Annotated in this window: 55 protein-coding genes and 2 pseudogenes; 4 read left to right on the top strand and 53 right to left on the bottom strand. The window is 42.0% G+C overall.

The window, feature by feature from the left end; genetic code table 11:
• Nucleotides 1–342 precede the first annotated feature (342 nt).
• From DXB43_RS13685 to DXB43_RS13660, 6 genes and pseudogenes are all read right to left on the bottom strand, one after another.
• Nucleotides 343–819 (bottom strand): annotated as a pseudogene (locus DXB43_RS13685) (lysine--tRNA ligase); the annotation flags it as partial.
• Nucleotides 820–994: 175 nt separating this feature from the next.
• On the bottom strand, nucleotides 995–2,236 hold the full coding sequence (locus DXB43_RS13680; protein ID WP_117947824.1) for a tyrosine-type recombinase/integrase: 1,242 nt from the start codon (nucleotides 2,234–2,236) through the stop codon (nucleotides 995–997).
• 37 nt (nucleotides 2,237–2,273) lie between these two features.
• Nucleotides 2,274–2,453 (bottom strand): hypothetical protein, encoded by a 180-nt coding sequence (locus DXB43_RS13675; RefSeq protein WP_227700698.1) that lies wholly within the window; start codon nucleotides 2,451–2,453, stop codon nucleotides 2,274–2,276.
• Nucleotides 2,454–2,554: 101 nt separating this feature from the next.
• Nucleotides 2,555–2,749, bottom strand: a complete 195-nt coding sequence (locus DXB43_RS13670; protein ID WP_006859228.1) for a DUF6462 family protein — start codon at nucleotides 2,747–2,749, stop codon at nucleotides 2,555–2,557.
• Between the two features lie 443 nt (nucleotides 2,750–3,192).
• Nucleotides 3,193–3,441, bottom strand: a complete 249-nt coding sequence (locus DXB43_RS13665; protein WP_006859229.1) for a helix-turn-helix domain-containing protein — start codon at nucleotides 3,439–3,441, stop codon at nucleotides 3,193–3,195.
• On the bottom strand, nucleotides 3,425–3,865 hold the full coding sequence (locus DXB43_RS13660; protein WP_117947823.1) for a sigma-70 family RNA polymerase sigma factor: 441 nt from the start codon (nucleotides 3,863–3,865) through the stop codon (nucleotides 3,425–3,427). The genes DXB43_RS13665 and DXB43_RS13660 overlap by 17 nt, the downstream gene beginning before the upstream one ends.
• A 525-nt stretch (nucleotides 3,866–4,390) precedes the next feature.
• On the opposite strand from DXB43_RS13660, the gene DXB43_RS13655 reads away from it, so the two are divergent.
• Nucleotides 4,391–4,741 (top strand): helix-turn-helix domain-containing protein, encoded by a 351-nt coding sequence (locus tag DXB43_RS13655; protein ID WP_171029199.1) that lies wholly within the window; start codon nucleotides 4,391–4,393, stop codon nucleotides 4,739–4,741.
• Nucleotides 4,742–4,834: 93 nt separating this feature from the next.
• Here the strand turns inward: DXB43_RS13655 and DXB43_RS13650 are convergent, their stop codons facing one another.
• Nucleotides 4,835–5,170, bottom strand: coding sequence for a hypothetical protein (locus DXB43_RS13650; RefSeq protein WP_006859231.1), 336 nt, complete (start codon nucleotides 5,168–5,170; stop codon nucleotides 4,835–4,837).
• Nucleotides 5,171–5,339: 169 nt separating this feature from the next.
• Between DXB43_RS13650 and DXB43_RS13645 the strand changes: the two genes are divergently transcribed.
• The gene (locus tag DXB43_RS13645) at nucleotides 5,340–5,597 is read left to right on the top strand and encodes a helix-turn-helix domain-containing protein (protein WP_006859232.1); all 258 of its coding nucleotides are present in this window, start codon (nucleotides 5,340–5,342) and stop codon (nucleotides 5,595–5,597) included.
• Nucleotides 5,598–5,618: 21 nt separating this feature from the next.
• Here the strand turns inward: DXB43_RS13645 and DXB43_RS13640 are convergent, their stop codons facing one another.
• From DXB43_RS13640 to DXB43_RS13615, 6 genes are all read right to left on the bottom strand, one after another.
• Nucleotides 5,619–6,128, bottom strand: coding sequence for a winged helix-turn-helix domain-containing protein (locus DXB43_RS13640; RefSeq protein ID WP_330417550.1), 510 nt, complete (start codon nucleotides 6,126–6,128; stop codon nucleotides 5,619–5,621).
• A 372-nt stretch (nucleotides 6,129–6,500) separates the two neighbouring features.
• Nucleotides 6,501–7,079: a DUF6033 family protein gene (locus tag DXB43_RS13635; protein ID WP_055264386.1), complete on the bottom strand. Its 579-nt coding sequence runs from the start codon at nucleotides 7,077–7,079 to the stop codon at nucleotides 6,501–6,503.
• Between the two features lie 44 nt (nucleotides 7,080–7,123).
• A complete protein-coding gene (locus DXB43_RS13630; RefSeq protein ID WP_117947822.1) occupies nucleotides 7,124–7,615 on the bottom strand; it encodes a hypothetical protein in 492 nt (163 codons plus the stop codon).
• Between the two features lie 18 nt (nucleotides 7,616–7,633).
• Entirely contained in the window at nucleotides 7,634–8,455 is an 822-nt protein-coding gene (locus DXB43_RS13625; protein WP_117947821.1) for a hypothetical protein, read from the bottom strand.
• Nucleotides 8,445–9,851 (bottom strand): sensor histidine kinase, encoded by a 1,407-nt coding sequence (locus DXB43_RS13620; protein ID WP_006859239.1) that lies wholly within the window; start codon nucleotides 9,849–9,851, stop codon nucleotides 8,445–8,447. Before DXB43_RS13620 ends, DXB43_RS13625 begins: the two co-directional genes overlap by 11 nt.
• Before the next feature lie 11 nt (nucleotides 9,852–9,862).
• Nucleotides 9,863–10,573 (bottom strand): LytR/AlgR family response regulator transcription factor, encoded by a 711-nt coding sequence (locus DXB43_RS13615; protein WP_055264237.1) that lies wholly within the window; start codon nucleotides 10,571–10,573, stop codon nucleotides 9,863–9,865.
• Nucleotides 10,574–11,056: 483 nt separating this feature from the next.
• Here DXB43_RS13615 and DXB43_RS13610 point away from each other — a divergent pair, with 483 nt between their 5' ends.
• Both DXB43_RS13610 and DXB43_RS13605 read left to right on the top strand, forming a co-directional pair.
• A complete protein-coding gene (locus DXB43_RS13610) occupies nucleotides 11,057–11,398 on the top strand; it encodes a MobC family plasmid mobilization relaxosome protein (protein ID WP_055061311.1) in 342 nt (113 codons plus the stop codon).
• Nucleotides 11,347–12,717, top strand: a complete 1,371-nt coding sequence (locus DXB43_RS13605) for a relaxase/mobilization nuclease domain-containing protein (protein WP_117947820.1) — start codon at nucleotides 11,347–11,349, stop codon at nucleotides 12,715–12,717. Before DXB43_RS13610 ends, DXB43_RS13605 begins: the two co-directional genes overlap by 52 nt.
• A 47-nt stretch (nucleotides 12,718–12,764) precedes the next feature.
• On the opposite strand, the gene DXB43_RS13600 is transcribed toward DXB43_RS13605, so the two are convergent.
• The 40 genes and pseudogenes from DXB43_RS13600 to DXB43_RS13395 all read right to left on the bottom strand — a co-directional run bounded on the left by DXB43_RS13600 (nucleotide 12,765) and on the right by DXB43_RS13395 (nucleotide 53,679).
• Nucleotides 12,765–13,880 carry a PDDEXK nuclease domain-containing protein gene (locus tag DXB43_RS13600; RefSeq protein ID WP_117947819.1) on the bottom strand — a complete coding sequence of 372 codons (1,116 nt, stop codon included), beginning with the start codon at nucleotides 13,878–13,880 and terminating at the stop codon, nucleotides 12,765–12,767.
• Nucleotides 13,881–14,076: 196 nt separating this feature from the next.
• A complete protein-coding gene (locus DXB43_RS13595) occupies nucleotides 14,077–14,286 on the bottom strand; it encodes a transposon-transfer assisting family protein (RefSeq protein WP_330417893.1) in 210 nt (69 codons plus the stop codon).
• Between the two features lies 1 nt (nucleotide 14,287).
• A complete protein-coding gene (locus DXB43_RS15830) occupies nucleotides 14,288–18,346 on the bottom strand; it encodes a YodL domain-containing protein (protein ID WP_117947818.1) in 4,059 nt (1,352 codons plus the stop codon).
• Between the two features lie 217 nt (nucleotides 18,347–18,563).
• Nucleotides 18,564–18,893, bottom strand: a complete 330-nt coding sequence (locus DXB43_RS13585; protein ID WP_117947817.1) for a winged helix-turn-helix domain-containing protein — start codon at nucleotides 18,891–18,893, stop codon at nucleotides 18,564–18,566.
• A gap of 69 nt (nucleotides 18,894–18,962) precedes the next feature.
• Nucleotides 18,963–19,634, bottom strand: coding sequence for a hypothetical protein (locus DXB43_RS13580; protein WP_008118594.1), 672 nt, complete (start codon nucleotides 19,632–19,634; stop codon nucleotides 18,963–18,965).
• A 12-nt stretch (nucleotides 19,635–19,646) separates the two neighbouring features.
• Nucleotides 19,647–20,303 (bottom strand): hypothetical protein, encoded by a 657-nt coding sequence (locus DXB43_RS13575; RefSeq protein WP_008118593.1) that lies wholly within the window; start codon nucleotides 20,301–20,303, stop codon nucleotides 19,647–19,649.
• Between the two features lie 16 nt (nucleotides 20,304–20,319).
• The gene (locus tag DXB43_RS13570; protein ID WP_243006684.1) at nucleotides 20,320–20,907 is read right to left on the bottom strand and encodes a hypothetical protein; all 588 of its coding nucleotides are present in this window, start codon (nucleotides 20,905–20,907) and stop codon (nucleotides 20,320–20,322) included.
• Nucleotides 20,908–21,377: 470 nt separating this feature from the next.
• The gene (locus tag DXB43_RS13565) at nucleotides 21,378–21,743 is read right to left on the bottom strand and encodes a DUF6033 family protein (protein ID WP_008118586.1); all 366 of its coding nucleotides are present in this window, start codon (nucleotides 21,741–21,743) and stop codon (nucleotides 21,378–21,380) included.
• A gap of 106 nt (nucleotides 21,744–21,849) precedes the next feature.
• The gene (locus DXB43_RS13560) at nucleotides 21,850–22,809 is read right to left on the bottom strand and encodes a hypothetical protein (protein ID WP_021960360.1); all 960 of its coding nucleotides are present in this window, start codon (nucleotides 22,807–22,809) and stop codon (nucleotides 21,850–21,852) included.
• Between the two features lie 439 nt (nucleotides 22,810–23,248).
• On the bottom strand, nucleotides 23,249–24,244 hold the full coding sequence (locus tag DXB43_RS13555; RefSeq protein WP_117947815.1) for a helicase: 996 nt from the start codon (nucleotides 24,242–24,244) through the stop codon (nucleotides 23,249–23,251).
• Nucleotides 24,241–26,244, bottom strand: a complete 2,004-nt coding sequence (locus DXB43_RS13550) for a recombinase family protein (RefSeq protein WP_117947814.1) — start codon at nucleotides 26,242–26,244, stop codon at nucleotides 24,241–24,243. Before DXB43_RS13550 ends, DXB43_RS13555 begins: the two co-directional genes overlap by 4 nt.
• Before the next feature lie 54 nt (nucleotides 26,245–26,298).
• Nucleotides 26,299–26,490, bottom strand: a complete 192-nt coding sequence (locus DXB43_RS13545) for a hypothetical protein (RefSeq protein ID WP_002596259.1) — start codon at nucleotides 26,488–26,490, stop codon at nucleotides 26,299–26,301.
• Between the two features lie 70 nt (nucleotides 26,491–26,560).
• Nucleotides 26,561–26,791: a YdbC family protein gene (locus DXB43_RS13540; protein WP_002596258.1), complete on the bottom strand. Its 231-nt coding sequence runs from the start codon at nucleotides 26,789–26,791 to the stop codon at nucleotides 26,561–26,563.
• 45 nt (nucleotides 26,792–26,836) lie between these two features.
• Complete coding sequence (locus tag DXB43_RS13535; RefSeq protein ID WP_002596257.1) at nucleotides 26,837–27,691, bottom strand: ParB/RepB/Spo0J family partition protein; 855 nt, start codon at nucleotides 27,689–27,691, stop codon at nucleotides 26,837–26,839.
• 8 nt (nucleotides 27,692–27,699) lie between these two features.
• Nucleotides 27,700–28,665 (bottom strand): MobV family relaxase, encoded by a 966-nt coding sequence (mobV, locus tag DXB43_RS13530; protein WP_002596256.1) that lies wholly within the window; start codon nucleotides 28,663–28,665, stop codon nucleotides 27,700–27,702.
• A gap of 6 nt (nucleotides 28,666–28,671) precedes the next feature.
• Complete coding sequence (locus tag DXB43_RS13525) at nucleotides 28,672–28,851, bottom strand: hypothetical protein (RefSeq protein ID WP_117947813.1); 180 nt, start codon at nucleotides 28,849–28,851, stop codon at nucleotides 28,672–28,674.
• 330 nt (nucleotides 28,852–29,181) lie between these two features.
• On the bottom strand, nucleotides 29,182–30,213 hold the full coding sequence (locus DXB43_RS13515) for an AAA family ATPase (RefSeq protein ID WP_002596255.1): 1,032 nt from the start codon (nucleotides 30,211–30,213) through the stop codon (nucleotides 29,182–29,184).
• 155 nt (nucleotides 30,214–30,368) lie between these two features.
• Complete coding sequence (locus DXB43_RS13510) at nucleotides 30,369–30,842, bottom strand: RNA polymerase sigma factor (RefSeq protein WP_002596254.1); 474 nt, start codon at nucleotides 30,840–30,842, stop codon at nucleotides 30,369–30,371.
• A 76-nt stretch (nucleotides 30,843–30,918) separates the two neighbouring features.
• Entirely contained in the window at nucleotides 30,919–31,350 is a 432-nt protein-coding gene (locus DXB43_RS13505) for a sigma-70 family RNA polymerase sigma factor (protein ID WP_002596253.1), read from the bottom strand.
• A 95-nt stretch (nucleotides 31,351–31,445) separates the two neighbouring features.
• Nucleotides 31,446–31,955 (bottom strand): sigma-70 family RNA polymerase sigma factor, encoded by a 510-nt coding sequence (locus tag DXB43_RS13500; RefSeq protein ID WP_442969679.1) that lies wholly within the window; start codon nucleotides 31,953–31,955, stop codon nucleotides 31,446–31,448.
• A 599-nt stretch (nucleotides 31,956–32,554) separates the two neighbouring features.
• Entirely contained in the window at nucleotides 32,555–33,775 is a 1,221-nt protein-coding gene (gene tet(40) / locus DXB43_RS13490) for a tetracycline efflux MFS transporter Tet(40) (protein WP_109215034.1), read from the bottom strand.
• A gap of 50 nt (nucleotides 33,776–33,825) precedes the next feature.
• Nucleotides 33,826–35,745, bottom strand: a complete 1,920-nt coding sequence (gene tet(O) / locus DXB43_RS13485; protein WP_109215033.1) for a tetracycline resistance ribosomal protection protein Tet(O) — start codon at nucleotides 35,743–35,745, stop codon at nucleotides 33,826–33,828.
• A 366-nt stretch (nucleotides 35,746–36,111) separates the two neighbouring features.
• Complete coding sequence (locus tag DXB43_RS13480) at nucleotides 36,112–36,486, bottom strand: TnpV protein (RefSeq protein WP_001129922.1); 375 nt, start codon at nucleotides 36,484–36,486, stop codon at nucleotides 36,112–36,114.
• A 54-nt stretch (nucleotides 36,487–36,540) separates the two neighbouring features.
• A pseudogene (locus tag DXB43_RS13475) lies at nucleotides 36,541–36,783 on the bottom strand (macro domain-containing protein); the annotation flags it as partial.
• Nucleotides 36,784–37,125: an arsenate reductase family protein gene (locus DXB43_RS13470; RefSeq protein ID WP_117918755.1), complete on the bottom strand. Its 342-nt coding sequence runs from the start codon at nucleotides 37,123–37,125 to the stop codon at nucleotides 36,784–36,786.
• Nucleotide 37,126: 1 nt separating this feature from the next.
• Nucleotides 37,127–37,345 carry an aspartate dehydrogenase gene (locus DXB43_RS13465; RefSeq protein WP_117918756.1) on the bottom strand — a complete coding sequence of 73 codons (219 nt, stop codon included), beginning with the start codon at nucleotides 37,343–37,345 and terminating at the stop codon, nucleotides 37,127–37,129.
• On the bottom strand, nucleotides 37,332–37,805 hold the full coding sequence (locus DXB43_RS13460) for a YaiI/YqxD family protein (protein ID WP_117918759.1): 474 nt from the start codon (nucleotides 37,803–37,805) through the stop codon (nucleotides 37,332–37,334). The genes DXB43_RS13465 and DXB43_RS13460 overlap by 14 nt, the downstream gene beginning before the upstream one ends.
• A gap of 21 nt (nucleotides 37,806–37,826) precedes the next feature.
• Complete coding sequence (locus tag DXB43_RS13455) at nucleotides 37,827–38,198, bottom strand: VOC family protein (RefSeq protein ID WP_117918761.1); 372 nt, start codon at nucleotides 38,196–38,198, stop codon at nucleotides 37,827–37,829.
• Entirely contained in the window at nucleotides 38,195–38,575 is a 381-nt protein-coding gene (locus tag DXB43_RS13450; protein ID WP_117947812.1) for a DUF4186 domain-containing protein, read from the bottom strand. Before DXB43_RS13450 ends, DXB43_RS13455 begins: the two co-directional genes overlap by 4 nt.
• Nucleotides 38,576–38,579: 4 nt before the next feature.
• Complete coding sequence (locus DXB43_RS13445; RefSeq protein WP_117918765.1) at nucleotides 38,580–39,266, bottom strand: PAS domain-containing protein; 687 nt, start codon at nucleotides 39,264–39,266, stop codon at nucleotides 38,580–38,582.
• Between the two features lie 135 nt (nucleotides 39,267–39,401).
• Complete coding sequence (locus tag DXB43_RS13440) at nucleotides 39,402–40,328, bottom strand: DUF6674 family protein (RefSeq protein WP_117918767.1); 927 nt, start codon at nucleotides 40,326–40,328, stop codon at nucleotides 39,402–39,404.
• Nucleotides 40,329–40,388: 60 nt separating this feature from the next.
• On the bottom strand, nucleotides 40,389–41,078 hold the full coding sequence (locus tag DXB43_RS13435; protein ID WP_005340521.1) for a SpoVG family protein: 690 nt from the start codon (nucleotides 41,076–41,078) through the stop codon (nucleotides 40,389–40,391).
• 33 nt (nucleotides 41,079–41,111) lie between these two features.
• The gene (locus DXB43_RS13430) at nucleotides 41,112–41,480 is read right to left on the bottom strand and encodes a hypothetical protein (RefSeq protein WP_117918769.1); all 369 of its coding nucleotides are present in this window, start codon (nucleotides 41,478–41,480) and stop codon (nucleotides 41,112–41,114) included.
• Nucleotides 41,473–42,090, bottom strand: a complete 618-nt coding sequence (locus DXB43_RS13425) for a class D sortase (protein WP_117918770.1) — start codon at nucleotides 42,088–42,090, stop codon at nucleotides 41,473–41,475. Before DXB43_RS13425 ends, DXB43_RS13430 begins: the two co-directional genes overlap by 8 nt.
• Nucleotides 42,091–42,103: 13 nt before the next feature.
• A complete protein-coding gene (locus tag DXB43_RS15945) occupies nucleotides 42,104–49,636 on the bottom strand; it encodes a helicase-related protein (protein WP_117947811.1) in 7,533 nt (2,510 codons plus the stop codon).
• A gap of 14 nt (nucleotides 49,637–49,650) precedes the next feature.
• Complete coding sequence (locus DXB43_RS13415; RefSeq protein WP_055062784.1) at nucleotides 49,651–50,019, bottom strand: hypothetical protein; 369 nt, start codon at nucleotides 50,017–50,019, stop codon at nucleotides 49,651–49,653.
• Entirely contained in the window at nucleotides 50,016–50,234 is a 219-nt protein-coding gene (locus DXB43_RS13410; RefSeq protein WP_004611546.1) for a DpnD/PcfM family protein, read from the bottom strand. Before DXB43_RS13410 ends, DXB43_RS13415 begins: the two co-directional genes overlap by 4 nt.
• Before the next feature lie 27 nt (nucleotides 50,235–50,261).
• Nucleotides 50,262–51,158 (bottom strand): hypothetical protein, encoded by an 897-nt coding sequence (locus DXB43_RS13405; RefSeq protein WP_117874786.1) that lies wholly within the window; start codon nucleotides 51,156–51,158, stop codon nucleotides 50,262–50,264.
• Nucleotides 51,159–51,208: 50 nt separating this feature from the next.
• Entirely contained in the window at nucleotides 51,209–53,104 is a 1,896-nt protein-coding gene (locus DXB43_RS13400; protein WP_117874834.1) for a C40 family peptidase, read from the bottom strand.
• A gap of 158 nt (nucleotides 53,105–53,262) precedes the next feature.
• Nucleotides 53,263–53,679 carry a hypothetical protein gene (locus tag DXB43_RS13395; protein ID WP_117874784.1) on the bottom strand — a complete coding sequence of 139 codons (417 nt, stop codon included), beginning with the start codon at nucleotides 53,677–53,679 and terminating at the stop codon, nucleotides 53,263–53,265.
• Between the last annotated feature and the right edge of the window lie 78 nt (nucleotides 53,680–53,757).

The raw sequence follows: 53,757 nt of genomic DNA, 5'->3' as shown, positions 1-53,757 counted from the left end.
TGCAATAAAAATCAGCCCAAAAACATTAAACCATTCCATATTATCTACCATCACAAACTCTGATTTGTATTTCTGTTTGTTTTAAAAATGGGCAACTCCGATTGGAATTGCCCACTCATTGCACTAATTATGCGATTTTTTCTTGCTTGCACCGATTTCTGCATCAATTGATGTAAGTTTGATGTAAATCGCTGTTTTTTTAGTTTTTTATCAAATGAAGTACGTCCCGTCTATTTGGTAAAACGGTACATCTTTACATCACGTCGACTGGCGTCTCCGTGCGTTTTTCGCCTTATGTCGGTGTTCGCAAGCGCACACCGCCGCAAGGCTCAGTTTCTCATCTTAATAGAGCTTTGCACCTGCCGGAATGTGGTCATCTACCATCAGAAGATGAAGCTTTTCTTCGCCTTCTTCTTCATGAATAGCACTGAGGAGCATACCGCAAGAGTCAATGCCCATCATCGCTCTCGGTGGAAGATTTGTGATAGCGATAAGAGTCTTTCCAACCAGTTCCTCCGGCTCATAAAAGCTATGAATACCGCTTAAAATGGTTCTGTCTGTGCCTGTTCCGTCATCAAGAGTAAACTGTAACAGTTTCTTTGACTTCGGTACTGCAACACACTCTTTAACCTTTACTGCACGGAAATCTGACTTGCTGAATGTATCAAAGTCTACCATTTCCTCAAACAAAGGCTCAATCTTTACTTTAGAAAAATCAATCTTTTCAGACTCAGTTTTTACATTTTTTTCAGGTGCTTCAGAAGCTATATTATTTACATCATTTTTCTTATTTACACCATCTAAGGACTTCATCGTCGGGATTTCACATCAATTTAATTTACATTGACGCTTTTTCCTTTAATAAAGCCTTTTTCGGTGTTCCAACATTATCATAATAACATATTTATGCTGATTACACCACTTGAATTTGTCGTACTCTTGTCGTATGGCACACATTTTGTCGTACTCTCGTCAGTCCATGCCGGACTCTTTCCTAAAATACATCTAAATTGTGTGCTAAATTTTGAATTGCTTCCTGCTTTTTAGTATCGGTAACTTCCGCATAAATATCCATGGTTGTTTCGATATTTGCGTGTCCCATAATAGACTGAATTACCTTTAAGTTTGTTTCATTTTCGCAAAACCTTGAACAAAAGGTATGTCGCAAATGATGACATGAAAAATGTGGTATTACCACAGGCTCTCTGTGCTGTTTTGCAGCTTTTACCACTTCTTCTGCATTGTGTGCTTCATATATACGCTTGATTGCTCTGTTTACAGCTTGCGGATTATGGATATTGCCAAAACGATTCATAAAGATAAATCCTTTCATCCCATCAATCACTGTTTCATTAAATCCATGTTCCTTCTGGTCATCCAATTCCATCTGGAGTGCATCATAAACCGTATCCATCATCGGAATCGTGCGTATACCAGCTTCTGTCTTTGGAAGAGATACAGCAAATGAACATATCGGATGTTCTTTGAACTCTCTACTGTAATAAACCACGCTATGATTGATACTTATCGTCCTTTTTTCAAAATCAATGTCTTCCCATCGGATACCGATTGCTTCTCCAATTCGACAACCTGTTCCAAGTAGGAACTTAAAAAATGATGCCCAGTGGTAAAATGTAGGACTTTCATCAATATAGCGTATAAAGGCTCTCTGTTGTTCCACTGTCAAAGCGTGTCTCACACCATGATTTTTCCCCGGTTGCTTTTTAATCTGTGCCATTACTCCATCGCTTGGATTAACACGAATGATGTTATCACGCACAGCAAGCTGAAATGTCGGGTGTAAAACAGTATGAATTGTTTCTAGCGTATTTATCTGCATTTCCTTTTCTTTCAACAAATGCTGATAGAACTGCAATACATCAGAATACTTCACAGCGGCAATTTTCTTCTTGCCAAATCCACCTCGTATAAAGCGATCATACATATATTTATAGTTCCGCATTGTTGTTTCCCTCAACTCTGCCTTTGTCGATATATATCTGTCAAAAACAAAATTGATTGTAGATGTTCCGGCTGCATACGCATCCAACCCATCAAGCTGATCTTTCATCAGTTTAACTTCTCTCTCCCGCAATTCCATGATGTCCTTAGAATAGATGCTCCGGCGCTTTCCTTCCGGATCAACATAAGTATATACATACTTACCATCGCAACTGCGTTGAGTTTCGCCTTTTCTTAATACTCTCCCTTTGTTATCCTTTCTTGATTTCGCCATCTCGTCTCCTCTCTCAAGGAAAGAGATTTTGTACTAGCTACTCAGCCGGTTTATCCATTGCATACTGCATATCAATACCTCTTTGTAGCACCTGCGTTATGGTCATGTCATGTTTGGACGCATATCCTTTCAGTCTTGCAGCTTCTTCCTCCGTCAGTTTTAATCCGATAAGAGTTTTTTTAGGATTATCAGACTTCGGTCTACCTGTTCTAGCCACAATATACACCTCCATCCATTTCATAATCATTATACTTTCTGTTTAACCAAAAGTCAAGTGAATTTTGGTTAAACCAAAATCTTTTTCCTTGTCTGCAAAATTTATTTCACCCGAAATGACTCAAGATATTGGTCAAACACATCAAGGTCTACTAACACCATTCTGTCTATCTTCAGAATTGCTCCCGCATCTTTGGCAAGAGTCTGAAATTTATTCATACCCATGCTGTACATTTCTGCCCCTTCCTTATATCTGACCAGTCTTTTTTTATTTATTGCCTTTGGCATCCTCTGCATTACTCAAATCCTCCTTAAATTTAACACGCATTTTATCTGCCAATGACAACCTACAATTCACTTGCCGGCTCTCATCGGCAGATAAAAATGCAATACAGGTGGCAGGTCATTACTCTGCCCACATCGGTCTTGCACCGTCATTCAAATTGACCGGACTGCAAATTTCTTTACAATCCGGAAGTATCATTATTACAGATATGCTTCATCGCCCTGTGTTACTGCCACACATTTTGTCAGATTTTTCTCGCTCCATACCTTTGCTTCAATGTAATGTTTCAACATTTCTTCACGTTCACCCAAAAAAGAGCAGGTACATCTTTGCGAACCTACCTAGTGGCTCCACATATCCTCACGTCCTGTATGCAAATCAATATTCAGTTGTCAAGGTACAACGCTGCATCATTTCCAATCAATGAATAGAAAGGGAATTTTCTGACCGGATGCTATGCAACTTCAAAAGCCAATATTTTTGTAATCAGCTTGGTTTCCAATCTGCGGCGCAGCGTTTCATCAATGCAGTAATGCACCTGTCCGCTTTCGTCATATAACTTTCTGGTAGACAATTTGATTATGTATCCCTCATAGTGTTTTAACACTGTATTGATGGCACTTACATCGCCCTCTGATGCTGCCTTTATAATATGGAAAGGCAACAAATTTTCCTCATTTCTGCTTTTATACATCTTTTTCATCTGCTATTCCTTCCATGATCTGCTTCAAAATTTCAAGTGAGCGTGTCCTGTGTTCATGAATGGTACTGCGAACCAGATTCATTTCTCTTGCAATATCCGCATCGCTCATTTCCATAAAATATGAAAGTAAAATAACATTCCTTTTTCTTTCTGTAAGTTCCTTCAAAGCTTCAGCAATCAGGGTATTTTTTACTTCAATGTCATAGCCATGCACTTCAAAATGATGATATTCTGTTCCATACTCATCCATAGTAAATAATTTGCTCAACTCCTTTTCCGACAGTTCAGAGAATGTAACTTCGTGTTTCCTGCGATAGTCCATGTGTTTGTAATAATTTACAGCTTCGCCTTTTAATGCCATCTGGCATAACCGGTCAAACTGGTGCCGGATAGTCATTTCATCCTTAGAAGAAGGTTGCCCCATACGAGTTCACCTCCTCCCGTTCCGAATGCCAAGGCTTTTGCCCTTTTTCCCTTCCGGTGTATCTCCCAAATGAAACTGGAAAGATGTTCGGGTGGATTGAAAAATTTTTAGGAAAATTTTTCTGTATATAAAAAACGCCCTTATGGGCATATACCCACAGGACGCTGTTTATATCTGATATTAAATTTTCTCCACATTCTACGAGTGTATATAATGCACTTTCAATTGTAGAATTTGCCGCATTACTTAAAATGCGACCTATTTAGCTGTCCTTCCACGCAATGGGCAGGATAATATTTCCCAAATACAAAAATATCCTTTCAACGGTTCAGAATCCATAACTCTCCCAAACACATTCAAAGGATAAAAACATGAGAAAAAACCTTTGAATACTGCGTTTTTTTATATGCAATATCCAAAGTTTCTTATTTTATTTAAGTGCATTATTCCCCTCTTATATAGTGTGTTATTAGTTCATTTTCTTTTTAAATGGTGAACTATACACTATATACGGAGGTGCATGATATGGCTAAATCTAAGAAAATTGATAAAGACATGGGTTTTCGCCTGAAGAAAGCCAGATTAGACCAAAAGCTGACTTATGATGAGTTATCCGAAAAATCCGGTGTCTCATCAAGATATATCAAAGAGATTGAAAATCATGGCAATGTTCCAAGTCTTGAAAAACTCGGACAACTCATTCGTGCTTTACATATCTCTGCTGATCCGTTTTTTTATCCGGCAGCTCCAACCGATAATCTGGATTACCAAAGGCTGCTGGTTTATCTTTCAGAATGTACGGACGATCAGATCACCACTATTCTTGCACTTGTGGAAGCCTATCTTCGTACATATAAAACCCATGAGACAGAATAGCAGAAAGATTTCGATTTTTTCTGGATTGTTTCTGAATTATTCTGAAGAAAAACAGGGTGGAAATTCCATGATTAAACGCTCCACCCTGCTTACTTATTTCATTATTGTATTCAGTAACTCTTTTACCTTAACACTCTCTTTAACAATCCCAAGTCCAGCAAGTATCTGTACTGCATCTACTATCCCCTGATAATAGGCTCTCTGTTGTTCCTGAAAGTGTGCATGGTCTACAATATCCATATAGTTTTCTAAAAAATTTCTCTGCTCTGTAGAAAGGTCAGATAAGAATTTTTCATATTCCCGGTTTTCTTTTTTCAGTTCCTTATCCGCCTTCTTTGCTTCCTCCGTCTGTATGGAATACTCCCGTTCGCCTGCATCGCTTCGAAGCTCCTCAAAAACATCAGATAATCTTTCAAATACTTCATTCATTTTGTGTCCACCTTTCTCTAAATAAGTATTGCATTTTACAGGCAGTATTATCAATCCTAAAATTTCTTACAACAATATTTTTTCGTACTTCATCTTTAGAAGTATATTATCAAGATTATTCCGTAAAATCAATCATGTGGCACTTCATCTTTAGAAAGTTGGTGATGATATGAAAATTTACTGGAATAAAGAAAGCAATTCCAAAAATCTGATAGGTCAGAGAGTAAAGGAATTGCGAACTGAAAGGCAGCTATCGCAAAAAGCACTGGCAGAACAGCTCCAGCTTGCCGGATATGAATTTAGCGATTTGACCGTATTACGAATAGAACAAGGGACACGCTTTGTACCGGATTATGAAGTGGTTGCCCTTGCTGAATTTTTTCATGTATCTTGTGAATATCTTTTAGGTGTCAGAAATGAAAAATAAGCAGTGATCTGTATTTGTTCTTTACAGACCGCTGCTTAAATTTTTGTTGAAACGATAGCCTACACCCCATACCGTCTGTATGTAAACAGGCTTGCTCGGGTTATCCTCTATCTTTTCTCGTATGTTGCGTATATGGCTCATGACGATGTTGTAATCGCCGGAATAGGATTCCTTCCAGACAATATCATAAATCTGCTCCTTGCTGAACACTCTGCCTGGATTGTTGGCTAACAGATAAAGGATTTCAAACTCTGTAAATGTCAAATCTATTTCCTGTTTCTGTTTTCTTACCGAACGATTTATATCATCTATTTCCAATCCATTAAAACTCAAATTCGTTTTTGTATTTTCAATTACTTGAAATGCTCTTACTCCCATACTGACACAGGATATTATATGATTCAGAATTTCTTCCTCACTATCTTCAAATGTCAGAACTAGCATTTTCCCATACACATCACCTGCCTTATTACTTTTATCTACTGCTAAAGCTCTGGTCAATACAAAAGAATGATTTCCATATCCAGCCAAGCAGTACGTTATCTGCTGTTTGGTTTTTCTTATTTATCCTATATACTATAACGAAAATTATTTTTCCGGTTGTTCCAAACTGCTTCCTGATGTTTTCAGATTAAAAGCTTCTCTATCCTTAATTCTGTATTCTTGATATTAGATGTAAGTACTCTATTGTTTGGATTCACATAATAAGATTTTATATTAATCATTGTTTCCCTCCTATTTTGAAATATTTTGTTTTTTACAGTAAAACAAATCCTGCATTAACTTATTTCCTAAAATCATAAATTTTTTTTCTGAATATTATCCTTTTATGCCAATCCCCTGTCAGTCAGAATTGCCTATGCTTCCTCGTTATGAGTCCAAGCATTCTCTTTTTTACAATATTTATGAAATACTCTTCCTTTTATATTCCGTTGCCATAATCTGCATAATAGATTCCAAATTATTTTCTGTTGCTTGATAATTTGTATCACTATACTTTTGAAACGATTCACTTATCGACATTTCATTTACTATTTTTTTATCCTTTTCATTTCCTATTTCATTCGGATAACCCTCCAGCCAATAAAGTGTGCTTCCGTCCGGATATATTATCATTCCAGCGCTTTTTACCGGCGGCGATAAAGCTTGTATTTCTTTCTGAGATTCAGAACTGCAAAATTCTTCAATTTTACTCAGCACGCTCTTCTTCAAAGCTGGATCACTCTCCATTTTTGATAATGTTTCCGGGGAAATTATGACATGATTTGTACCTCTCATATCATATTCATCAAGCAACTGCTGACAACTTACTATGCTACCCACATTTAATGTTACATTATAGCTATTACCAATTTCTCTTGCTAATTCTCCACCTGTGATTTTTTCAAACACTTCCCTAAAGTCATTTCCTGTATTTCTTACCACATTAACATTTTCCTGCATTGTAATACTACTTAATATTCCAAGTGCCTGTATATCCATGATTTTTTCAACCTTTCTGCAATTCCTCTGTCAGTCTGAATTGCCTATGCACTTCTGCCTGTCATAGCAGAATATATACCAACTTCTTTTATGTATCGCATATAAGTATCCATTGACCTCTCCGAAATCGCCTTCTCTCCACCTACATCTGGCTCTAATGTGGCAACTATCTCACCATTATCATCAAAAACCAGTGTACATTTTTTTACAGGCGGATTAAGTGTCTGCATCGTTAGTTTGAATTTATCGCTGCTATAATCTGCAAGCATATCATAAACTTTTTGTCTTAATGCTGTATCTGTATTCATTTTATATAGCACATCACTTGGAATATAACACTCAAAATAGCCATTTGCAGCTCCCACATCAATATGAAATTTATTATATATATCTTCTTTTACACAGTTTATCTGCTGTTCTCTAAGAGTTCCGTAAAAATCCTTTTCTACATTTATATCACCTTCAATAGTATTCACATTTTGTTTTTGCACAATTGCTGTTATATTACTCAGCATTCCAAGTGCCTGTATATCCATACTTTTAAACCTCCTCGTTTAAAGCTTTTGACTTTCTATCACGCTCTTACTAAATGTACTTATTGTGTCCTCGTAGGCTGACACACCCATCGGCTGAAAAGCTGATATATTTGTTCTATCCTGTCCACTTTGCACACTCTCAATAAGAAAGCTTTGTAATCTCTGCTGACTAACCAACTGACTGTTTAAATAATTTGCCCATGCTAGTTCTTTTTGTGCTCTCGCCTTTTCCTGTGCCTCCTTTATTTGTTCTGCTATAATTTCTTCAAATTCTTCATGGCGTTTCTCCCACCATGATTCTTCATCATCTGATAAGTCATCCGAGTTACTGTCACTTTTTACGGGTATACCTTCACCATAGCATTCTTCCGGCGAAGCACCAATGACTTGAAAACCAATCATTTTCGATCCCATTATGCCATTTGTGGAATACATCTTTCTTACCATATTCATGACAGTATTTTCCCATTCTGGATCACTTTTCATCTTTTCAAATGCTTCATCTGTAATAATCAGTGAACCTCCAACACATGTGGAACGATACCATCCGCTCACAGGCATCTGAGACATTTCATTCATAACCCATTGCTTATATTCGTCCATTGTCATTTCCTCTTTGGTCTTATTGGAAATAGAACTATCATATGTAAAGCCACTATAATTTGGTGGCTGCGAAATAACCATATCCCCCGCCCATGCAGAGGTAGTTGATGTTGTGCTCTGTCTTTCCTCTGCCTTTTGTACTTCACTTGCAAAATTGCCTTCCCCTGTTGTTTTCATACTGCTGTTCATATAAGCGTAGGCAGTTGCGCCAATACCATTTACACCACTAATACTCATTTTCTGTTCTCCTTTCTTGTAACAATATTGTTACACTAAACTCATTTTTCTTTACCTTAATATCTAAATCTCCCATGTACTTCTCTACTTCTCTCTTTACATTGGATAATCCTATTCCATGTAAGGAAATATCTTTTTCTTTATCGGAAACTGGAAGATTTGTATTGCTATCAAACTTGATTTCCCCGTCAAAAGAATTTCTTACTTCTATCAGAAAAAATTTTCTTTTTTGTTTTCCAGACAGCGTAATATATCTTTCCCCCGTATTCATTTTTTCACAGGCTTCAAGTGCATTTTGCAACAAATTGTTGACGATAATTCCAATATCATACGCATCATATCTGTCTGATACCGGATAAGAGAACTCCGATTGAAATTGTACTCCCTGTTTGCTTGCTGCTTTCTGCTTATCATTTACAATCACATCCGTAACAGCATTGCCTGTCTGAATAGTTATCTCAAACACATTCATACTCTCATCCATTTTTGACAGATATTGTTGCATATCCTCATAATTGCCACTCTCCATAAGTCCCTTGATATTCGTCAAATGATTTCTCATTTCATGCTTCATCTGCCGTATTCCGTTATAAAACTGCTCTACTTCCTCCATTCGCTCCTGTATTGAATGAACCTGTTGTTCTTCAATAAAATGCTTTTTCTTTTCTTCCTGAAGTTTTTCCATCTCCTGATAGGACACTATTGTGATTAAAATTCCTGCATAGAATAAAATTGCAATTACTGGCACTATTCCCAGAAATATTGGATATTGTTCATAAAGTTGAAAAATCAAATCATCTTTCACCACTATCCAAAGCCGGACAATAATATTTCCAAATAAAATTGCCACTATCGGTGTCAAAATCAGATAGCACAATTCCCTTATTTGCAGTTCTATCTTTTGTTTTCCTAATCGGTGTCCAACAACAAAAAGCATAATTAAAAACAAGAAGATTCTAAATGCGGCAATAAAAATGTAATTCAATGATGCATTACGAAAAATATCCTCTACTAATGTTTTTTCCTGCACCCAATATCTGCTTGTAAAGAAATCTATACTTTCCACAATCAGCATACTTAAATTTCTAATGCAGAAAAATATAATCCCCATAAAAAATGTAAAATTTCTATTCATGCCTAAATAGCCAGAAGATGCCGTCAATAAAATTATTACAATCATCAAACCTAACCACCCATAAGCAGGAACAAAGTTTCCAATAAGGGATATGGCTATATAACTTCCAAAAACTATTAGTATCTTTTTTAATTTACTTCCCTGTCGTTCTTTCTTTTCTGTCATAAATGGATAGAAAAAAGCTGTCAGACAGACTGCATATAAAAAAGTTTCAATTCCGCCTATTATATTTTGGAACAACACAAACTCTGTTTCACTCATCCGCTGTCCTCCTACTGCATATACCGGAGATATGCTTTTACAAAGTCCGGATATTTATATTTTGAAATCAGCAGCTTATCTCCATTGACAAGCGTTACTTCTGTCTTGTTGTACTCATCTATGCAGGCAAGATTGACTAAATATCCCTTATGAATACGGAAAAACTGACCCTGCAATTCTTCTTCCAAATCTCCGAGCTTTGCATAATATTCCAGTTCTTCCTCATTCATATGAATTACAACTTTGTGGCTCTGGCTTTCCAGATAGTAAATATGATCTAACGGTATAGCCTTGCTCGTATTGGCATATTGGATAACCAGCGTTTTCTTCTGCTGCTCCGCTTCTGATATAATCTGTTCGGCTGCCCGCCGGAAAACTTGGGCAAATCTCTGTTCATCAATAGGCTTTAACAGGTATTGAAATGCTCCTACATCAAAAGCATCATAGACATATTTTTCATAGCCTGTAACAAATATAATAATTGGCTGCTTTGTAAGCTCCGTTGCCCTGATCTGTTTTGCCATGCTCATACCGTCCATACCGGACGCAACGCTTTTCATTTCAATATCCAGAAACAGCAAATCATGCTCCTTTTGATCTGACAGGTATTCATCAGTGGAAGCATACTCTGTGATTTCACATTCTATGTTCTGTTTCCTGACAAGTGATGAAAGATAGGTTCGTATGTTCTTTTCATCATCACATATTGCAATTCTTATCATGTTCCACCTCTTTTTTCTTTTCGATTATTATATCGGAAATTATATAAAAATTTCTGAAGCCGATAGCGCAAATGGACAGTTTAATAGCGCAAGTGGACAAAAAATAGCTAAAGTAATTCTATCAGCCCAAGATATGTGTTCCAATCAGATTGCCTAAGCAATCGGAACACCGACACACCCTTTTGGAGTGTCGAAAACACACATAGCAAGCACTGCCTGTGTCATGACACAGGCGAAATTCCCCGCACTTTCCTACCGTCTGTGTTGGTGAATTTCCATAGGGAAGTATCCCTAACCCTCTTTTAGTTTTCTTCAGTTCTTCAGTTCTGCACCTGAATACCTTGACCTTTCCTGCCGCTTTTGCTACAATTTGCTGTGGATAGTTATACCCAAAACTGAACAAAACTTGAAACAAACTGTTGTAAAAATCGAACATTTTACAGCAGTTTTTTTGTACCCAAAACCAGAAAGGAAGTGACAGAAATGGCAAAGCGAAACCGAACCACCCCGGTACAATTTTATCTAAATGATGATGAGCAGTACATCCTCCATACCAAATTCAAAGCATCCGGCATGAAGAGTATGTCTGCCTTCCTGCGTAAGCTCATTTTGTATGGATATGTATACGATGTCGATTACAGTTACCTACGAAATTACAATACGGAACTGGGACGTATTAGCTCCAGTTTGAACCAAATCGCAAAGCGGGTAAACAGCACCGGAAACATTTATCAGGAGGACATAGACGAAGTGAAGGAGTTGATGAATAAAGTATGGCATACACAAAAATCCATGCTATCAAAGCAACCGTTGATAAAGCCATAGAATATATCTGCAACCCGGACAAAACCGACGAACAAATCTATGTTTCGTCTTATGCGTGTGCGCCCGAAACTGCGGCGATCGACTTTAAATATACACTTGACCATTGCAGGGAAAACAGTCCCAACAAAGCCTATCATCTCATACAGGCTTTTGCTCCGGGCGAGGTCGGTTATGAGGAAGCGCACCGCATCGGAAAAGAGCTTGCAGACAAGGTTTTAGAGGGGCAATATTCGTATGTTGTCACCACGCATATTGATAAGGGGCATATACACAACCATATCATCTTTTGTGCGGCTGACAATATTGAATATAACAAATACCATGACTGCACACATACCTACCACCGCATCCGCCACTTGAGTGATGAGTTGTGTAAGGAACACAATCTTTCTGTCATCATTCCCGGCGGTGAACGTGGCAAAAAATACAAGGAATGGCAGTCTGATCAGAATGGTTCGACCTGGAAAACACAGCTCAGACGGGACATCAATTTTTGTATCAAATCGGCTTTCTCTTACGAAGAATTTCTGCTTCTAATGCGGGCAAAAGGTTACGAAATCAAAGGGGAAACTTTTGGAGAAAATGCTGCGAAATATATTTCTTTCCGACCTCTGGACAAGGAGCGTTTTGTCCGTGGCAGTACGAGGTCTTTAGGGAAAGAATACACAAAGGAACGTATCCGGGAACGCATCGAAAAGAAACGGGAACGAAAGGCAGTGATCCCGAAAAAGGACTACTCCGCCCGCAGGATCATTGACACCTCGGACGAGAAATTCCAGAACAGTCCCGGACTGCAACAGTGGGCGGCAATCGAGAATCTAAAGATCGCCGCACAAAGCTATAATGAAGCTGGTTCTCTCTCCGATCTGGAGCATAAAATTACTGTAAAAGCCGAAGTGGGCAAGTCCGCCAAACAGAGCGTTGTGGAACTGGAACACCGCATGAAAAACCTTGCGGAAATCATCAAATATGCCGAGCAGTACAGAGACAACCGCTCCTATCATATCGCTTACAAGAAAGCCAAGAACCCGGACGCTTATTTCCGCAGATACGAGAGCCAGATCATCCTATATGGTGGAGCAAGGCGTGTGCTTGAGCAGGCAGGCATCAAGCTAAAAGGATTGAATGTAGATAAGCTGCAAGCCGAATATCAGGCATTGGAAACGCAGAAAAAAGAACTGACCGCAACCTACAAGAGCTGTGAAAAAGAGGTGCGGGATTTGAAGCGGAAACAGGAAAATCTTAATCGTTATCTCGGACGGACACAAACCGATCCGGTGCAGGCACAACAGACCAAAAACAGAAATCACAGCTTATAAAAATGGGGGGAGAATCCTATCCCATAGATAGCACTCTCCCCTCTAAATCAATTTTGTTCTTCATCTAACCATTCTTTTAATTTTTTCTGTAACAGTTTCTTATCCGGCAAATATAATTTATACTCTTTTGCATAAATATTAGCATTTTCCGGAAGTGTCAAATCTACCAGAGCCTCATCACTTTGCTTGCAGAGTAAAATACCTATTGTTGGATTTTCTCCCTCAATTTTTTCATAGCGATCATAATAATTTACATACATCTGCATCTGTCCTAAATCCTGATGTGTAAGCTCATCAATCTTAAAATCAATCAAAACATAACACCTTAAAAGCCTGTTATACAGAACCAGATCAACATAAAAATTTTTGTCATTAAATGTAAATCTCTTTTGCCGCTGTTCAAAGAGAAAGCCTTTTCCTAATTCAAGAAGGAATTTCTGCATTTTTCCTATTACGGCTGATTCCAAATCACTTTCATGGTATGATGCTTTATCCTCCAGTCCTGCAAATTCCAATACATATGGCGTATGTAAAATATCTTCCGGTTTCTGCGGAATAGCTCCTTCATTTGCCAAACGCATCACATCATTTTTATCCCTGCTCAGTGCAAGTCTTTCATATAAACTGGAATGGAATTGTCTTTTCAGGGTACTTACATTCCAGTTAGACCGTATTGCTTCCTTCTCATAGAAATCTCTTTCATCCTTATCTTCTATACGCATAAGAATCTGATAATGCGTCCAGCTCAACTTAAATGGTATTTTTTTGTATGCCGTTTCTAATTGTCCAATTCCTGATTGGACAATTCCAAAAGCCTGTTCAAATTGTCCAATTCCCGATTGGATAATTTCATCTTCTCTATCTTTGTAAGCCATGTAAAATTGACGCATTCCAGCAACATTGCTTCTTGAAAAACCTCTGCCATATTCTTCTGTCAGATATGATGACAAAGAATCCAAGACTTTTGCTCCATATTTTGCTCTTTCTGAACCCTGCTGTTCCTGCTCGATAATATATCTTCCAAGCAGAAAACTGGTAAGAACTGTAATTGCATTTGCCATTTGTCCCATATTACTTCTGGCACTGTCAATCAGCTTTTTTGATTTATCAAATAAATTTTGAAATTCGTTACTTTCTATTATTTCTAATTTTTCATTTTTCACACTAGAACCTCCAAACTGTCTATAATTGTCAGGTATTTTCTAAAATAGAAACATTCATTTTTCATCTGATCTCATGACTCATACCGAAATTATACCTTACCCCATGATTTTTCTCAATCAATTTTATATGCCAAAAATTTGCCAAAATAAAAAAGCAGGTAGCCAGCCATTGCAACTGACTACCCACTCGATACTGCTATTCTTCTACCGCTTCTAATGAATTTTTCGCAAATTCCTTATCTGTCATGCCATCCAACTTTCTCAACACCTGCCTAGAAAGATCTTCCATATCGCTGTCCTTTATGTACGGCATTATCCATCTGATTTTTTCCATCATCTTCATTCTGTTCTGTGTCTCAAAAACACACATGAAATTGATTTCTTCTACTGTGAATTTATTCATCATCCTACATCTCCCTATGTGAATTTTTTGATTTTTCCAGTTCCTTCGTATCCTTATTGTTTCCCTGTGCCACTTCCTTCTGTTTGGCTGCAAGTCGCTCTTTTAGGGAAGAACGTGCCTGAGGCTTTTCCTGCTGTTCTTTTTTTTCTTCCTCACGATTGAATTTCTCCACGCCATTGTTCAGCCTGTCATCAATCATGTTGTAATTCTGTTCCTCAATCTCCTCGATTTTGGCAAGTGGCTTATATTCTGCCAGCTTTGCAAGCAATTCCTTTGCCTGTCTTTCGCTGTCTGCATCTATCCCCTCATCAATAGATGTCTGCAAAAAAATTTGTAATGGCTTTACATTGCCACTTCTTATATCATTTGCAATCATCTGAACCTGTGCTTCCCTGTCCGGCACCGAATCTCTGTATTCAAAAGTGTCAATATCATAGGATAACTGGTCAAGCTCTGCCGCAAGTGTCTGTATCTTCTGCTCTTTTGTCTCCATATCAATCACATCTTTCTCCGGATATGCCGCAATCAGCTTTTTAATTGCGTCCTGCACCTTTGGTGTATCACGAAGCTCCGGTGTATAATTCAGGAAATCCACATCAATTCTCTTGCCGCTTACAATGTCTGCCTGCTCATCTTCCCATTCTTCAGTCCCCTCGATGTGCATATTTACACCAATAGAAGGAATCCCATGCATACGGGAAGGATCAATGGCATTGTAAAGTTTCATAGCTTCCTCTATCGTTTCAATGCCCTCATGGTATTCACCCATATTATGAAATTCCCCACACTCCGCAACGGTAAATGTGATATGGACTGTCTCTGGTTCAATTACAGGCTCTTTTTCCAGTTCAGAAAGCACTTTTTCTTCTGATACAAGTGCGTTTTGTTCCTGCACCAATTCTCTCCCCTGCGTGACAAGCTGATTGTTGATCTGCTCCTGCTGTGCCTTCTCCTGCAGGTAGGTTTCCACCTCCGGAAGATATGTCTCTAGTGTTCCGGTTCTACCCTCTGTAATCGGGTTAATATCCACCTGAATACCTGCGATATAAATGCTGTCCTCATGTAGCATATTGAAAAGGTCATCTTCTCTGGTTGAGCCTGTGTATTCCACAACTACATCCAAATCCGAATTTTCCTGCTCAATACCTCTGCATCGGCTTCCGGATACCACCACATCAACAATCTGTGCATCCAGTCCATACTCGTCTATCTGCGACTGTACATAGGCATATACCGTTTTTTCTATATCGTCCGCACTCTGTCCGTCCAGACTATGAAACAGTTCTTCCGTCTTTGCCCGGAAATCTGCAACCACATCCGGATTGTTCTCTCTAAATTCTGCCTGCTTTGCTTCTAAATCTGCCTGTTCCACTTCCTCGGCTTTCTCCGAAAGTTCCACAAAATCAACAATCTCTGCTTCGGAACCTGCATACACTTCACCCTGCAAATATTCGTCACGATAATACTGCTCTGTGACTGATGAAAAGCGTGGTTCTTTCAGATCTGCAATTACCATATCCATTGCTCTTTGAATCGTAATATCCGGATTGTCATAAACACCGCCATCTAGCAAGTGATACTGTTCATTCAGAATGGAGTAATCGTATCCTTCATCACATTCATGCATAAGGATATAACGGTCTGCGATATGTACCGCAAGCTCTGTCTGTATTTCGTTCTCCTTGCCTTCCAATGTCAGCATAAATTTCGGCAGTTCCGTAAATCCAAAAGAATCAACAAAGTGTGCGCTGTTCTCGCCATCCTCATGCAATACTACAATGTCGCTGACTGAAAGCGAATGAGCCTTATAATCTGCCGGGTGGTCAATATTGAACTTTGTATAGATTGCTTCCAATGTTTCCGACTGTGTCTGTCCCTGCAATTCCGTCAGTTCTCCCATATACACGAGCTTATAATTTTCCGGCAATACAGCATCAAAATTATCTTTGGTTATTCTCATACGCTTCAGGCTTTCCGTTCCTTCAAAGCGAAACTTATCCAGTTCAGGATCATCCTTCAACTGATAAATGCCATATTTATCGGTATTTCCATACAAAAGCTGTGCTTCCCTGTTGGAATCACTCTCTGAAAGTTCTTCCTGCATCATCTGGAGCTTTCGTTCATTCAGCCAGTCCCCTTTTTCAATGCCACACATCCCGTCATGTTCTGTAATCTGTTTTCTATCGGATACAGTAGTCTCGGAACCGTCCGTATGCAGAAGATACACAGGCAAATCATGATCAAATAGTTCTATTGCCCTTTCCTGTGTCAGAGGAAACATTTCATTCCATGTATAGCCATATTCCTGCATTTCAGATACACCTACCATGCTATCCGGAAGTGCGTCGATTTCCGCCTCTGCATCAATCATTGCTAATGCAACATCCTGATTTCCATCCACTTCCTGTGCATAGATATGTTCTGCAAGCTCCCTGGTTTTTTCAATGTTCCCCAGCTTGTAGGCATAATTTACAATCAAATTTCTTTCAGCCTCGGAAAAGGCAGGCTGTCCATGTTCCAATCGGTTAATGATATGCTCTGCATGTTGCATGACAGACAGTTCCTCCACATCCGTCAGACCTGCATCAAAATCGTATTCATAATCCCAAAAATCCGGCATATTTCCATTTAATCCCTTACTACTGGACGCAAGTAACGTGATTTTCGCTCCCTGCTTTTCCATATATGAAAGGTAATTGCCATCCCATTCATTTTCATAAAGAGAAGCCATATCTTTAAGAATTTTCCCGACATCTTCCCTCGATATATTTGTGATTTTCAAGACCTCCCATTCGCTTTCAAAGACGGAAGCGAACTTAACAACCACATCATCGGCATTGATCGGCTCCATTGCCTTATCATAGATCGCCTTTCTCTCCTTCATATCAATCAGCTCATCTGTATCTGTGTTATAACGCACATCCAGATGATACTCTCCGTACTCTCTGGAATCCTGATTGCCGATTTCCGTTGTCCATGCACCCCTGCTTTCCAAATATGCCTGTATGCTCAACTTGTCATCGTCTGTCATTTCTGACAATGCCTGCATCAGTTCCGGTCTGTCCATGCCATATACATCAAGCAGACTGAACTCTGAAAGGTCAGTATTCTGTATGAGGAGAATACTTTCCTTTGTCTGTTCCTGTGATACTTCCCTGTTCCTTTGTAATTCCTGTAATTGTTCCTCTATCCCGGTAATCAACTCCGAAGCTGTCCTCCGTATCGTATCCATGGAAGCTCTCAGTTCCTTGGTATCTCTGCCACTGCTCCATCCGGCAATATATCCAAAGGAATAATCGGAAGTGTCCACTCCAAAATGCTGACATACTGTATAAGCTATGCTCTCAGCTTCCACTTCTTTGGTATTGCGGTCTTTTTTCATCTGCTCATCTTGCTCCACTTCCTTGCTGTGCAGCTTGGAGTGAGCCACCTCATGGATCATGGTCTTTAAGGTCTGGCCCTCGCTCATGTTTTCCTGCACCGCAATCCGCTTTGCTTCCCTGTCATAGTAGCCTTTGGAATCTCCGGCTATCTCCTCCAGTTCAATCGGTACTGGTGAAATGGCTTCTACTGCACGAATCATATCCTGATACCCTTCCACATCTGAAAGAAGCTCCTTTGCCGCAAGTTCCGGTATCGGCTTTCCGTCTGTCTGCGCCACATCAAAAACGGATACTGCCCGGAATGCCGGAATTGTTATCTCGACTTCTTCTTTCTGCGGATTTCCGTCCTTATCAAGTAAAAGTTCTTGTGTGACCGGATCAATCTTGTCCCTCTCCTCTTTGATTTTATAGGGTGCCGGGGCAAGGATACGAATACCCTTTTCCCCCTTCTTAACGTGCCTGTCAAAATTCTTCTGCCAAGCCTTGAATCCGGCCACTAACGTAGCGTCTGGCTTTTGCATCGCAATTAACATAGTATTGTTAAAGCTGTAATTATGGAATTTTGACATGGTATTCAGATAAGTCTTGTACTTCTCGCTTTCAAAAAGCTCCTTGATACCCTGCTCTAGCTTCTCCGTTATTTCCTGTACTTTCTGTTTTTCTGTTTTAGATTCTGCCATAGTATTTCCTCCATCTGCTTATTTTTTGCATGACAAAAGGCAGCCATTATTGACTGCCTTTGCATAACTACGATATTCACTTATAAACCTTTATCATTACTGCCCGTATTCGTTTTGATTTCTGCAATGTACTCCTGTCTCCTTTCTGCACCTGTCACTGTAAATGTTTTTACAAATAAAAAAGACAACCAAGATTTTGTTTCTTAATTGCCTGTTTCTATGCTATTAAATTTTTATTGAACCGATAACCAACTCCCCAAACAGTCTGTATATAGCTTGGCTTGCTAGGATTATCCTCTATCTTCTCCCGAATATTCCGGATATGGCTCATGACGATGTTGTAATCGCCGGAATAGGATTCTTTCCACACAATGTCATAAATCTGTTCCTTACTGAACACTATTCCCGGATGCTTTGCAAAAAGCTTCAAGATTTCAAACTCGGTATATGTAAGCTCTATCTCCTGATTTTCCCGAATGATTACCCGTTGAACCTCATCTATCATAAGACCTTTGAAATTCAACAGATGCTCGTTCATACCTGACATCTGAATGACTTCTTCCTGTTCCTGAAAAATATCTGTTCTGCAATGAACTGTTGGATAAATTAACCCGCATTATTCCACCCTCTCCTGTAAATTACCTAATCTGTTCAGCACTTCATACATCCGGCCATTGCCAAATATATAATTTTGCAAAACAAGCGGCTTCCCCACCTGCCTGCTTTCCCGGTACAGCTTCATATAAGCATCCTTCGCTTGATAAAAGCTGTCTTCCAATTCTTCCATCTCTTTTGTTGGCATTTCAAAAATTTTCCCCTGAATGACCTGCCCCTGGGCTGCTATTCTTGCACAGGATTTCTGCCATGCCGCTTCCTGCTCAAATTGTATATCCAGCCACTCTATCTCATCTTCTTTTGTCAGCGGCGTCCCATCTACCTTATAATACTGTTCATTTTCATAGCGCTGTTCAATTTCAGAATACAGCCTTGCATAACTCAATCCGCAGGCATTTACAACATCAGTATAGTCATACTGCCCTTTTTCTTCCCTAATTTCTTTTAATATTCCGGCTCTCATATCGCTGAACGATGTAACCGAATGCACAACTGTATGCTTAATTTTATCCATTAAATTTTCCCTGTTTTTCGATAATTGAGAAACCTCTAAAATATCCTTATGAAACACTTTCTGGTCTTCATTTTGGCTTTCCTGTTTTCCCAAATATTCCCTATCAAACTTGAAAAAATCCGGCAGATGAATAGGATGACTTAAAAATGTAATTGACATATCTCTTTCTCCTTACTTAAAAGCACTATCCGTAACCGCTTCCGTCATAGCATTTGCTTCATAAGCATTAGACGCTTTTGACAACAGCCTTTCATTGTTCCACGACCGTAATAATCGGCTTCTTTCCTGTTCCTGCTTTGCAATCTTTTCATTCAACATTTCCTGCTGCTGTTTTTTAACCTGCGCCCGTTTTTCCAGATATTCTTCCAAAAGCTCTTTTTGTCTATCTTTCTTGTTGCTTGTCTTTTTATAAAAACTGTTTTGTGAACGAGCATAAAATTCCGATTGATTATTAACACCAGACCATGAATCGCCCCTATAATCTTTAGCAGTAGCTCCTACAGTGAGCACCATAGAAGCTTCCAACGGTGCAAAGGACGAAGTTAAGTCACGTTTAAGTGCTGATAATATCTTTTCCCTGTACTCCGGATCATCTTTCATATTCTTAAATGCTTCCTCTGATATGTTGATAGCCACATTGGTTATAGTTCTATTTCTGGGTATCTTATCAATTTCAGCATAAAATTCCTTTTTGAAAATCGCCATTTCTTCCGCTTCTGATAATTCCTTTGTATTGCCCGTTTCTCCCGTGCTGTTTACGCTCTTTGTACTTTTCGTTGTTGCAACATTGTTCTGATAATAACTCTGTCCTACTCCACTAATAGCCATTTTTAATCCTCCTTTATCAGCACTTTTTCATAATATCCGATAGTATGCTTGTTGCTGTTCCTTGTTTGTAATTTATACTTTTAAAGGCTACCAAAAACTTCTCTTTAGCCTGCTCCATTATTGATACTGCGGTTTTCTGATATTTTGTATCAAACATTTGAGCCTTATCTTGTGTTTTTACTTCATTTTGAGGGCTATTTCTATGGAAATACCATGAACTGCCTGCGTTTTCAAATGCTTTATTGGTTTGTTGACAGGTAATATATCCTTCTAAATTTGCCAGACGCATTTTAAAGGCTTCGTCCAATCCGGCTAAATCTTCGTCAAGTGTCAATGACCTTTTCCCCGTAAGTTCGTAGGAAACTTCACGATCTCCATTTTCATGTTCTTTTACGATTTCATTATAACGGGTTTCATATGTATCCATTATAGATTTCATCACATCTTCAACATTATAATTCCCGTCTTTTAATGTTAGGCTGCTAATATCCCGCATTGCGGTATAGTGTTCCCAAGCAACCTCATTTGTATTTTGTATTGTCAGTTCCCTGACATTGGTATAATCCGAATCGGGTTCAAATTTGCTTGCCATTTCCCGCTGCATATTTCTTCCTGCATCAGAAATAGAAAGATTTGCCTACTGCTTCACCATCTTTGAGATTGCTTCCCTAACAGTTGCTTTTCCCCGTATATAATTTGTAGTCGTTCCCAAATAATCATAATTATGTCCGACTCCATTAATAGCCATTTCCTAATCCTCCATTGTCATCAATTTTTTATATTGCCGCCCCTGCCCCCTTGCAATAAGTCCGGGCAGTCCGCAAAAGCAAAGGTTTATGCGCCTTGCGGAATATGAACAATTTCTCCTTATGCCTTTATATCAAAACTTGCCCCTGTCGGCGCAGATGTACCAGAAACCGCAGCTAAGAGGTTCTGCGTAACACTTTTTACATCAGTGCCAGTAGCTGATATTGTAAACGTTTCATCTTCTGTCAGCTTCTCCAACTGCGCCTTTTTCTCTGCCCGTCTCTTAGCTGCCTTTTCTTCTGAGATTTTTCTTTCCTCACGCTTTTTCTATAATCTTTCTTTTTGTTTCTTTTCCGCATTCAATGTAGTTGAATTTTGTTTTGAACCACTGGTTCTTGTCATACCTCCGCAAGTAACAGAAGCATTCCCATCGGCATCTATTACAGTTGTAACACCATGTATCACTGCATTATCAGCTTTGGCTTGTGCAAACATTCTATTCTGTCCCGGTACTGCACCAGTTAAATTAAACTCTACTTTCTTGGCAAATTCCGGATCATTTGCCATTTTCTTTAGACATTCGCTAGAAAGATTTATTACCACTTTATTTTCATTTCCACTCATAAGACTGCTACCCGTATTAAAAGTAATCTCCGGGAACTTTTTACACAGTTTCTCATAGTATTCCTGCACTTTGTCCTTGCTGTTTGTCTTTACCTCCGTTGCTACATTAGTGTTTCACACTCTTCTACTTCGAGAATTAATTGCTTTTTCATATCCTGTCATAAAACTCGCTATGTTAAACAATTCCACCGTGCTTATATTGCTGTTCCCGAAGCTTATCCAACGATTTTGCTCCATCCGGGCTATACAAATCCAATAATTCCAAAAAATTACCAGACTCCTTACACCCATTCAATATCATACGCATACTATCCGCATCTTTACCGAATAACATACCCAACAGACTCATATCATACTGATTTTGACTATCACTTAATACTCCCTGCTGATGTAAATCCTCCATAAAACCATAAGAACGAACCTCGGAACCTATTCGCATCGCCACATTATATAAATCCGGATCAACAGTATGAAGATAATTTAGGTAGCGTGTCTCAATATTTCTATTGGGCGTGCCGCTCATCATCCAATTTGCTATATCTTCCAAAGATGCACCTATGGCAGCATCATCAATCAAATGCATCTGCCATCTTCCGCTTTCAGTCTTTGTAAAGGTATATTTTCCATCCTCCGAATACAATGTATTTGACCATGAGTTTTTTGGAGCCGCCTGGTCTCTGACAAGCACTTCAAATGCATCCATTGCAACTCTGTCTGGGATACACTTTTTCTCATCTGTTGGTAATTCCATTTTCCCCAATGCTACTGCAGTTTGCACTAGTTCATAATCCGATATGTTTTCTCCATGATAAAAATAAGAATTTTGTTCTTTCAATTTATCAAATGATGCCGGTAGTTTTACTTCTGCCAACTGTTCTTTGGAAACCTCAGTCCAATCTTCTTTTTTCTTACTACCTGCGGTCTGCATCTGCACTCTCGAACCGTTTGTAATCTTTGTACCATATTTTGCATTTACCATATGTTCTGTTATTGTCACATGTGCAAACTGAAATAAACTCCTTTGGTTTCTTGTATTTCCGTAACCTTCAACTTTCACAGCATATGGAAATGATGACTTCGTATTCAAAACAGAGTAAGTACCTGTATAAAATGTATTTGCCGCTTGTATTCTCATAATATAACCTCCAATCCAAACAGAAACAGCGTCTATTTTCACATTCAATCCCTTGAAAACAGACGCCATCCTTAGCTCATAATATTTATCGACATTTATTCATTTTTCTTTACAGAATGGAACGAAACCTGAAATTTGGGCGTGCCTCTTACTATATCTGTAACCCTATAAGTTTTCGATACTCCTTTGCATTTTCACAATCTGATACAATTCCTGATTGCGCATCCAAGCAAAACGGTAACATCTGCCAATCCTCATTGCCACATGCTCCTACCAATAACAATTTTCTGCCATAAATGACCTCCATTTTGTACGATAAAAGGCAGCCACTACTGACTGCCCTTACATCAACTGCTATAACATTTTTAATAATCCTGCTTTTATTCCCAACCCGAATAGTGCTGACAGGTTGGGAATAAAGTTGGGAATAAAACTTTTTTTATAAAATCTGATCTTTCCCCTTTGCCTTATCCACTGCATCCCTTCCTGCAGGTGTCCCAGACACTCTTGCCTTCATTGCTGCGAGCCTTTCTTGCAATGAAGTCCGTTCTGCTGGTCGGTCTGACAGCTTATCATCCGTAACCGTTTTTCCAAGATTACTCTGCTTTGCTGGCATATCAGCAACCTCATCCCCTTTTTTATCCACCGATTTCACATCTTCATGTGTTTTTTCCGGTTCCGTGGCTTCGTCATCCATGCCAATCGCATCATCGCCCTTTTCATCCATGTTAAGCAAGGCATTAAGTTCTGCAAGACGTTCCAGTTTCTCGGAAAGCTCCGCTTCCTGCGGAAATGGCTTGTCTACTTCTGCTTTTGCTGTTTCAAGCTGATGTTCCACATTGGAAAGTTTCGTCTGTGCTTCCTCAAGTTGTGCTGGCATTGCTTCCAGTGCATTGTTGATTCTTGTGATATTTCCGAGCGGATCAGTGCCGACTTCCATCGGATGGCTCATGGCTCCTTTGACATTCATTACAAATTTATTGTTGAAAGAATCAAAAGTTACATTCAGCTTAAATCCAAGATATTCCCCTACATCCGCACTGGCATTGATGCCTTTGATTTCCTTACACATGGCTATGATTGCAGTTCCTGCTTCCTTTTTATCTGTATATGGCTTTCCTCCCACCTGCATGAAAAATTGTTCCTTATCCTCCGGCTTATTTTTCGCATATTTTTCCATATCAGCGGTAAAACCTTCGATACGTTCCTTGAAAATAGCGATCTGATGCGGATAATGCTGTGTGATGTTATCCTCCAGCCTGTATTTCTGACTGGTATGGTTTGCCTTCATCAGTTTCAATTTCGATACCTGAATATCGAGATCCATCTTTTCTTTTATGTAGGGATTACCTGTTGCAAGTGCCTTAACCTCCGCATAGGAAAGTGCCGCTTCGTCCACATCCTCACAGCTTCGCACCGGGGATTTACTGGTCATGATCTGTCCGATAAATTTCTGCTTATTCTCAATGAGCTGCCATGAGTAACTGTCAAATGTACCTTCCGTAACATAACGAAATATCTTGACCTTATCATTCTGGTTGCCCTGTCGTAAGATTCTTCCCTCCTGCTGTTCAATGTCAGTCGGTCATTTTTTGCGGACAGTTCAATACATGCCTGTCTGTTTCGCTCCCTGCTCCTGCGTTTGCTCTCGTTTGATTTCTCCCTCTGTATCTTCTTGGCACAAGCAGGACAATACTTCGATATGCCAGAGCGGGGAACATATTCAACACCGCACACCGTACAATTCTTAGGCTTTAACGCAGTCCACCGCTTTGTCGGTGTGATATGTAATTCACCGACAAAGCCGATGAATTTATAATAAATCTTGATTTCCTGCCGCACCATTCCGTCTGTAAGTTTCTCACGTTCCGAAACAAGTATCTTGTCTATAAGTGCGTTTATGATGGTTGCGTCCAGTTCCTTAATGCCTTGATAGTTGCGGATTAGGGAGAGGAAATCACGGACACCCTGCGTCTTCTCATAGCTGTCGCTGAGCGTTTCCGTTACCTCTTTCAGCCTTGCTTCAATTTCAAGCTGTTCTTTCTGGTATTTTCCCGACATCATCTCAAAATTCCGCTCGGTAATACGCTCCATCACCTTATCTTCATAGAGTGAGGAAAACAGCCTGTCCAGTTCTGCAAGGCGTTTGTTCAGTTTTCTTTGCTCCTTTTCCAGTGCCTTTGCCTTGCTCTGGTCTGTTTCCGTGAGCCGCTTTTCAATCGCCCTCACTGCCTTTTCATCATTGACTGCCATATCCGCAAATCGGTTGATGTCGGTGAGGACAGCGTTGAACAAGTCCCTCGCTTCAATGCTGTGTGCGGTACACATGATATTACCGTATCTGCCATAATTATTGCAGGAATATTGTACGCAGTCGATGATGTCGGGGCGTTTCCTCCTGTTGGCACTCATAGCCCGCATCGCATAGCCGCAGTCCGCACACTTAATAACGCCTGCAAAGATGTTCTCAAAGCCGCCCTTGTTTTCTGGTAATCTGCGGCTTGTAATAAGCTGCTGTACGGTATCAAATTCCTCCTGCGTGACTATCCCCTCATGGGTGTCTGGTATCACTTCCCATTCTTCGGGCAGCTTAGAGGGGCGTTTCTTGCTTTTCATGTTGGCGGCAATCCGCTTGTAGCCTGCAAGGTTTCCCGCATATATCGGGCTTCTTAAAATGCCCCTTACGCTGTTCTCGCTCCAAATATAACGGTTCTCCTCATTCTCCTCAAAATACCTCTCATAGCCTGTTGCCCCCTGCTCCGCCGCATAAGCGGCGGGGCGTAAGATATGCTGTTTGTTGATGTGCTTGCGGATTTTGGCGATTCCGTTGCCCGCTAACGCAAGGTCAAATATTTCCCTTACCACATGGGCAACTTTGTCATCTATCAGCAGATGGTTGTGGTCGGCGGGGTCTTTGACGTAACCGTATGGTGCTGTCGTCCCCATGAATTTCCCCTGCTGAAACCTCGCTCGGTACGCCGATTTTATCTTGACCGACACATCGGCGGAATACATTTCGTTTAGGATGTTGCGGAAAGGCGTGATGTCCATAGCGGATTTATTGAGCGTGTCCACGCCGTCATTGACCGCTATATACCTCACATTATGCTCTGGGAAAAACACTTCCAGATACAGTCCGCAATCAAGATAGTTCCTCCCCAGACGAGATAAATCTTTCGTGATAACGCAGTTTATCAGACCGCTTTCAATGTCCTTAATCATGTTCTGGAAACTTGGTCTTTGGAAATTTGTACCAGAGTAACCGTCGTCCACATACGTTTTTGCTAAGTGCCATCCCTGCTTTTTCACATAATCCGTGAGGATGGATTTCTGTGTCGCAATGCTCGCACTCTCGTTATCCGTGCCATCGTCTTTTGACAAGCGGCAGTACATGCCGACTTCATAAATCTTGTTCTCCATTCTTATTCCTGCCATACTGTAAAACCTCCATATCTGTCCTATCTGTTTTCATGTTCCATTGCGTACATTCTAAGCGGACAGCCCCTCATTGTCGAAGGTGTCGCCCTCGGCAATCTTCTTCCGAATATCCTCGGAAATAATCGGGATAAACGCTTCTGTGACTGTCTGCGTGCCGACATATTCACGGCTGATTATCATCTGAACTGGTGCTTTCGGCACGATACGCTTTCTCTTTTTATCTGCTTTCTTATCCTCGCCCATACTTAAATCTTCCTTTCCAGACAGGGCAGGAGAACGTCTGGAAACGCCCCGCCCTGTCAATCAGATACCATCAATCCCCGCTGTTTACTTCTTTCTGTAATGCTTCAAGGAGTGCTGCTGCTTCATCAGCGTTCAACGTGATACCCTTTCCGCACTTCTCACGGTTCGGGGAAAAGCTGCGGATGTCATATTTCGGCTCTCTTCCGTTCCATGAGATAAGATTGATTTCTTTTGTGTAGCCGCTGTCGCCCTTAGACAATACGGCGATTTCCTTTACAATCTCATACTGGATTTCTTTCATTCTTCATACCTCAATTTTCTGCATTTACCTCCCGAAAAGAGAAGATTAGCGGCTGTCCCTGCCCCGTTTCCTCTGCAATTCACGCTCCAAAAGTTTAATGATGGTTTCCTCCATCTGCTTCGGCGTTGTGTTCTTCGGAAAATACTTTTTCAGCTTGCTTGTGTTGATTTTCAAGGTTTCTTTCTGGTTTCCCTTTTCCTCCGTCATAATTGCAAATATCGTATCCATGTCAAGCCGCCCGCTCTGGCTTAGGCTTTTCATCCGCTGTGCCTGTGAGAGTGAGGGCGTTGCTTCTTCGCTCTCCATCGTGGCAAAGAGGTTTTCCTGCTCGTCTTTCTTCAAAAAGGACAGTTCCACCGCAGGCGTGAGGGCGATTTTCCCCTCGTCCACCATCCGCAAAATCGGCGGTATCAGTTCCGTCAAACGGATAAATCTTTGTACGGTCATCCTGCCTACGCCGAAGCCCTGTGCCACCTTGTCGTCCGTCCGCAACTTCGTCACAACTTGTGACGAGGTTAAGTCTGTGCGGAAACCCTGCCGCTTCATGGCTTCGGATTTCATCTTGTAGGCAAACGCCCGCTCTGATGGCAGGATATTCTCACGCTGTAAATTACTGTCTACAAGGGTGATGATGGCTCGGTCACGGTCTAAGGGCAGGACAAACGCAGGCACGGTATTTATCCCTGCAAGTTCAGACGCACGGACACGCCGCTGCCCTGCAATCACTTCATAGCCGTTCCCGTCCTCTTTCGGGCGTGTGATTATCGGCGTGACAATGCCAAATTCCTTGATGCTTTCCGCTAATTCTGACAGCGTTTCATCCTCTGCCACATGAAACGGATTGTCGGGAAACGGGTACAAGTCTTTGGTCTTTAACACCTTAAAATCCTGTTTCTTCATTCACATATCTACCTTTCTTTCGCTCTGCTTTTATGGTTTTTCTGCAATTCTTCCAACACTTCGGGCGGTATCTTTGAGAGCAGCCGCCCCATCTGCTCGTTGGTTCTCTGCAACTCAAATATCTTCTGGTTCGCTTTCTGCACCTTTAGTTCCTGCTCATACTTTTCATCACGCATACGCCCCGCATAGTCTGATTCCTGCCCGATTTGCTCCTTTAGGCTATTGATATAGGCACTCTGCTTACTGATTTCCTTTGAGAATTTCTCCACGTCTGGGAGCCATGCCGCAATCAGTTCCAGAGCCTTGTCACGCTTCTTCCCTGCATTAAAGGCGTTGATGTCGGACAGTGCAGACACAATTTCCTCATACTGTTTATCAAGCCTGCCGCCCAACTTATAGAGCCATGTGGGGACATGTTTCCGCTTCGTTTCCATTGAGGACTGACCTCTTTCAAGCTGATTCCACCGTGAGGACATCCGCTCATGGTAGGCGGTCTGCCATTCGGACAGGCTCTTTTGATTGCCTAAAATTGTTTTGGCAGACAGCTTATTGTCTGGTGTAATCGGCACAAAACAGAGGTGCATATGCGGCGTTCTCTCGTCCATGTGGACGACTGCGGAGAGGATATTTTTCTCCCCGACACGCTCTGAAATGAAATCCAGAGCCATCGTAAAATACGCTTTCTGTTCTTTGGGCGGCAGGCTGTTCATAAATTCTGGCGAAGCCGTGATAAGCGTTTCCACCATCATCACGCTATCTTTCCTCGTCCTGCACCCTGCTTCGGCTACCATGCGGTTAATCTCTTTCTTGTAGGTGTACCTCGGCGGATTCACAAGATGGTAGTTATCTTTCGAGCGTTCCATATCTATATCTGGATTGCTTTTATAGGCTTCTTTTTTACGCTCGTTGTGGCGTTCGCAAGCCGCAACGCCGCCCGCTTTGCGTTTCTGGAAACGCAGGATTGCATAGGGCATAATTCATCATCTTCCTTTCTTCGGCGGGTAAACTGCCCTTTGGGTGACAGCGGTGACGGCGGTGACAGCGATATTGGGATACCCCCTACCGACTGCCTCAACTGTCACCCTTATTCCCTGCATGACGGTCATGTCGATGATGACGGTGTTTTTGGAATACCCCCTCGCAAGAGCCGTCACCGTCATGCTGCCATTCTTTTATCCGAAGCGTGGAGCGTAGGATAAGCAGGGCGTAAGACCTGCCATAAGGGAGTCCAGAGGGAACGTCTGGCACACGACTTTGCAGGGCAAAGTGTAGTGTGTTACACCCTGTAAACGCAGTCGGAAAAATCGGAAGGATTTTTCTGACCGCAGGGGTGGTTTTACACGCCGAAAAGGGCGGGTAAATCCTACGCCTGCACTTTGCGTTTACGGGGTGTTCTCCCGCAGGGATGACAGCGGCAGGGTATCCTAAAATCACTGTCACCGCCGTCACCGCTGTCACCCGCAGGGCAGAGTCGCCAGCTTTACACGGCTTTAAGCGTCAATGACAGTAACAGGGGGTATCCCAATATCGCTGTCACCACCGTCACCGCTGTCACCCGCCCGCTTTGCAAGCGAAATCTGCCTGCCGTGTTTTTTGCGGCTGTACTGATAAACGATATGGTTCTCATTTAAAAATGTGGTGCGGTATTCATTGAGCCATTTCGTAATCACCGTGGGTATGGTTTCCGTTTCCCTCATAGCGGCTAACAGCTCCGTTGCCGTGCCTGCCCATTCTTCCTTATCCCTCATAAAATCCACCAACCGAAAAAGGACGTCTGGTATCGTTTCTTTCGCAAGCTGCTCCTGCGTTTTTCTCTCCACAAGTTCCCAACTGCAATCACGGAAACGCAGCGTGTATTCCTGATAGGGCGTGTCCCTGCCCGTCACATACAGCTTGGCGGTGTCGGATGCCCGTTTCTCCTTTTCCAGAACAAAGGTAGCGTCCGCACTCCCCGTTAAGCCTGTCGTCCCAGACACCTTGTTGAACACATCGCTGTCATTCTGCTTTCGGATGTGGTGTACGACAATGACCGCCAATGAATGCCTGTCGGCAAAGTCTTTGATTAGTGAGATGTCCCCATAGTCGCTTGCGTAGGCATTGTCTTTTGAAGCTGTACGGACTTTCTGCAAAGTGTCAATGACAATAAGCCTGCTGTTTGGGTAATCTTTCAGATAATCTTCAAGCTGCACGATAAGACCGTCTGACAGCTTGCAGCTTGCCACGGCAAAGTGAAGCCGCCTGCTCGCTTCGTTCGTCAATCGGAACAGCCTGTCCTGTATACGGCAGAACGTGTCCTCAAGGCAGAGGTAAAGCACGTCGCCCTCCATTGTCGGCATATCCCACAAGGGAAGTCCCTGCGACACGCATAAACATAGCTTCAGCATGAGCCAGCTCTTTCCTATCTTCTGTGAGCCGCAGAACAGCGACAAGCCTGTGGGGATAAGGCTGTCCACCACAAAGGACGGCTTCTCAAGCGGTTCATAAAGGAGCGTTTCGGCGTTGACTGTCTGTAACTTCTGCATGGCTTTCCTCCTTTCGGGCGGTGTTTTTGTTTTCGTTGCACATAGGCGTTGACCTCCTTAAAAATAGATTTACTCCCACGAAGAAAAAGTGAGAGTATGTAATGCCGCCAATCCCACACAAATAAAAAACAGATTTCTTTTTCGGGCGGTGTCGGTCACGGTTGGAGATACTTCCTCATTTCCGCCTTTACTTTCTCCTTTGCAATCGCAACAGATTTCTGTATTGCCGAAGCGGTGCAATGCTCCATAGCGGCGATTTGGTAAAAATTGAACTCATACTCGTAGTAGAGCAGGAAACGCCGCCTTTGTATCTCTGGCAGTCCGTCAACCGCCTTACAGAGCAGTTCTGCCCGTTCTGCCTCAATCATTTGTTCCTCTATGCTCTTAGGCAGCTTCAACGCCCGCCTGTTCAGCGTTTCGTCCCATACTTCCGAAAACTCCCTGTGCCGCTCGTCCCATTGGAGGAGATTCCTGTTCCTGCGTTCCATCTGCCGAAACTCCATAAAGAACTGTTCCGACACTTCCAACTCGTGGGATTTGCCCTGCCCGTCCTTAAAGCTGATAAAATACCTTGTGCCGCTTTCCGTGGATTCCTCCCGAAGCGTGTACGCCTTAACTCTGTATGCCATCCCGCTTGCCTCCTGCAAAAAATAAGTGAGGGGATTTCCATCCCTCACCCAGTAGCCCGCAGGACGGCAGGCTGTTTTAGACGCTATAAAATTTTCGTAGCTTCTTCCGCAGATGGTCTAACCTCGCATAGATGGCACCAGTCGTCAAATGCACGAGCGGGGCAATCTCCTTTGTGGAATACCCCTGCATTTTCAGCAGGACGATTTTCAAGGTACGCCCGTCCACCGCGACTAATACTTGATAGAGATTTTCGCTCTCAATCTCGTCCAGTAACTCCGCAACCGTACCCACTTCCGTCTGCCGCTCCCTGTCTGCCATGTCCTCAAGGTATTCCGCAATGTCATTCGTCCATCGGTAAAACCGCCTGTTGGAATTGAAGTCTGCCCTGTCCGCAATGCGTATCTGCTCAATGGTCGCTTCATCAACGCCGCACTCACGCAGCAGCTTTTCCTCCGCTTCTTTCCAGATACGCCATTTCCTGTCCTCCCGTCCGTGGTTATATGCCATGCTTCTTTTCCTCCAATCAGAATTGATTGAGAGGGCAGAGAAAAACCCCCTCATTTTCCCAAAGGAAAAAACAAGGGGGCTGAACGCCTTAAATTTTAATTTTCTATTATCTTTCTTAGTTTTCTTAGGATTCTGGCTTTGCGTTTGTTCACAACGCTCTGGGTTATGCCGAACCTCGCCCCGACTTCACGCTCAGAAAGTCCGTCAAAAAAGATTGCCTGTATCAATTCCTGTTCACTATCCGACAGCAAAGGCAGGGCGGCTTTCAGCCTGTCCACCATAACCGCATTGACAACGGTTTCCGCAATGTCTGCCGCTTCATCAGCGATAAAGTCTAAAGGCTTCCCCTCGCTGTCCGTAAATCCATCCAGAGAAAGCAGGCTGTTCTTCGTATCTAATTTTTTCAGATAACGCCACCGTTCCTTATCTCGGTAGAAGTCCGTGTATTGCTCCCTCACGACTTCAAGCAGACAGCCTTGAATGGGGATAAACAGCTTGTCCATATAGGTCTGGTCGGATTCCCTGCAACGGCAGAACTCCGTGTAGGATAATTCCACATAGCCGCCACTTTCTCTGATATATACCTTTCTTGGTGCATATTTCACCATAAATACCTCCCATCTGAATTTTTGAAATGTAAAAAATCCAGATGGAGAGGCGGAGAACGACACCGCATATCAGAAACAGCCCTACGGCACTTTCCAACAAAAATCGACAAAAGAAAAACCGCAAAGGCTCTGTGACCTTTACGGTTATAGGAAATAGTAATTCTATTGTATGGAGATTGTACTTCTACTTTCAAGGTGAGAAGTACCGTTGCACTGGCAGAAATTTTTTTAACTGGTTTCCTGCCGTTCTCTGATATGCTATGTATTGATAAATTTTGCTTCGTATGAGCAGATAGATAACTGCCCGAAAAAAGGACATAAAAAAATCCCTCCAAATTTAAAAACAAATTCAGAGGGTAATTTAGGGTATAACAAAATAACCCACCCGAATATCGTTTTTTTTATTTGGTGAGTTTGTTCTTTCAAATACGAAACAAATGCTCATGTACGGTAAAGTATCACAAGAAAATTATGTCGAATTGACAGCCGCCTCCGCTATACCGAATAAGGAAATAAAGAGTCCTCAAATTTTGCGCTACTAAATGAAGACGAGCGGAAGTAATCTCCCGCTCGTCAGTAAACTTAACTATGCCATATCAATCCCGCTTCTTTCCCGCCACCGGCACTAAGAACAGCGCGGGCAACAGCAGGAAAGCGGTACAGACCAGCCCCCAGGGTATGGACACCTGCTGGGCTACCAGCCCCACAATAGGCCCGCCGATGATCTGCCCGAAAGAGTCCAGCTGTCCGCTGGTGGAAAAGACTGTGGCGCGCATTTTCTCATCCACTTGGTCGTTCATCCAGGCGGCCAGCACAGGCTCCTTGATGGTGCGCATAAGCCCCGCCAGCAGGAACACCAACAACATGAACCAAAAGCTCCGCCCCACCGCGAAGAGAACCAGGAACAGGATATACCCGGCGCTGGTGGACATGACCACACTGGTTCGGCTGACAGTCCCTTTTTTCTCCATGCGGGCGATGAGCAACTGAGAAGCCAGAATACCTAAGCCGTTGCCGATAAGACTGATAACACCGAACCAAGTGACGCTGTTCAGCGGCCCGATAACGGGTATTACCGTGTCATCCAGAAAATGAGCGGTGGAGAGCCGGTCAAAGCCTTCACTGGCAAGTCCCCCGCATAGTGTGATTGCTAAGAGCGCCAGCAACACAGGTGCGCCTTTCACAAAGCCCAGGTTGAGCTTGAACAGGCAGACAAAGTCTTTAAGCAAGCCCTGCCGTTCCTCAATAGCAGGGGAGAAGTTGGTTTCTGGCATGATGCGAACCATCACCAGCCCCAACAACAAGCACAAACTGCCCCCCAAGATGAGAGGCATTTGCAGGTTTATGTTTCCCAGCAGTGTGCCCAGCACCACGCCCAGAACGCCGCCGATTTGCCCCATTTGACTGCCCCGCAGGAACACCTTGTCTATGGGTTTGTCCTCTTCCTCCGAGGCAATCCACGCCTCCAGAGCGCCGGTGATGAAGGTATCACCGCAACCCCAGACAACCTGGGCCAGCAGAACCGGCGCGAACCACGGTAGCGCACCCTCCATCAGAAAGCCCAGGCCGTAGAGGAACATTCCAATCAGCACCGAGCGCCGACGGCTATACAAATCCGCCACCACACCGGTGGGCATCTCGAACAGAAAGCAGGAGGTCTCCTGAACCGTCCCTACCAGGACAAGCTGGAAAGCATCCAGCTGCACCACCTCCAGGTGGTACACGATGGAAAGCACTGTGGACATAGAAACCGCCAGGGAACAGACAAATCGGAACAGCAGGTAGACAGAATATGCCTTTGAATTTTTAGCAAACATGAAGTTACATTCTCCTTTCAAATCTCATTTTATATGACTTTTGCAAGCTGTTAAGCTAACTTGTGGAACATATGCCGAACCTTATCTATACGGCTATTCGGGCGGCGGGGTTGGCAAATAAATTTACCAATAGCTGGCTGGTATCCTTTTAACTCTGTCAAGCAGACTCCCTGCCCATTTGTGAAATAAGTTAAATCGTTCCTGTATTCTTGAATACATCTAGCAGGGATTTCTCCTTTCAGAATGACCTCGTCATTCTTTATCTGAGTACTTACAATATCTGCACAATACCTTGGAGCATCATGATACGCCCGTGAGAGATATTCCTGCGGTGCATAAATTTCAAAGTGGAGATATGGCTCTAATAGTTCTGTCCCTGCTTTTTTTAAAGCCTGCTCCAATACGATAGGGGAAAGCAGCCGAAAGTCTGCGGGGGTACTTACAGGACTATAATACAATCCATATTCAAAACAGATTTTACAGTCTGTCACTTTCCATCCATACAGCCCCTGCTCGCAGCCATAAAGAACCCCCTCCATAACCGCATTTTGGAACGATTGATTTAAATATCCAAGTGAAACTCTGCTTTCATACTGCACTCCGCTTCCAATAGGGAGCGGCTCTATGGACAACCCGACAGAAGCCCAGAAAGGATTTGGCGGGACTTCTATGTGGATGGTATATTCTGCTTTTCTAAGCGGTCTTTCCATATATATAACAGTAGGCTCTTTTATTTCTGCCTCCACATGATATTTTTCCTCAAGGATGGCACAAATGACTTCCATCTGCACATTCCCCAAAAAAGATAACATAATCTCATGGGTAACAGTATCAATGTCAAAATGCAAAAGAGGGTCTGTATCAGCAATCTCTGCGAGGGCATTTAACAGGGCTTCCCTTTGCTCCGGCTTTTGCGGCTCTACCGTTGTCCGAAGTAATGGCATGGGATTATCAATCCGTGTTTTGTGAGGCAGGAGTTTTTCATTTCCCAGGATATCGTTCAGTTTCAAAGTATCATCAGCTAAAATAACAATTTCTCCCGGACAGGCATGGTCAGCCGGGACGATTTCACCGTTTGTCGGAACACACATCTCTGTGATTTTTATTTTCTCTTTTTCAGATATTCTAATAACATCCCTCAAATGCAATGTTCCGCTATATATACGCACATAAACAAAACGCCGCCTTTTCTCTGAATATTCAATCTTAAAAACCTGCCCGCATAGTTCAGATTGACCTTCAGGCGTTGATGAATAAAATTTACTGGCAATTACTTCTATAAGCTGCCGAATCCCCAGATTGTTTTTAGCGCTTCCGTGATAAACGGGAAATAACGTTCCGTTTTGGAATCTCCTGTTTTCTTCCTGTTCCAGTTCTGACATTTTAAACGGTTTCCCTGACATATATTTCTCTAATAGTTCATCGTTTCCCATAATTACCGCATCCCACTGTTCCATATCGTCATTGTCCGTTACATTTATATGGGGATGCTGCCCAACCTTTTGCTTCACTATAATTTCCGAAGAAAGCTTTGCTTTCATTTCCCGATATACCATTGGCAAATCAATCCCCTCTTGGTCAATTTTATTGATGAAAAAAATTGTCGGAATCTTCATTATCTGTAGTGCATGAAACAGTATACGGGTCTGTGCCTGTATGCCATCCTTTGCAGAAACTAATAATACTGCTCCGTCTAATACGGATAAAGAACGGTATACTTCCGCCAAAAAATCCATATGGCCTGGCGTATCTATAATGTTGACTTTTACATCCTCCCACTGAAAAGATGTCACTGCTGTCTGGATAGTGATTCCCCTTTGACGCTCCAAATTCATTGTATCTGTCCTTGTTGTGCCTTCATCTACGCTCCCTAGTTCTGCAATTGCACCACTGGTATACAATAAACTTTCCGTTAATGTTGTCTTTCCTGCGTCAACGTGAGCCAGAATGCCTAAGTTAATTATTTTCATGTGATTTTCCTCCTATCAACACCCAAAAAAGGGCATAAAAATACCCAGTGATAAATACTCCTATCACTGGGTAAATAACTCCAATAGCCCCAAAACACTTATATGTTTTCGGGCATATAAAATTACATGATAAAAGTATTCTTAAACTGGGTACAAAAAACTAAGCCCCATATTAAAAGTGAAACGGGACTGCTACTTTTTGTTCCCACTATCAAATTGACAGTTTATTTAAGAATACCTTGCCGCATATTTATTAACTCCTTGTATAATACTGAATCTAATTATATTCCTTAACCCTTTATTTGTCAAGCTGACAAACTAAAGCAGAAAAAGCGGCAGGATTTCCCCCTGCCACTAATCATCTGTTTATGCAAAAATAATTTCCTTTTCCACAATCTCCCTCGCACAAGCCCTTATGTTATTGAGGCATCCTGTCCATTCTAAGGCGTTTTCTGCCTTTAGCTGTTCCGTTATGCCCTGTGCCTGTTTCATACCCTCTATGAGCCTTTCAAAGCGTTCCTGTGCCTGTCTGTTGATGTCGGCAAGGTAGGCGTTTAGCCTGCCGCTTGTAAGAAGATTGGTGTATGTAACTTTACGGTACTGTTTTAGATAATCTAAATGCCGTTGCCCCCAGATGCCTATTGCCTGTTCTTCTTCGGCGGGTACAGTTAAGCACGGTATCAAATAATCCCCTTGCCTTTCGTATTTGCCGCCCAGTTCCTCAAATAATGATTTTGCCATTGTCTGTTACCTCCACATTCTTTTTTATTTTGAATGTCCGCAAAATCCGTCCTACATCGGTCCTACAGTATGTATCACATAATCACATGACAGATTATATCCTTTTGTTATCTTTGCTTCTCCAGTCTCACATCCGTGTAGTGTCCTGCACTCCGCCAGAAGCTCCGGTCCTGCTGCTCTATGAATTGCACCATCTACACCGCCTCCGCCAAGAAGAGAGTTATTTGCTGCATTCACAATTGCCTGCACATCTGTTACTTTTGTTATATCTCCCATTAAAGTCTTAATTAAGTACATTTAGTTCCATCCTTTCCAGATATCCGGCTGATAACCAAATGTTGATTGCTTTCCGTTTCTTACTACTGGTGTTTTAATTACTTGTGGATTCTCAAGCACTTTTTCAAGCTTATCTTCATCTGCGATATACTTAATAAGAGCAAGTAAATCTTTGTCCTTACCATCCCAGTTAACCATATTTTCTAATCCACCATTTGCCTGAGCTACTGAATTAAATTCTCCTTTGCTCATACCTTTTTCTTTCATATCAATGAACTGATACTTTATGCCCCGCTCCTTGAAAAAACGCTCCGCCTTCTTAGTATCATTGCATTTCTTTGTTCCAAATATCTGTATATTCATATCAGTATTCCTTTTCTATCTCTCCATCTATTCCATACATTTTCTTGAATGCATCAAGGTCTGCCTGGTTCTTAATCAGCATAACCTCTTCTATTTTACCTGTATGAATATCCTTAAAACCTGCAACTTGTTCACCATTACATATGCTGGCCTTAATTACCGGTTTCTTATTTTCCTTATCATATGTCTTTGTAACTGTCTTTTTCCTAAATAGTCCCACTTTGAGCACCTTCTTTTGACTTTGCCATCAGTATAAGTTTTTCAAAGGACTGTGCAAAGCGTACATCATCTTCTTCCGTATGCTTTCTCGGTCCTTTCATATGATTCTTATGAGAGCTGCGTCTTGCCTTCTTGTTAAGATGTCGCTCCATAAGCATCTGATCTATGTTCTCATTCGTGTACCACTTGCCTGATTGGTGAATAACATATGCACCTTTCCCAAGTGCCATTGCAGCGACACCATAATCCTGCGATACTACTACATCCCCTTTATGACATATGCTAATTAGTTTATAATCTACTGCATCTGCTCCTGCGCCTACCACAATCACCTCACTGTAATCAGAATACAAAATATGATTCGTATCACACAGCAATGTGATGGAAATATTGTATTTCTCTGCTATTGTCTCAACAATGTCCACTGCCGGACACGCATCCGCATCTACAAATATCTGCATTTTTTCTCAAATCCGCTTTCTTCAGTTGTGGCTAACTGGTGTTCGTACTTCTATAAGATTTCCTGATGGATCATAAAATCTTACAAGCTTCTGTCCACATTCAAGTTCCATTAAATCCGTAACATAACTTACAACATACTTGCCAGACTCCAGTTTTTCAATAATACCTTCTATATCATTATCTTCAAAATAAAGTTCTGTCATATTGTTATGTGGAGTTGTATGTATTTTTGTACTATCATACCATACATCTACATCCTGCAATACAAGCCCCTCTGACATTATCACATTACCTTCCTGCCTTGTAATCACACGCAGTCCAAACAGTTCTTCATAAAAATCAATTGATTCGTCAATGTTATCAACAATAATCAATACATTTTTCAAACTCATATTTTATGTTCCTGCCTCTCCATTTCTTTTTGAATCCATGTCATAATTACATCTACAAGATAATCCTGCTGCACCTGACTTAGTTCCTTGCCAGGCTGCATTTTATGCCACTTTCGGATGCACTCCCTGCAGCATGTTGCTGTAGCGTGCTGAGCAATAAATACTGGATGTCCACGCATTGGTGTCTGTTTGCCATCATTTGCTATATATGCCGGAGCTTCTCTCTTTGCAATAAAATCCTTTGCATGTTGTCTTATTGTATCAAGACCTTTTTCATTTATGTAATCAATATCTTTCTGCTTCAGATGGAAACTGCTTCTGAACTTGGAATTATCCAGTCTCTCAAATAACTGCTTGTACCATTCATCCTTAGTCATATCATCACCACAAATCGTATGGTTTCATGGTTTCTGAATTTCGATACTCATGTTTCTCATAATATCCTATCAGATTACCCTCATCTCTGAGTGCCACCATGTAAACATCTTTATTCTGTTTCTCATTATGAAAAGTATAAACGATATTATGTCTTTCATCTGCTGCAAACCAGTCCACTACCTGCTGTATTCTATCTCTTGATTCCGGATTATGGCAGTCTAACAGGCTTCTTCCGATAAGTTTGTCGCCTCCTCGCTTCGCATAGCTGGTAACAGCTGCCGGATTCATGTAGATAATCTCATGTTTGAGATTGCATATAACAACGGATGCCCTGTCCTGATCAACAATGCTCTTATAAAAGCTGACATATGATTTAAACTCAATCAACTTTTCACTATCAAGCCTCTTCTGAAGTTGTGGTTTCTTTCTTCGATAATAATCGTATATCTCTCCATCTGGTATCCAGATTTGTGCCTCATTTATCTTATCAAGTACAGCTTCAACAATCTGTTCATCAGCTAATGAATCCGGGGCTTTTTCATGTTCTGCTACATATTTTTTATATTCTTCATACACCCAGCCTGTAATCTTATCCTTCTGTTTCATCTTGAGATTACTAAACTTCTTGTTCATCTGTAAAAGCTGACCATCTATCTTTTTATGTGTTTTTGTCTTTTTACTTTTTGCCAAATTTCTCCCACCTTTATATAATTAATAACTTTTGCTAGTATAGCGCATGTTTCGCATTTATCTTTTCACATTATAACATCTATCAAATTGATCCGCACTAAAAAAGGACGCAGAATCTCTCCCACGTCCTCAAAACTATCTGGCTTTATCTTCTCTTACCTTTGATACTTCCTTATGTGCCGCTTCCTGCTTCACCTCATCCACACCTCTAGCATCAAATGCATCTGCATTATACTGATACTCCTGTGGTTCAGCAACCATCGGTGAATATACAACCTCTGCTTCCACTCGCTCAGCTTCTGCCCTCTCCGGCTCTGTCTGTTCCTGTTCCTTTGTTTTCACATTCTCCATATACTTTTCCTTATCAAGCTGCACATTCATAGCCAGATTATCCAGCTTATCTATAGATGCATCCAAATGCAGCTCCATTGATACAAACAACTTTCTCACTGCTTTCATAGGTGCAAGCACCGCCTTTGTAATGGGATGTTTCTGCTCTTTCTGTGAATAATCCACCTCTGGCTTGTCAGCAAAAGTACGGAATGCATTAGCTGCTGTCTGACCAGCTTCACGAAATCCTTTTGTAAGAAGCGCTGTCTTTGCTATATCCTTATCCGTGGTCTTGATTGCACCTCTTACATTCTCTCGGATATCAAGAAGCCTTTTCTTAATTGCTAAGAACTCCGACACCCTGTATAATGCAGTTCTTCCCTTTGCCTTTGCTTCATCAACTATGCTCTTTGCTGTAGATTTGACCTGTTCTTTCACTTCTAATACCTGTGACTTTATCTGCTCACATCTGGTATTAAGTCGCTCCTGTGCTTCTGACAATGCCTTTTTTGCATTATTGACAAGTGTATCTTCCTGCATTTCTTTGATCTGGTTCTGCATGTTGGTGAGTTCTTCCATCATGGAATCAATCTTTTTCTCCAGACCATCCACATAACTGCATATTTCAAATACATCATTTGCCTGCTCTTTCATGGTATTCTTTTTTAGTAATTTGAGAAGTTCCCTTATAACCTCCTCATTGGTAAGTGTTTTTCCTGCTTCCATATCCATTCTGTTTCCTCCATTCTGTAAATGGGGCAGCCTTGGCCGCCCCTGTACTCTGATTACTGATTATCGAAAGGGCGTCGCCTCTTTGTCCTTCTCTTTATCGGGATTGCCATGATGTTTCTCTGCACTCTCTCTTGCCTTTTCGTTGCTCTTATCCTTTGCTTTCTCATATTCAGAGATAATCTCATTATAGAGTTTTTCCCTGAAATCCTTTGTGACCGGATAGCAGACATCCTGATAGATTGGCTTGCCCTGCTCATCCACCTGCTTTGTCTTATAAGAAGGCATTGATACAAAGATTTTCTCTTTACCCTGCACGATATTGATATTATTTACGATGAAACTGTTTTCAAAATAAATGCGTGCAAGTCCCTTGATGTTACTACCTTCCCTCTCATAAGGTGTCACAGTTACGGAAAACTCCGGCATTTCCTGTGTACGCTCCTGCTTCTGTGTCTCCTCTTTCTCCGGTTCCTTAATTCTTGCATAGGCATCAAGGATATTGGTATAGAGTTCCTCTCGAAACTCTGCTGTAATAGGATTGCACACATCCTTATAGATCACACCGTTGCTTTCATCACGCTCATTGGAGCGGTATCTTGGCATTGATACGAAAAGCTCTCCCTTATCCTTATTCTCAAGGATTGCAATATTGGTGATCTTAAATGAATCACCGAATACCACTGTTGCAAATCCTTTGATATTGCTGCCCTCTTTTGCCCTTACTTCGTTTACCTTAATTGAATACTTCATATGCTATTCCTCGCTTTCTTTTTGTTCTTTGTTTTACTCCGGTATGATAAACTCACACCAAAGCTGTTCTATCTGTTCACAAGACAATCTGCCATTTAACCAGTTGCCAAGTGTAACGACCATTCCGTCCTGCTCATAGTAGAGCCACTCCTGTGTTTCAATGTTCCCCTCATACACGATGGTCACATCAAAATCAGGCATAAATAATCCTTCCACTGCATCCCATACACAGGCTATTCCCTGTCTGAGTGTCAGATTCAGGCTTTCGACATACACAGACCAGCCGCTTACGACTATCTGAAATTCATCATCAATCTCTGCAATATCATCCTCGATGTCAATTAGCTCTTCCATTTCCGATACTGCCTCTTCTATCTCACCTAACCGGTATCTCTTATTCATCCATCTCCGCCTCCTTATAAATGCACCTGACTACAAAACGCATGGTTCCTTTCTGGGAACAGGTAAAAAGAGTTAGTTCTTTTTCATCACCCTGTGTCTTGATGCTGTTATCATACGGATTTACTACATCTGTCTCTGTTACCTCATAGATATGCTTCTGTCCATTTTTGTCGGTTATCATTACTTCATCACCTATGGATATCTGACTTAGTGGTGTAAAAAATGTGCCATATCTGCTGCCATTGTGACCGCACAATACACAGTTGCCACTCTCCCCAATCCCTGCTGTTTCTTCTATATGACCGATCCCGGCATTAAGCACTTTACTTGTGGTTCCTTCCATTACCGGATACCGGATATCTATGCCCGGTATCTCAATGATACCGATAACACCGCCTTCTTTAAAAATGGCTTCATCCTCTTCACTAATGGAGGTTTGCTCTTCCTCCACACCTGTTTCTTCATCGTAATCATCCTCCAATGTCTGCTCAAATTCACTTATGAGCTGTTCTGTCTGTTTTTCTCCTGTTGCCCGCCAGAAAAAAGGGACTGCCATAATGGCAATCCCTGCTGTAATCAGTAGTCCTGCGACCACTTTTCTTATGCTCATATTATTCACTCTCCTATCGTGTTCTGCCCTCTCTGTCGGCTGGATAAGCACCTTTATCCTCTGCTACAATTGCTGCAGATTCCATCCTGTCATCTGCTTCTCTTTCTTCCTCCGGTCCGCTCAGGTCTGCATCCACAGCCTTTGCGTTCTCAAGGTCAAGCTGAGCATTCAGTTCACACTGCCTTGCCAGTTTTTCTTCCAGTTCCTTGCTGTATGCAAATGGCTTGTCATACTCTGCCTTTGATGCTTCAAGGTCATTCTGGTACTGCTCAATCTTCTTTTCTAAGAAATCAATGTTCTCATGGAGTCCATTGAACAGGTTTTCCAGCTTTACCATGCTGCCGACCGGACTTGTGGAAAGTTCTGCCTTGTACTCAGTCTTTCCACGAAGCACCATATAATTGATGTCAAGGAAGTTCTTTTCCACAAGCAGCTCAAATCCATGGAACTTGCCGATTGCAGTTGTCTCTCCGGTCTTACATTTGCTGATTGCTTCAAGCATCATCGTTCCTCCATCCACACGCTCTGTGTAGGTTGCTTTGCCTATGGTAATGGCAAATTCCGGATTATCAATCAGTTCTTTATCCCTTGCCTTTACATCTTCTCTTACATTGGCAAGCTTTTCTGTTGCTGTCTTAATGAGCTTCGGGTACTTAATCATAAAGTTGTCCTGAAGTCCATATCTCTGATTGTCATAGGATGCCTTTAAGAGCTTTAATCTCTGGACATCATTGTCAATCTCCATCTTTTCCTTGATCAAAGGATTACCGGTGGCAACCGCCTTAATCTCTGCATAGGAAAGTGTTGCCTCGTCGATATCCTCGCAGCTTCGGCTTACTGCCTTGCTTGTCATGACCTGACTGATGAAACGCTGCTTATTTTCAACGAGCGACCAGTTGTATGCATCAAAGGTTCCTTTGGTGACATATCTGTAGATTGCTACTTCTTCATTTTCGTTGCCCTGCCTGATGCCTCGTCCTTCCCTCTGTTCAATGGAGCTTGGCTTCCACGGACAATCCACATGATGCATTGCTACAAGGTGTGTCTGCACATTGACACCTGTTCCACACTTGTCCGTTGAACCAATAAGAACTTTCTTTTTACCTGTCCTCATCTCCTTAAAAAGTGCATCCCTCTGTGCATCTGTCTTGGCATCATGGATAAATGCTATCTCTTCTGCCGGAATACCATACTGGATAAGAGTTTCCTTCAGATAATCATAAATAGTGAAATCCTTATCCGGTCCCGGTGTTCCAATATCCGAAAAAATAAGCTGACAGCCTATATGACCATCAGCATTTCCTTTTTCATATTCCTTCCACACATTTTCTGCTACCTTATTGAGTTTTCCATCCGGATTATTCGGTGCATCCTTGTCAATCAGTCTTGCATCTGTCCCAAGAAGCCTTGCCTCATGGGTAATCTTTAGGAAGTTATCCTCACTTGGGTCTACGCCTCCGCCTCTGATACGCTCTGCCCTTACAACAAAGTCCTCCATCACCTGCTTTACATACCAGTCCGGCTCCGATTCCACAATGATAGGCTTACCGCCTCTTAAAGCTGGTACATCAAGGTCAAGCATGTCCGCAGTCTGCACATCTGCAACCTCTCTGAAAATGTTCATAAGCTCCGGCAGATTCGTAAACTTATTAAATCTGCTCTTAAAACGGAATCCGCTTCCCTCTACAGTAAGCTCCAGTGCTGTTGTCACTTCACCAAAGTTCGCTGCCCACGAATCAAAGTGATAAATTCCCATCTCTTCAAGTGCCGCTTTCTGTAAGTAAAGCTGCATGACATACATCTCACACATGGTATTGGATATTGGCGTACCTGTCGCAAACACAATGCCTCTGCCATCATTTATCTCAGACAAATACTGGCATTTAAGCTGCATATCCGTTGACTTCTTTGCCCCTGAACTGCTGATACCAGACACATTATTCATCTTTGAAAATATGGCAAGGTTCTTAAAATTATGTGCTTCGTCCACCATGATAGAATCTACACCAAGCTCCTCAAAGGTTATAAGGTCATCCTTCCTGCTCTCATCAGATAAGGATTTCAGCTGTTCCTCCAGCTTTTTCTTCTGACTTTCCATCTGCTTTACTGTCCAGCGTTCTCCGTTACGTTCCTTCATCTCATCAATCGCATAGCTGATTTCAGCTATCTGCTCATTAAGCATTCTTTCTTTTCTCTCTGCGGAGATTGGGATTTTCTCAAACTGCGAGTGGGACATGATAATACAGTCATAGTCACCTGTTGCAATCCTTGATACAAACTGCTTTCTACGGCTCTTTTCAAAATCACGCTCTGTGGCAACTAAGATGTTTGCTGACGGATAAAGCCTTAAAAACTCTGATGCAGTCTGCCCGATAAGTGGCTTTGGAACAACCATGATCGTCTTATTGGCAAGTCCAAGTCTCTTCTGCTCCATGCAGGCAGCCATCATCTCAAAGGACTTTCCGGCACCGACACAGTGTGCCAACAGGGTGTTTCCTCCAAGAAGGATTCTAGCCACCGCATTCTTCTGATGCGGCTTTAGCTCAATCGCCGGATTCATTCCCGGAAACTGCAGATGACTTCCGTCATACTCACGCAGGCGGATATTGTTGAATGTGTTATTGTAATACTCCACATACTTCTGTCTGCGTTCCGGTTCTGAGAACAGCCACTCCTTGAACTTTTCCCTGATCATGTTCTGCTTTTCCCTTGCAAGCATTGTCTCATTCTTATTGACTTCATAATGATACCTGCCATCTCCGTCATCAATCCTGTCCCTTACTGTTACAGTTTTAAGATTCAGCGTATCCTCAAAAATAGAATAAGCATCCATGCGGCTTGTACCATAAGTCTTAGTAGCTGCCACTGAATGCTTATCCATGCTTTTATTCTCGATGAACCATTCCATGCTCATCTTATTTAAGTGTACCTGAATGCCTGTATTGTAAAACTGGCTTCTGACTGCCCTTGCCCGCCTTGGCGTATTGAGAAGTTCATAGATAAACTGCTCATAATCAAGCGGCTCAATCCATGTCGTACCAATCTTTACATCAATGTCTGATGCTTCAATCCATTCCGGCTGCACCTTTTCAAGTGCTGCCACATTGCCTGCAAATCTTTCTGCCTGTGGATTGTCTGTATCCGCTGCCATAGCCTTTGCTACACGAAGCTTGTCTCTCACATTTCCGGACAGATACTCGTCTGCTGTCTCCCAGCCGATGTCCGGATTGTTCTCGTTGTAACGGTCAGGATTTAGGAAAACCAGTCCGTCCAGCTCTTCCACAAGAACTGCTCTTCTAAGCTCTGCCAAAGCATCATCACTTAGCGTTATCTCATCCGCTGTCTGCCCGGACTTTTCTGCAAGCTTTTCCTTTGCATTAGTAATATCCGGCTCATAGATAGAAAGCATATAGGCAGGGTTTACATATCCAAATTCATTGACGGATACATTTAATGCTTCCACAGCAGTCTCAACCCTGTCTATGACAGTCTTTGCCTTAATCGTCTGCTTATAAAACATATCCGCTTTTTTCACCTCCCCGTCTTCATTTACTTCCTCAAGACTGCAAAGAAGCGGGTAATCGCTGTCATCCCTGAAAGCTATTCTGTTTGCTTTTGAAGTAATGGCTCCATACTGCTTTACAAAAGCATCATATTTTACATTAAGAAGTCTCTGTTTATCAGAAAGCTCCTCCTCGCTGCAGCCATCCATCTGGATATCAATCAGCTCTCTTGTTATCTGTCTGATTTCATCAAGGCTTCGGATTCGCTCCTCGGCAGTCTGTGATACTTCTTTTCTTACCATCTCGGAATTTTCCCTGTAATAGAGCTTTCCTTCAAAAAATGTGTAAGTGTAGTTTCTCACATCCGGATCAGCAGGTATAACCTCCTCTGTCTGCTCCGCCTCATCTGACACTCTCTCAAAATCTGTAATCTGTGCTTTGATATTACTGATAGCTTTGTTTAATGCTTCATACATATTGAAGTTCTCATCATTATTCACACAGACTGTATATCTGCTGTCCTGTCCATAAATCCTTGTATCATATTCCATAGATCCAAGCATCATTTCCGGATGCTCTGCAAAATAAGAGTTGACTGCAATGCCATTCTCAGTCACACCAAGGTGTACCCAGTCAGGCTCAATATCAATCTTTCTCTCCCTCTTCTGCAAAAACAGGATATCTGCTGTCACTTCGGTTCCTGCATTATCTTTAAATGCAGTATTCGGAAGTCTTACTGCTCCCACAAGCTCTGCCCTTTCAGCCAGATACTTTCTTATGGTAGGATTTGCCTTGTCAAGCGTTCCCTTTGTGGTAATGACTGCGACCATGCCACGCGGTCTTACCTGATCAAGTGCTTTTGCAAGAAAATAATCATGGATACGGAAGTTATACTTGTTGTACTTCGGATCAAATACCTTATAATCCCCAAATGGCACATTTCCGACAACCACATCAAAAAAGTTATCCGGATATGTGGTATTCTCAAATCCTGTGATAGAAATATTAGCATTCTGGTAAAGCTGCTTTGCGATTCTTCCCGAAATGCTGTCAAGCTCCACTCCATACAGCTTTGCTTCATGCATTGTTTCCGGCATACTTCCAAAAAAGTTACCGATACCCATGGATGGCTCTAATACATTGCCACCTCTGAAACCAAACTGGACAAGTGCCGAGTTCATGCACATGGCAATCTCCGGTGAAGTATAAAAGGCGTTATTTACTGTTGCCCTTGCCGCACTGTATTCCTCATCAGATAAAAGTTCTTTCAGTTCTGCATACTCTTTGCTCCAGCCTGCGTTTTCCTCGTCAAATGCCTGTGACAGTCCGCCCCATCCGACAAACTTCGACAGAACTTTCTGCTCCCCCGGTGTGGCAAGCCTGTTTTCTGATTCAATCTGCTTTAAAGTGCGGATTGCATCCATATTCCACTGGTATCTGGTCTTAGCACCGCCTTTTTCCATTTCCCAGAGATTGTAGTGGAAGTTGTGCTTTTTCTGTACCACATCATCTGAAACTACATGTCCATTCTCATCAATCTTGGTATCCCAGCCATTCGCTATCGCTCTTTCCCTGGTTTCAAGACGATTGGCTTTTACACTATCCTCGATATCAAAGAATCTCTTATAGACCGGATTCATCTTATCCCTGTCAGCCTTCTGCTTTGTCTCCTGATAATACTTCTTCTGGTCTTCTCCGCAGTAAAATGGCTGTTTTACCATATAAGATAAGATTTCATATAACTCACGCCAATCGAGAGCACCTTCTTTACGCACACCATTCCTGTTCTTATAGCTGATCTTCACATATCCGCTTCTGATTGAGTACTCCACAAGACCATACTTATTGTTGGAATATGCCTTTCTTTCTGCATTATCTGTCCCTAATGCAATATCCCTGATAAGGTCAAGTTTATTTGGCATAAATGCAAAATCAGACTGCACCACATCCATAAGGAATGCCCTAAACGGAGTGTAGCAGCTGCAATCTGTTACAAGAATCTCCGCCGCATCACGCAGGTCTTCATCAAGCTCCTCAATACGCTTGGCATAATCAATCGGTGTAATATACTTAAGCTCTGATGGATCTTTTTCAGTTGTTTCAGCTTCTATCTCGGCACCATATTCTGCCTGTGTTACCATGCGGTCTTCATCAGCAGCTTCCTGTGGTGTCATGCCTTTTGCACTTACATAATCTCTGTTAGAAGCATAGCTCTCCGGCTCATCCGGTATTGCATAATCATCAATCTCTGATTCTGCCTCTTCCGGTTCCACTTCCCGATATTCGGCATAAATGACCTCATCATCCTCACGGAGTCCGTCCATCGCAAGCTCATCAATACGAGGTGTCTCAGGCTGGTATTCCCCTGTAAGAATAAGGACACCAAGCTCTTTTTCGATATCTTTCCATGAAACATATCCTTCAACCTCTCCATCCTCATCTCGCCACTGAAAACGCAGTCCGTTCCCATGAAATGTGTCATATCCGTGCAGTCCCAGTCCGTCAACCGGCCAGCCTGCACCTCCCTGACCATATTCTGCTTTGATACGCTTTGCTCTGGTTCCTGCATCAATCTCTGTTTCAAAAATCTTGCATACCCTGCCCTTACCACCGATAAAACCTGTACCTCTCATAAGCACCTGTTTGATATACTCACCTGGTACTGTTGCAGACTTTTTGGGATTCAGGTAATTGTATTTACCTGCTAATGCAGCTTTTCTGTCCTGCTCGAACTGACGCATAAACTGATTATTGTTTTCGTCCTCAGTATGAATGGTGCCAATGCTTGCCTGCCCGTTCTGGTCGAAAAAAAAGGAAGCCTGTGTATATTCGGCTTCCTTACTGACACCCAATGAATTGATTTCATCAAGTTCCCTATTCAGTTCTGTATCATCTGATTCTAGTGGAATCGCATCACTATCTGATTCAGTACCACTTCCTCTGCCTGCATCTTCGCCTGCTCTCTTATCTTCCACATCTCCATTGTCGATGACGTATCCTGTGGCTTGTGCTTCGCCAGATACTGCATCTCTAACTGGTCGTACAGCTGATTCGCTTCCTCCTCTACCGCTGACATCTTCTCGTACATCTTCCCGAATCTCATCAGCGTCTTGTATCTTGCCGGCTCGTTCTCTTTGAGATAGTTCATCGCCATCCTTCCGTATTTGCCCAGCTTCGTGAGATCCTCCGTCTCGTCCGGCATCTCTATCTGCGGATAAAGCAGTCCGTCCACTTCCTTGTAAGTCATTTCTTCTAACATATCCAATTCTCCTTTCGCTCTCGATTGCCTTTAAGTTACGACTAAATTCTCTAAGAACACTACAGGAGACATCGCATACAATGGAACCAAGACGGTAAATGATCTCTTCGTCTTTGATATTTACGATCTGACTGAAATCCTGTTCTTGCACAGATAAGTCAAATCCGCATCTCGTCCCTACAGCATACATGACACTTGCATATACAAGCTGCTCCATGTCCATTTCCTGCTGTAAGCCATTGCGTTTCTTACTTTCTTCCTTTATCACACTACCTGATAGCTGCATGAGCTCGGTCATTCGGTCTCCGAACTCTTCTTTTATTATAAGCCAAACATCTGTTCCTGTAAACTGTTTTAATATATTTTTTAGAGACTCCCTGTTGCTGTTATCGTACTGCTCAATCTGACCTTCTGATACGAGAAAATCCACATAATCTTTAAGATTTTCTCCCTCAAGGTCCCATGTCAGCTTAACATTCTTCCCTCCGGTATCACTGATATCAAATATATACCTCATGCGTGGATTCAGTGCCCTTGACGGGAAGATAGCGCAGCCTTTCGCACCACGCTTTACATATCTTCCCACCTTTTTCCAGGTATCATAATCTGCCATGAGTGTGCTTTTTTCCGGAGGTCTCTGAGCTGTTATCATAACGATATTGTCAAATTCATAGCGGTATAACTGACCTGCGACCTTTAACACATCCTTCCAGTTCTTTTCTGATCTGGTGATGTTACCAATTTCAGAATCGTATATCGCTTTGACCTTCATATCAACGCCCATACCTTTGTCCTCCTCTACTTAAACATCTCTGCAAACAATCCCTTAAAGAGCTTTAACTCATCCTTATCCAGCTCGATTGCAAATTCATTGTCGATTGCCTGTTTTTCGCATTTATCCTTTTTCTTTGCAATCTTACGCACCACACGAAGAAGCACATAGCACTCCTTGGACTTTGCAATGCTCTGTTTAAAGGTCAGCTCATCCTCATCGACTGACTTCTGTGTCTGATAGATAATCTCTTTTAACTTATCATTGATACCATCTACTTCCTCAAGGGAAATAATAACGGATGCCTTAGAAGCACCCGATCTGTCCCACTCCTTATGAAGTTCCTTTACTAAAAACTCCATGTTCTTAATTACTGTTGTTGAATCACTTTTCATCTTGCTTTTCCTCCGTTTTCTTTTAATGAAGAAGGGAGCTGACCTTCGCTGATAGGCGCAAAATCAACTCCCTTCATGTCCTCTGCTCCAAGGACTATCTGCTCTGCATAATACATATCCATTGCCTTATTGATGGCATCGTCAAGCGACTCTGCCTTTACTTTCTGTACTCGTGAAAGCACTTCTTTTATCTCAACATCAAATTCCTGTTCCATATGATATCGCCTCCCGTAAAAATCTCATCACCGGCTCTTTTCTTCCTTTACCTGTCTTTCCTTAAAGCCCTCATCGTACTTTCCATCTTCCAGCCTGTCGTAAAAACAGTCCTCTTCAATCGTTCCGAAATCCTCATACATCTGGTGAAGGAAATCATTCTGCAGTTTCTTTGGCACATCATCATCCTTTGACATATCCTGATAAAAATAGAACTTCTGCTTTAGCTTTGCCCTGTAATCATAGATATCCTCTATCTTTTCCGGTGTGCCATACTCCCTCTTGTATGCCTTGAAATTCGTGGTTGAGAGTGTGGAACCGAGATAAATGCCATGCTCCCACGATACTCCGATTGTGGTATTGTCCTTTGTAGGCTTCTCATCCTTCGGATAACGCTTATACTCTGTCGCACCAAGGGCGATTGTAAGAGAACCTGACTTCATATCCATCACCACGAGATTCCTTGGTGATAATGCTTCAAGCACCATGTAATCATGGTCATTGAAGTTATGAAATGTCTGTCCCCTTTCAAATGATCTGTCCACACTTTCATAATGCAGGTTAAAATCATCCACCCAGCCCTTATCGGTCATTCCAATCTCCTTAAGCTTTGCAACACATTCAGAAGAACTGGCTTCTTTATCAAACCGAAATTCTTTGGAATCGTTATAAAGTCCCTGAAGAAAGTGCCCCAGCTGAATATCATCCAGACAGAATCTCGCAGATACAGTTACATTTGCTGCCCTGTAATACTCTGCGAAGTTATCTGCTTCACCAAGTGTTCTTCCAAGCTGCAACAAATTGTCTGCAAGCTCTGACATGTCATCAACTGCTATAAAACTCTTATAATCATCCAGAGTCATCAGCATATTTGTCTCTGTTCCCCTGTCGTTTTCTGTTACCAGTATCATATCTTTTAAATCCATTCTTACCTCCAGTCTCAGAGAGAGACTATGCCCTCTCTGCAAATTTTCTGTTATGGTCTTCCTATCACAACAATCTTTCCTGTGCTTGCCACATCCCTGTAGACCACACCAAGACTTTCATTAAGCGCCTCTACCACCTTGCCATTTCCGACGTATACTGCCACATGGCTGATGTTCTTATATCTTCCGTTGCTTGTAAAACTGTAGAAAATAAGGTCTCCCGGCTGTAACTCATCAAAGGCGACTGTCTTTCCGGCTTCATCCAGTCCCTGTGCCTCCGCTGCCGCTGTGGTTGCACCGCCGTAACTAATATCCACGCCTGCATCTTTCCATGAATAATAGGCTAAGGAACTACAGTCATAATAGTTACCGCTGTCTCTTAAATCCTGACTATAAGGAAAGCCAACTCTGTGAAGTGCATAGGAGCAGACTGTTTTCTGCCTGCTGTCTGTAATTTCGTTTAGGATGGCATTGATTTCATCCTCAGTCATGGAGCTTACTCCCGGACTTCCGCCTCCGCCGCCACTTCCGCTTCCGGCATATCCAAGCTGTCCCATAAACTCCGGACTCATGATCTGCTCAAGCATTTCCACATGATCAGAGTTAAACCCATAGACCGAAATCATATCCCTGTACGATTTCAGCGTTACATTCACATACAGAACAGACTTCGTGACAGTAGTCACATTGCCGTCTGCATCCGTTTCTTCCACATCCTTTGTTCCGGTGCTTGTGGTGTATGAACACATATCATTTACAACTGCCTGCAGCCAGCCTTTAGAAGTATCATTCATGACTGTTGCAGTATCTCCGACACCATGCTTGACCATATAGACTGCCATGATATCATAGTAATTGCTTGGGTTTTCTTCCATACCTTCATAGTCCACATATACAAGCTCTCCAAGATCATATCCGGTATGCTCATTAACCTTCGTGTTCACATCCCGGTTAAACTCCTGCACATAAGCACTCGTTACTGTCTGCACGGTATCTCCTGATTCAAGTGGTGGCAGAAATAAAGCAAATGGTGAATTGTAAAGGATTGCTATCACCGCTATAACCGGAACCGCAATCATGGCAACTACAAGAACAAGTAATAAAAGCACCAATCCAACAATCGGTGCCGCTGCCTTTACCCAGGTAATCGCTTTTCGCACAATCAGATCCTTTACCAGCTTTGCCACGCTGTCTGTCTGATTCTCCTGTGCTTTCATCTTATCCAGAAAGAATTTTATCTTCCTGCTCCGGTTGGTCATTTTTTCATCCTTGACCTCTATGGACGCACCTGCCGCATATCCGGCTGCCATGCCGATTGCCGTGCCTGCTCCCGGTGCAACCGCTGTTCCTGCCGCTGTAGCAGCTGCCTTTGTAGCAGTTTTCGTTGCAACCTTAGCAGTAGTCTTTGCTGTTTCTTTTGCCGTCTCTTTAGCTACAGTCTTGGCTGTATCTTTGGCAGCTTTCTTTGCTGTCTTTTTTGCCAGCTTCTTTCCTGCCTCTACCTTCTTGATACGCTTCTTTGCCTCGGCTGCCGCCTTTTTCCTGAAAAGTGCAGCACCCTTAGAAGCAGTTCCGGTAACAGGGCGGCTTGCTTCATATGCAAGATATGCTGCCTGCGATACCTCATGCCCACCTTCTACCTGCTCTGTTACTGCCCCGGCTGCAAGTGCTCCAGTTCTTCCTGCAATGTGAAGATTCGTGTTCTTGGTCTTGATGGAAGTGTTGGATTCTTTAAGGTTTCGCTTAAATCTTGATAGTCCCTTATTCTTCGATTCTGACTGATGAATGGTACTCTTTCGATAGGACTTCTTTCTATCCGTATCAGTTACCTTTGCACCAGCTGTCTTAGGACCTCTCTCTACTGTATAGATGTTACTCCCCTTAATCTTGGCTCCCTTCGGTTCGTGGGCATGAATCTTGGCTTTCTCCTTGGTGTGAATGACCATCGGTTTGTCATCAACCTTTCTAATTTTCAATTTTCTCACCTCCTACTTTGAAAAATAAAATAAGCCGCTAGGGAGCAAAAATTACTCCTTAACGGCTATGTAAAATCATTCAATATTCAATTATTAAAAGCAACATGAAACTGGGATTTGGCGATTGCTTACTTCCTTATCGTATTAAGAACATTTAAGGCTTGTTCACCTTCATCTCTGTTGGTACTCCATATGCTGATAGACAATAATTCACCCGCAGAATAATACCCTACATAAACAACATAAATAGTGTTGCTATCTTCCGTTAATACATCGTCGTATATCTTTGCTTCAAATCCGCTTGGAATGTAGAAATCTAAATTTCGCTGTCTTGCAGATACTGGCACTGTTCTGATATAAGCATCTTCCATTACTTCTCTTGGTGCAAGTATACCATCCCTTTCTGCGTGGAACGGTGTTATACGAATTGTCAAATCACTATTGTCAGGATAAAAAATGTACTGACCACTCTCTTTATCGTATTCGCCTTGCCAGTTATCTGGCATAGAAATTTGCCAATCAAAGAGTAATTTATAAGAATTCATGTTGCCCCTCCAAATTCAAATTTGTAAATATCATTTTACATTTTTATATGAAATCACAATATGACTTGGTGCAAATAA

It is taken from the genome of Roseburia sp. OM04-10BH (assembly GCF_003462605.1).
GTDB classification, from domain to species: domain Bacteria; phylum Bacillota; class Clostridia; order Lachnospirales; family Lachnospiraceae; genus Roseburia_C; species Roseburia_C amylophila.
This window is presented reverse-complemented; position numbering and strand designations above follow the sequence as displayed.

Bases quoted from the DNA above. Each gene is read 5' to 3' on its own strand.
- DXB43_RS13680 (WP_117947824.1), bottom strand. From the start codon at position 2,236: ATGGCGAAATCAAGAAAGGATAACAAAGGGAGAGTATTAAGAAAAGGC.
- DXB43_RS13670 (WP_006859228.1), bottom strand. From the start codon at position 2,749: ATGCAGAGGATGCCAAAGGCAATAAATAAAAAAAGACTGGTCAGATAT.
- DXB43_RS13665 (WP_006859229.1), bottom strand. From the start codon at position 3,441: ATGAAAAAGATGTATAAAAGCAGAAATGAGGAAAATTTGTTGCCTTTC.
- DXB43_RS13660 (WP_117947823.1), bottom strand. From the start codon at position 3,865: ATGGGGCAACCTTCTTCTAAGGATGAAATGACTATCCGGCACCAGTTT.
- DXB43_RS13655 (WP_171029199.1), top strand. From the start codon at position 4,391: ATGGCTAAATCTAAGAAAATTGATAAAGACATGGGTTTTCGCCTGAAG.
- DXB43_RS13650 (WP_006859231.1), bottom strand. From the start codon at position 5,170: ATGAATGAAGTATTTGAAAGATTATCTGATGTTTTTGAGGAGCTTCGA.
- DXB43_RS13645 (WP_006859232.1), top strand. From the start codon at position 5,340: ATGAAAATTTACTGGAATAAAGAAAGCAATTCCAAAAATCTGATAGGT.
- DXB43_RS13635 (WP_055264386.1), bottom strand. From the start codon at position 7,079: ATGGATATACAGGCACTTGGAATATTAAGTAGTATTACAATGCAGGAA.
- DXB43_RS13630 (WP_117947822.1), bottom strand. From the start codon at position 7,615: ATGGATATACAGGCACTTGGAATGCTGAGTAATATAACAGCAATTGTG.
- DXB43_RS13625 (WP_117947821.1), bottom strand. From the start codon at position 8,455: ATGAGTATTAGTGGTGTAAATGGTATTGGCGCAACTGCCTACGCTTAT.
- DXB43_RS13620 (WP_006859239.1), bottom strand. From the start codon at position 9,851: ATGAGTGAAACAGAGTTTGTGTTGTTCCAAAATATAATAGGCGGAATT.
- DXB43_RS13615 (WP_055264237.1), bottom strand. From the start codon at position 10,573: ATGATAAGAATTGCAATATGTGATGATGAAAAGAACATACGAACCTAT.
- DXB43_RS13610 (WP_055061311.1), top strand. From the start codon at position 11,057: ATGGCAAAGCGAAACCGAACCACCCCGGTACAATTTTATCTAAATGAT.
- DXB43_RS13605 (WP_117947820.1), top strand. From the start codon at position 11,347: ATGGCATACACAAAAATCCATGCTATCAAAGCAACCGTTGATAAAGCC.
- DXB43_RS13595 (WP_330417893.1), bottom strand. From the start codon at position 14,286: ATGATGAATAAATTCACAGTAGAAGAAATCAATTTCATGTGTGTTTTT.
- DXB43_RS15830 (WP_117947818.1), bottom strand. From the start codon at position 18,346: ATGGCAGAATCTAAAACAGAAAAACAGAAAGTACAGGAAATAACGGAG.
- DXB43_RS13585 (WP_117947817.1), bottom strand. From the start codon at position 18,893: ATGTCAGGTATGAACGAGCATCTGTTGAATTTCAAAGGTCTTATGATA.
- DXB43_RS13580 (WP_008118594.1), bottom strand. From the start codon at position 19,634: ATGTCAATTACATTTTTAAGTCATCCTATTCATCTGCCGGATTTTTTC.
- DXB43_RS13575 (WP_008118593.1), bottom strand. From the start codon at position 20,303: ATGGCTATTAGTGGAGTAGGACAGAGTTATTATCAGAACAATGTTGCA.
- DXB43_RS13570 (WP_243006684.1), bottom strand. From the start codon at position 20,907: ATGCAGCGGGAAATGGCAAGCAAATTTGAACCCGATTCGGATTATACC.
- DXB43_RS13560 (WP_021960360.1), bottom strand. From the start codon at position 22,809: ATGAGAATACAAGCGGCAAATACATTTTATACAGGTACTTACTCTGTT.
- DXB43_RS13555 (WP_117947815.1), bottom strand. From the start codon at position 24,244: ATGACCAGTAAATCCCCGGTGCGAAGCTGTGAGGATGTGGACGAAGCG.
- DXB43_RS13550 (WP_117947814.1), bottom strand. From the start codon at position 26,244: ATGGCAGGAATAAGAATGGAGAACAAGATTTATGAAGTCGGCATGTAC.
- DXB43_RS13545 (WP_002596259.1), bottom strand. From the start codon at position 26,490: ATGGGCGAGGATAAGAAAGCAGATAAAAAGAGAAAGCGTATCGTGCCG.
- DXB43_RS13540 (WP_002596258.1), bottom strand. From the start codon at position 26,791: ATGAAAGAAATCCAGTATGAGATTGTAAAGGAAATCGCCGTATTGTCT.
- DXB43_RS13535 (WP_002596257.1), bottom strand. From the start codon at position 27,691: ATGAAGAAACAGGATTTTAAGGTGTTAAAGACCAAAGACTTGTACCCG.
- mobV (WP_002596256.1), bottom strand. From the start codon at position 28,665: ATGCCCTATGCAATCCTGCGTTTCCAGAAACGCAAAGCGGGCGGCGTT.
- DXB43_RS13525 (WP_117947813.1), bottom strand. From the start codon at position 28,851: ATGACGGTGACGGCTCTTGCGAGGGGGTATTCCAAAAACACCGTCATC.
- DXB43_RS13515 (WP_002596255.1), bottom strand. From the start codon at position 30,213: ATGCAGAAGTTACAGACAGTCAACGCCGAAACGCTCCTTTATGAACCG.
- DXB43_RS13510 (WP_002596254.1), bottom strand. From the start codon at position 30,842: ATGGCATACAGAGTTAAGGCGTACACGCTTCGGGAGGAATCCACGGAA.
- DXB43_RS13505 (WP_002596253.1), bottom strand. From the start codon at position 31,350: ATGGCATATAACCACGGACGGGAGGACAGGAAATGGCGTATCTGGAAA.
- DXB43_RS13480 (WP_001129922.1), bottom strand. From the start codon at position 36,486: ATGGCAAAATCATTATTTGAGGAACTGGGCGGCAAATACGAAAGGCAA.
- DXB43_RS13470 (WP_117918755.1), bottom strand. From the start codon at position 37,125: ATGAATATACAGATATTTGGAACAAAGAAATGCAATGATACTAAGAAG.
- DXB43_RS13460 (WP_117918759.1), bottom strand. From the start codon at position 37,805: ATGCAGATATTTGTAGATGCGGATGCGTGTCCGGCAGTGGACATTGTT.
- DXB43_RS13455 (WP_117918761.1), bottom strand. From the start codon at position 38,198: ATGAGTTTGAAAAATGTATTGATTATTGTTGATAACATTGACGAATCA.
- DXB43_RS13450 (WP_117947812.1), bottom strand. From the start codon at position 38,575: ATGACTAAGGATGAATGGTACAAGCAGTTATTTGAGAGACTGGATAAT.
- DXB43_RS13440 (WP_117918767.1), bottom strand. From the start codon at position 40,328: ATGGATATGGAAGCAGGAAAAACACTTACCAATGAGGAGGTTATAAGG.
- DXB43_RS13435 (WP_005340521.1), bottom strand. From the start codon at position 41,078: ATGAAGTATTCAATTAAGGTAAACGAAGTAAGGGCAAAAGAGGGCAGC.
- DXB43_RS13430 (WP_117918769.1), bottom strand. From the start codon at position 41,480: ATGAATAAGAGATACCGGTTAGGTGAGATAGAAGAGGCAGTATCGGAA.
- DXB43_RS13425 (WP_117918770.1), bottom strand. From the start codon at position 42,090: ATGAGCATAAGAAAAGTGGTCGCAGGACTACTGATTACAGCAGGGATT.
- DXB43_RS15945 (WP_117947811.1), bottom strand. From the start codon at position 49,636: ATGGGCGTTGATATGAAGGTCAAAGCGATATACGATTCTGAAATTGGT.
- DXB43_RS13415 (WP_055062784.1), bottom strand. From the start codon at position 50,019: ATGAAAAGTGATTCAACAACAGTAATTAAGAACATGGAGTTTTTAGTA.
- DXB43_RS13410 (WP_004611546.1), bottom strand. From the start codon at position 50,234: ATGGAACAGGAATTTGATGTTGAGATAAAAGAAGTGCTTTCACGAGTA.
- DXB43_RS13405 (WP_117874786.1), bottom strand. From the start codon at position 51,158: ATGGATTTAAAAGATATGATACTGGTAACAGAAAACGACAGGGGAACA.
- DXB43_RS13400 (WP_117874834.1), bottom strand. From the start codon at position 53,104: ATGGTCATTCACACCAAGGAGAAAGCCAAGATTCATGCCCACGAACCG.
- DXB43_RS13395 (WP_117874784.1), bottom strand. From the start codon at position 53,679: ATGAATTCTTATAAATTACTCTTTGATTGGCAAATTTCTATGCCAGAT.